Source organism: Nocardia sp. NPDC056541 (genome assembly GCF_042794235.1).
Taxonomy (GTDB): Bacteria; Actinomycetota; Actinomycetes; order Mycobacteriales; family Mycobacteriaceae; genus Nocardia.
In genome coordinates, this window is sequence record NZ_JBHTUD010000017.1 from 1 (window position 1) to 55,706 (window position 55,706).

General features: G+C 67.3%; 55 protein-coding genes (1 of these 55 running past the window's edge). 34 read left to right on the plus strand and 21 right to left on the minus strand.

The features are described from left to right. Positions 1 to 167 precede the first annotated feature (167 nt). Positions 168 to 2,900, plus strand: coding sequence for a DNA polymerase I (polA, locus tag ACFQ9R_RS26530; RefSeq protein ID WP_378994052.1), 2,733 nt, complete (start codon positions 168 to 170; stop codon positions 2,898 to 2,900). 72 nt (positions 2,901 to 2,972) lie between these two features. Here the strand turns inward: polA and ACFQ9R_RS26535 are convergent, their stop codons facing one another. Together ACFQ9R_RS26535 and ACFQ9R_RS26540 are read right to left on the minus strand one after the other, a co-directional pair. After that, positions 2,973 to 3,311, minus strand: a complete 339-nt coding sequence (locus ACFQ9R_RS26535; RefSeq protein WP_378994054.1) for an LGFP repeat-containing protein — start codon at positions 3,309 to 3,311, stop codon at positions 2,973 to 2,975. 212 nt (positions 3,312 to 3,523) lie between these two features. Next, positions 3,524 to 4,384, minus strand: coding sequence for a haloalkane dehalogenase (locus ACFQ9R_RS26540; RefSeq protein ID WP_378994056.1), 861 nt, complete (start codon positions 4,382 to 4,384; stop codon positions 3,524 to 3,526). Positions 4,385 to 4,510: 126 nt separating this feature from the next. Here ACFQ9R_RS26540 and ACFQ9R_RS26545 point away from each other — a divergent pair, with 126 nt between their 5' ends. After that, complete coding sequence (locus ACFQ9R_RS26545; RefSeq protein ID WP_378994058.1) at positions 4,511 to 5,287, plus strand: acyl-[acyl-carrier-protein] thioesterase; 777 nt, start codon at positions 4,511 to 4,513, stop codon at positions 5,285 to 5,287. A gap of 6 nt (positions 5,288 to 5,293) precedes the next feature. Here the strand turns inward: ACFQ9R_RS26545 and ACFQ9R_RS26550 are convergent, their stop codons facing one another. Then, positions 5,294 to 5,476: a DUF6191 domain-containing protein gene (locus ACFQ9R_RS26550; RefSeq protein WP_378994060.1), complete on the minus strand. Its 183-nt coding sequence runs from the start codon at positions 5,474 to 5,476 to the stop codon at positions 5,294 to 5,296. A 355-nt stretch (positions 5,477 to 5,831) separates the two neighbouring features. Between ACFQ9R_RS26550 and ACFQ9R_RS26555 the strand changes: the two genes are divergently transcribed. Continuing rightward, positions 5,832 to 6,251, plus strand: a complete 420-nt coding sequence (locus ACFQ9R_RS26555) for a 2-keto-3-deoxygluconate kinase (protein WP_378661134.1) — start codon at positions 5,832 to 5,834, stop codon at positions 6,249 to 6,251. 71 nt (positions 6,252 to 6,322) lie between these two features. Here the strand turns inward: ACFQ9R_RS26555 and trxA are convergent, their stop codons facing one another. Together trxA and ACFQ9R_RS26565 are read right to left on the minus strand one after the other, a co-directional pair. Then, positions 6,323 to 6,700, minus strand: coding sequence for a thioredoxin (gene trxA, locus ACFQ9R_RS26560; RefSeq protein WP_056824580.1), 378 nt, complete (start codon positions 6,698 to 6,700; stop codon positions 6,323 to 6,325). A gap of 49 nt (positions 6,701 to 6,749) precedes the next feature. Further along, complete coding sequence (locus ACFQ9R_RS26565) at positions 6,750 to 7,262, minus strand: 2'-5' RNA ligase family protein (RefSeq protein WP_378994062.1); 513 nt, start codon at positions 7,260 to 7,262, stop codon at positions 6,750 to 6,752. An 81-nt stretch (positions 7,263 to 7,343) separates the two neighbouring features. Between ACFQ9R_RS26565 and ACFQ9R_RS26570 the strand changes: the two genes are divergently transcribed. From ACFQ9R_RS26570 to ACFQ9R_RS26585, 4 genes are all read left to right on the plus strand, one after another. Next, positions 7,344 to 8,423 carry an isocitrate/isopropylmalate dehydrogenase family protein gene (locus ACFQ9R_RS26570; protein ID WP_378994064.1) on the plus strand — a complete coding sequence of 360 codons (1,080 nt, stop codon included), beginning with the start codon at positions 7,344 to 7,346 and terminating at the stop codon, positions 8,421 to 8,423. Between the two features lie 126 nt (positions 8,424 to 8,549). Beyond that, on the plus strand, positions 8,550 to 9,455 hold the full coding sequence (locus ACFQ9R_RS26575; protein ID WP_378637131.1) for an ABC transporter substrate-binding protein: 906 nt from the start codon (positions 8,550 to 8,552) through the stop codon (positions 9,453 to 9,455). Position 9,456: 1 nt separating this feature from the next. Further along, a complete protein-coding gene (locus tag ACFQ9R_RS26580; RefSeq protein ID WP_378994066.1) occupies positions 9,457 to 10,395 on the plus strand; it encodes an ABC transporter permease subunit in 939 nt (312 codons plus the stop codon). 26 nt (positions 10,396 to 10,421) lie between these two features. Beyond that, the gene (locus tag ACFQ9R_RS26585; protein WP_378994290.1) at positions 10,422 to 11,174 is read left to right on the plus strand and encodes an amino acid ABC transporter ATP-binding protein; all 753 of its coding nucleotides are present in this window, start codon (positions 10,422 to 10,424) and stop codon (positions 11,172 to 11,174) included. 45 nt (positions 11,175 to 11,219) lie between these two features. Here ACFQ9R_RS26585 and ACFQ9R_RS26590 read toward each other — a convergent pair whose 3' ends face one another. Next, on the minus strand, positions 11,220 to 11,846 hold the full coding sequence (locus ACFQ9R_RS26590) for a MerR family transcriptional regulator (protein WP_378994068.1): 627 nt from the start codon (positions 11,844 to 11,846) through the stop codon (positions 11,220 to 11,222). Between the two features lie 117 nt (positions 11,847 to 11,963). On the opposite strand from ACFQ9R_RS26590, the gene ACFQ9R_RS26595 reads away from it, so the two are divergent. After that, positions 11,964 to 12,911, plus strand: coding sequence for a hypothetical protein (locus ACFQ9R_RS26595; RefSeq protein WP_378994070.1), 948 nt, complete (start codon positions 11,964 to 11,966; stop codon positions 12,909 to 12,911). Beyond that, positions 12,908 to 13,360 carry an ABA4-like family protein gene (locus tag ACFQ9R_RS26600; protein ID WP_378994072.1) on the plus strand — a complete coding sequence of 151 codons (453 nt, stop codon included), beginning with the start codon at positions 12,908 to 12,910 and terminating at the stop codon, positions 13,358 to 13,360. The genes ACFQ9R_RS26595 and ACFQ9R_RS26600 overlap by 4 nt, the downstream gene beginning before the upstream one ends. Positions 13,361 to 13,552: 192 nt before the next feature. Here the strand turns inward: ACFQ9R_RS26600 and ACFQ9R_RS26605 are convergent, their stop codons facing one another. Then, positions 13,553 to 14,395, minus strand: a complete 843-nt coding sequence (locus tag ACFQ9R_RS26605; RefSeq protein ID WP_378994074.1) for an oxidoreductase — start codon at positions 14,393 to 14,395, stop codon at positions 13,553 to 13,555. Between the two features lie 90 nt (positions 14,396 to 14,485). On the opposite strand from ACFQ9R_RS26605, the gene ACFQ9R_RS26610 reads away from it, so the two are divergent. Then, positions 14,486 to 15,376: a LysR substrate-binding domain-containing protein gene (locus tag ACFQ9R_RS26610; RefSeq protein ID WP_378994076.1), complete on the plus strand. Its 891-nt coding sequence runs from the start codon at positions 14,486 to 14,488 to the stop codon at positions 15,374 to 15,376. Positions 15,377 to 15,383: 7 nt separating this feature from the next. Here ACFQ9R_RS26610 and ACFQ9R_RS26615 read toward each other — a convergent pair whose 3' ends face one another. Next, entirely contained in the window at positions 15,384 to 16,931 is a 1,548-nt protein-coding gene (locus tag ACFQ9R_RS26615) for an acyl-CoA carboxylase subunit beta (RefSeq protein ID WP_378994292.1), read from the minus strand. 132 nt (positions 16,932 to 17,063) lie between these two features. On the opposite strand from ACFQ9R_RS26615, the gene ACFQ9R_RS26620 reads away from it, so the two are divergent. Then, complete coding sequence (locus tag ACFQ9R_RS26620; protein ID WP_378994078.1) at positions 17,064 to 17,735, plus strand: pyridoxamine 5'-phosphate oxidase family protein; 672 nt, start codon at positions 17,064 to 17,066, stop codon at positions 17,733 to 17,735. A gap of 10 nt (positions 17,736 to 17,745) precedes the next feature. Here ACFQ9R_RS26620 and ACFQ9R_RS26625 read toward each other — a convergent pair whose 3' ends face one another. After that, positions 17,746 to 18,672 (minus strand): LysR family transcriptional regulator, encoded by a 927-nt coding sequence (locus tag ACFQ9R_RS26625; protein WP_378994080.1) that lies wholly within the window; start codon positions 18,670 to 18,672, stop codon positions 17,746 to 17,748. Positions 18,673 to 18,743: 71 nt separating this feature from the next. On the opposite strand from ACFQ9R_RS26625, the gene ACFQ9R_RS26630 reads away from it, so the two are divergent. The 6 genes from ACFQ9R_RS26630 (at position 18,744) to ACFQ9R_RS26655 (ending at position 25,379) form a co-directional block, all read left to right on the plus strand. Then, on the plus strand, positions 18,744 to 20,087 hold the full coding sequence (locus ACFQ9R_RS26630) for an FAD-binding oxidoreductase (RefSeq protein WP_378994082.1): 1,344 nt from the start codon (positions 18,744 to 18,746) through the stop codon (positions 20,085 to 20,087). Between the two features lie 66 nt (positions 20,088 to 20,153). Continuing rightward, a complete protein-coding gene (locus ACFQ9R_RS26635; protein WP_378994084.1) occupies positions 20,154 to 21,041 on the plus strand; it encodes an SPFH domain-containing protein in 888 nt (295 codons plus the stop codon). 8 nt (positions 21,042 to 21,049) lie between these two features. Further along, positions 21,050 to 21,214 carry a toxin-antitoxin system HicB family antitoxin gene (locus tag ACFQ9R_RS26640; protein ID WP_378994086.1) on the plus strand — a complete coding sequence of 55 codons (165 nt, stop codon included), beginning with the start codon at positions 21,050 to 21,052 and terminating at the stop codon, positions 21,212 to 21,214. 99 nt (positions 21,215 to 21,313) lie between these two features. Continuing rightward, positions 21,314 to 21,730 (plus strand): hypothetical protein, encoded by a 417-nt coding sequence (locus ACFQ9R_RS26645; RefSeq protein ID WP_378994088.1) that lies wholly within the window; start codon positions 21,314 to 21,316, stop codon positions 21,728 to 21,730. Next, positions 21,727 to 23,016: a caspase domain-containing protein gene (locus ACFQ9R_RS26650; protein ID WP_378994090.1), complete on the plus strand. Its 1,290-nt coding sequence runs from the start codon at positions 21,727 to 21,729 to the stop codon at positions 23,014 to 23,016. Before ACFQ9R_RS26645 ends, ACFQ9R_RS26650 begins: the two co-directional genes overlap by 4 nt. A 137-nt stretch (positions 23,017 to 23,153) precedes the next feature. After that, entirely contained in the window at positions 23,154 to 25,379 is a 2,226-nt protein-coding gene (locus tag ACFQ9R_RS26655; RefSeq protein WP_378994092.1) for a DEAD/DEAH box helicase, read from the plus strand. A 16-nt stretch (positions 25,380 to 25,395) separates the two neighbouring features. Here the strand turns inward: ACFQ9R_RS26655 and ACFQ9R_RS26660 are convergent, their stop codons facing one another. After that, positions 25,396 to 26,427 (minus strand): LuxR C-terminal-related transcriptional regulator, encoded by a 1,032-nt coding sequence (locus tag ACFQ9R_RS26660; protein WP_378994094.1) that lies wholly within the window; start codon positions 26,425 to 26,427, stop codon positions 25,396 to 25,398. A gap of 102 nt (positions 26,428 to 26,529) precedes the next feature. Here ACFQ9R_RS26660 and ACFQ9R_RS26665 point away from each other — a divergent pair, with 102 nt between their 5' ends. Both ACFQ9R_RS26665 and ACFQ9R_RS26670 read left to right on the plus strand, forming a co-directional pair. Then, a complete protein-coding gene (locus tag ACFQ9R_RS26665) occupies positions 26,530 to 26,823 on the plus strand; it encodes a hypothetical protein (RefSeq protein ID WP_378994096.1) in 294 nt (97 codons plus the stop codon). Positions 26,824 to 26,910: 87 nt separating this feature from the next. Next, positions 26,911 to 27,465 carry a hypothetical protein gene (locus tag ACFQ9R_RS26670; RefSeq protein WP_378994098.1) on the plus strand — a complete coding sequence of 185 codons (555 nt, stop codon included), beginning with the start codon at positions 26,911 to 26,913 and terminating at the stop codon, positions 27,463 to 27,465. On the opposite strand, the gene ACFQ9R_RS26675 is transcribed toward ACFQ9R_RS26670, so the two are convergent. Next, a complete protein-coding gene (locus ACFQ9R_RS26675) occupies positions 27,462 to 28,310 on the minus strand; it encodes a class I SAM-dependent methyltransferase (RefSeq protein ID WP_378994100.1) in 849 nt (282 codons plus the stop codon). The two genes, ACFQ9R_RS26670 and ACFQ9R_RS26675, sit on opposite strands and share 4 nt — an antisense overlap. A gap of 228 nt (positions 28,311 to 28,538) precedes the next feature. On the opposite strand from ACFQ9R_RS26675, the gene rpsA reads away from it, so the two are divergent. Beyond that, positions 28,539 to 30,017 carry a 30S ribosomal protein S1 gene (gene rpsA, locus ACFQ9R_RS26680; protein ID WP_067457490.1) on the plus strand — a complete coding sequence of 493 codons (1,479 nt, stop codon included), beginning with the start codon at positions 28,539 to 28,541 and terminating at the stop codon, positions 30,015 to 30,017. Positions 30,018 to 30,153: 136 nt separating this feature from the next. Beyond that, positions 30,154 to 31,695, plus strand: coding sequence for a phospholipase C (locus tag ACFQ9R_RS26685; RefSeq protein ID WP_378994102.1), 1,542 nt, complete (start codon positions 30,154 to 30,156; stop codon positions 31,693 to 31,695). A 36-nt stretch (positions 31,696 to 31,731) separates the two neighbouring features. Here ACFQ9R_RS26685 and ACFQ9R_RS26690 read toward each other — a convergent pair whose 3' ends face one another. Beyond that, positions 31,732 to 31,944 (minus strand): hypothetical protein, encoded by a 213-nt coding sequence (locus ACFQ9R_RS26690; protein WP_378994104.1) that lies wholly within the window; start codon positions 31,942 to 31,944, stop codon positions 31,732 to 31,734. 148 nt (positions 31,945 to 32,092) lie between these two features. Here ACFQ9R_RS26690 and coaE point away from each other — a divergent pair, with 148 nt between their 5' ends. Continuing rightward, the gene (gene coaE, locus ACFQ9R_RS26695; RefSeq protein ID WP_378994106.1) at positions 32,093 to 33,295 is read left to right on the plus strand and encodes a dephospho-CoA kinase; all 1,203 of its coding nucleotides are present in this window, start codon (positions 32,093 to 32,095) and stop codon (positions 33,293 to 33,295) included. Positions 33,296 to 33,415: 120 nt separating this feature from the next. Beyond that, a complete protein-coding gene (locus ACFQ9R_RS26700) occupies positions 33,416 to 33,847 on the plus strand; it encodes a hypothetical protein (protein ID WP_378661173.1) in 432 nt (143 codons plus the stop codon). 29 nt (positions 33,848 to 33,876) lie between these two features. Here ACFQ9R_RS26700 and ACFQ9R_RS26705 read toward each other — a convergent pair whose 3' ends face one another. Both ACFQ9R_RS26705 and ACFQ9R_RS26710 read right to left on the minus strand, forming a co-directional pair. Beyond that, on the minus strand, positions 33,877 to 34,428 hold the full coding sequence (locus tag ACFQ9R_RS26705; RefSeq protein ID WP_378994109.1) for a DUF402 domain-containing protein: 552 nt from the start codon (positions 34,426 to 34,428) through the stop codon (positions 33,877 to 33,879). A 46-nt stretch (positions 34,429 to 34,474) separates the two neighbouring features. Continuing rightward, a complete protein-coding gene (locus ACFQ9R_RS26710) occupies positions 34,475 to 35,095 on the minus strand; it encodes a DUF402 domain-containing protein (RefSeq protein ID WP_378994111.1) in 621 nt (206 codons plus the stop codon). Positions 35,096 to 35,467: 372 nt separating this feature from the next. Between ACFQ9R_RS26710 and uvrB the strand changes: the two genes are divergently transcribed. Next, a complete protein-coding gene (gene uvrB / locus ACFQ9R_RS26715) occupies positions 35,468 to 37,645 on the plus strand; it encodes an excinuclease ABC subunit UvrB (protein WP_378994113.1) in 2,178 nt (725 codons plus the stop codon). A 107-nt stretch (positions 37,646 to 37,752) separates the two neighbouring features. Here the strand turns inward: uvrB and ACFQ9R_RS26720 are convergent, their stop codons facing one another. Then, positions 37,753 to 38,220 carry a VOC family protein gene (locus tag ACFQ9R_RS26720; protein ID WP_378637085.1) on the minus strand — a complete coding sequence of 156 codons (468 nt, stop codon included), beginning with the start codon at positions 38,218 to 38,220 and terminating at the stop codon, positions 37,753 to 37,755. 59 nt (positions 38,221 to 38,279) lie between these two features. Between ACFQ9R_RS26720 and ACFQ9R_RS26725 the strand changes: the two genes are divergently transcribed. The 3 genes from ACFQ9R_RS26725 to ACFQ9R_RS26735 all read left to right on the plus strand — a co-directional run bounded on the left by ACFQ9R_RS26725 (position 38,280) and on the right by ACFQ9R_RS26735 (position 40,406). Further along, positions 38,280 to 39,122: a helix-turn-helix domain-containing protein gene (locus ACFQ9R_RS26725; protein ID WP_378994115.1), complete on the plus strand. Its 843-nt coding sequence runs from the start codon at positions 38,280 to 38,282 to the stop codon at positions 39,120 to 39,122. A gap of 131 nt (positions 39,123 to 39,253) precedes the next feature. Next, entirely contained in the window at positions 39,254 to 39,685 is a 432-nt protein-coding gene (locus tag ACFQ9R_RS26730) for a hypothetical protein (protein ID WP_378994117.1), read from the plus strand. Positions 39,686 to 39,953: 268 nt separating this feature from the next. Continuing rightward, positions 39,954 to 40,406 carry a universal stress protein gene (locus ACFQ9R_RS26735; RefSeq protein ID WP_378661184.1) on the plus strand — a complete coding sequence of 151 codons (453 nt, stop codon included), beginning with the start codon at positions 39,954 to 39,956 and terminating at the stop codon, positions 40,404 to 40,406. 51 nt (positions 40,407 to 40,457) lie between these two features. Here the strand turns inward: ACFQ9R_RS26735 and ACFQ9R_RS26740 are convergent, their stop codons facing one another. From ACFQ9R_RS26740 to ACFQ9R_RS26750, 3 genes are read right to left on the minus strand one after another with little or no spacing between them, the layout of a single operon-like run. Next, a complete protein-coding gene (locus tag ACFQ9R_RS26740) occupies positions 40,458 to 42,749 on the minus strand; it encodes a HelD family protein (RefSeq protein ID WP_378994119.1) in 2,292 nt (763 codons plus the stop codon). A gap of 44 nt (positions 42,750 to 42,793) precedes the next feature. After that, positions 42,794 to 43,129, minus strand: coding sequence for an antibiotic biosynthesis monooxygenase family protein (locus ACFQ9R_RS26745; protein ID WP_378994121.1), 336 nt, complete (start codon positions 43,127 to 43,129; stop codon positions 42,794 to 42,796). Between the two features lie 13 nt (positions 43,130 to 43,142). Next, entirely contained in the window at positions 43,143 to 44,522 is a 1,380-nt protein-coding gene (locus ACFQ9R_RS26750) for a diguanylate cyclase domain-containing protein (RefSeq protein WP_378994123.1), read from the minus strand. A gap of 94 nt (positions 44,523 to 44,616) precedes the next feature. On the opposite strand from ACFQ9R_RS26750, the gene ACFQ9R_RS26755 reads away from it, so the two are divergent. Continuing rightward, complete coding sequence (locus tag ACFQ9R_RS26755; RefSeq protein WP_378994294.1) at positions 44,617 to 45,762, plus strand: beta-ketoacyl synthase N-terminal-like domain-containing protein; 1,146 nt, start codon at positions 44,617 to 44,619, stop codon at positions 45,760 to 45,762. A gap of 1 nt (position 45,763) precedes the next feature. On the opposite strand, the gene ACFQ9R_RS26760 is transcribed toward ACFQ9R_RS26755, so the two are convergent. After that, on the minus strand, positions 45,764 to 47,587 hold the full coding sequence (locus ACFQ9R_RS26760) for a GAF domain-containing protein (RefSeq protein WP_378994126.1): 1,824 nt from the start codon (positions 47,585 to 47,587) through the stop codon (positions 45,764 to 45,766). A 139-nt stretch (positions 47,588 to 47,726) separates the two neighbouring features. On the opposite strand from ACFQ9R_RS26760, the gene ACFQ9R_RS26765 reads away from it, so the two are divergent. Beyond that, positions 47,727 to 48,509: a sigma 54 modulation/S30EA ribosomal C-terminal domain-containing protein gene (locus tag ACFQ9R_RS26765; RefSeq protein WP_378994128.1), complete on the plus strand. Its 783-nt coding sequence runs from the start codon at positions 47,727 to 47,729 to the stop codon at positions 48,507 to 48,509. A gap of 4 nt (positions 48,510 to 48,513) precedes the next feature. On the opposite strand, the gene ACFQ9R_RS26770 is transcribed toward ACFQ9R_RS26765, so the two are convergent. Further along, on the minus strand, positions 48,514 to 49,146 hold the full coding sequence (locus ACFQ9R_RS26770; RefSeq protein WP_056824462.1) for a response regulator transcription factor: 633 nt from the start codon (positions 49,144 to 49,146) through the stop codon (positions 48,514 to 48,516). A 228-nt stretch (positions 49,147 to 49,374) separates the two neighbouring features. Between ACFQ9R_RS26770 and uvrA the strand changes: the two genes are divergently transcribed. Beyond that, entirely contained in the window at positions 49,375 to 52,347 is a 2,973-nt protein-coding gene (uvrA, locus tag ACFQ9R_RS26775) for an excinuclease ABC subunit UvrA (RefSeq protein WP_378994130.1), read from the plus strand. 466 nt (positions 52,348 to 52,813) lie between these two features. On the opposite strand, the gene ACFQ9R_RS26780 is transcribed toward uvrA, so the two are convergent. Beyond that, positions 52,814 to 53,155 (minus strand): DUF1844 domain-containing protein, encoded by a 342-nt coding sequence (locus tag ACFQ9R_RS26780; RefSeq protein WP_378637057.1) that lies wholly within the window; start codon positions 53,153 to 53,155, stop codon positions 52,814 to 52,816. Positions 53,156 to 53,489: 334 nt separating this feature from the next. Between ACFQ9R_RS26780 and infC the strand changes: the two genes are divergently transcribed. The 4 genes from infC to ACFQ9R_RS26800 form a co-directional block, all read left to right on the plus strand. Beyond that, on the plus strand, positions 53,490 to 54,221 hold the full coding sequence (infC, locus tag ACFQ9R_RS26785; RefSeq protein WP_378637346.1) for a translation initiation factor IF-3: 732 nt from the start codon (positions 53,490 to 53,492) through the stop codon (positions 54,219 to 54,221). Between the two features lie 30 nt (positions 54,222 to 54,251). Next, complete coding sequence (gene rpmI / locus ACFQ9R_RS26790; RefSeq protein ID WP_056824456.1) at positions 54,252 to 54,449, plus strand: 50S ribosomal protein L35; 198 nt, start codon at positions 54,252 to 54,254, stop codon at positions 54,447 to 54,449. Between the two features lie 116 nt (positions 54,450 to 54,565). After that, on the plus strand, positions 54,566 to 54,952 hold the full coding sequence (gene rplT, locus ACFQ9R_RS26795) for a 50S ribosomal protein L20 (protein WP_019046423.1): 387 nt from the start codon (positions 54,566 to 54,568) through the stop codon (positions 54,950 to 54,952). A gap of 35 nt (positions 54,953 to 54,987) precedes the next feature. Further along, positions 54,988 to 55,706, plus strand: partial view of a TrmH family RNA methyltransferase gene (locus ACFQ9R_RS26800; RefSeq protein ID WP_378994132.1) — the 5' portion only. Its footprint extends 79 nt past the window's final position; 719 of the gene's 798 nt are visible here — the first part of the coding sequence; it begins with the start codon at positions 54,988 to 54,990; the stop codon falls past the right edge of the window.

The following is a 55,706-nucleotide window of genomic DNA, read 5'->3' on the forward strand; positions in this document are numbered from 1 at the left end:
AGCCCCACGGCTTGCTCCTTCGTCGCCTACGCCCCGGCGGCTAACCGGCGACCCGGCCGCGACCGGCCACTGCGTGGCCGCCCCTCCCTAGGGGTCGGGGTTCTGGGCTGGGAGTGCGGTGATGGCGGTGTTCGTGTCTGTCGGAGGGTGTCCCTAGACTCACTCGGGTGAGTTCACCGACGACTGCGCAGGCATCGACAACGACCACTGCCCCGGAGGGTGAGCGGCCTACGCTGCTGCTCCTCGACGGGCATTCGATCGCCTATCGCGCGTTCTTCGCGCTACCGGCGGAGAACTTCAAGACTGTCACGGGTCAGACCACCAACGCGGTGTACGGATTCACCTCGATGCTGATCAATCTGCTGCGCGACGAGAAACCGAGCCATGTGGCCGCGGCGTTCGACGTGTCGCGCAAGACGTTCCGCACCGAGGCGTACCCGGAGTACAAGGCCAATCGCAGTGCCACCCCCGACGAGTTCCGTGGGCAGGTCGAACTCACCAAGGACGTGCTCGGCGCGATGGGCATCCCGGTGATGGCCATCGACGGCTACGAGGCCGACGATGTGATCGCCACTCTCACCACCCAGGCGATGGCACAGGGCTACCGGGTCCTCATCGTCACCGGCGACCGCGACGCGATCCAGCTGGTCAACGACGACGTCACCGTGCTCTACCCGAAGAAGGGCGTCTCGGATCTCACCCGCTTCACCCCGGCCGAGGTGGAGACCAAATACGGCCTCACGCCCGCGCAGTATCCCGACTACGCGGCTCTGCGCGGCGACCCGAGCGACAATCTGCCCGGCATTCCCGGCGTGGGGGAGAAGACCGCCGCCAAGTGGATCCGCGAATACGGCGACCTCGCCACCCTGGTCGACCGCGTCGATCAGGTGAAGGGCAAGGTCGGTGACTCCCTGCGGGCGAACCTGTCGAGTGTGGTGCTCAACCGCCAGCTCACCGAGATGGTGCGCGAGGTGCCGCTGCCCTACACCCCCGACCAGCTGATCAAGGCGCCGTGGGACCGCGACAAGATCCACCAGCTCTTCGACGACCTCGAGTTCCGGGTGCTGCGCGACCGGCTGTTCGACACCCTCGGTTCCCCCGAGCCGGAAGCCGAGTCGGGTTTCGAGATCAGCGGTGGTGCCCTCGATCAGGGCGCGGTCGCCGACTGGCTGGCCGAGCACGCGAAAGCCGGTGTGCGCCATGGCCTCTCGATCGTCGGGACCGGGACGCCGGTGCACGGTGACGCGCGGGCACTGGCGATCGCCGCCGCCGACGGCGAGGGCGGCTACATCGACCTGACCGTCCTCACCCCCGAAGACGAGACGGCGCTGGCCACCTGGCTGGCCGATCCCGAGGTGCCCAAGGCGCTGCACGAGGCCAAGTCCGCCGGGCACGCACTGCGCGGGCGTGGCTTCACCCTGGGCGGTCTCGCCACCGACACCGCCCTGTCGGCCTACCTGGTCCGCCCCGGTCAGCGCAGCTTCAACCTCGACGATCTGTCACTGCGCTATCTCAAGCGCGAACTGCGCGTCGAGACCGGCGACACGGGCCAGCTGTCCCTGCTCGACGACGAGGACACTGTCGCCGCCGATATCGCCCGCGAGGAGATGTTGCGTGCCCGCGCGGTCGCCGACCTGGCCGTCGCCCTGGATACCGAACTCGAAGCCATCGAATCGACCCCACTGCTCACGGAGATGGAGCTGCCGCTGCTCGGCGTGCTCGGTCAACTGGAGGAAGCGGGCATCGCGGTCGACGTCGCCCAGCTCGAGAACCTCCAGCAGCAGTTCGCCGACCGCGTCACCGAGGCCGCGAACTCCGCGTACGAGGTGATCGGCAAGCAGATCAATCTCGGCTCGCCCAAGCAGTTGCAGGTGGTGCTGTTCGACGAGCTCGACATGCCGAAGACCAAGCGCACCAAGACCGGCTACACCACCGACGCCGACGCACTGGAATCGCTGTTCGAGAAGACCGGTCACGCGTTCCTGGAACACTTGCTGGCCCACCGCGACGCGACCCGGCTCAAGGTGACCGTCGACGGCCTGCTCAAGTCGGTCTCCGACGACGGCCGCGTGCACACCACGTTCAACCAGACCATCGCCGCCACCGGCCGGCTCTCCTCGACCGAGCCGAATCTGCAGAACATCCCGATCCGCACCGACACCGGCCGCCAGATCCGCGACACCTTCGTGGTCGGCCCCGGCTTCGCCGAGCTGATGACCGCCGACTACAGCCAGATCGAGATGCGCATCATGGCGCACCTGTCCGGGGACGCGGGCCTGATCGAGGCCTTCAATTCCGGCGAGGACCTGCATACTTTCGTCGCGTCGAAGGCCTTCGACATCCCGATCGCGGAGGTGAGCTCCGAGCTGCGCCGCCGGATCAAGGCCATGTCCTACGGTCTCGCCTACGGTCTGAGCTCCTACGGCTTGAGCGCCCAGCTCAAGATCAGCACCACCGAGGCCAAAGAACAGATGGACGTGTACTTCGACCGTTTCGGCGGCATCCGCGACTACCTGTCCGACGTCGTCGACCAGGCCCGCAAGGTCGGCTACACCCAAACGCTGTTCGGTCGCAGGCGTTACCTGCCCGACCTGGATTCCAGCAACCGTCAGCGCCGTGAATCCGCCGAGCGGATGGCACTGAACGCGCCGATCCAGGGCACCGCCGCCGACATCATCAAGGTCGCGATGATCAACGTGCAGAACGCGATCCGCGACGCGGGCCTGCGCTCGCGGATGCTGCTGCAGATCCACGACGAACTGGTCTTCGAGGTCGCCGACGGCGAACGCGAGGCCCTCGAAGCCCTTGCGCGCGAACAGATGTCGGCCGCGATCGACCTCTCGGTCCCGCTCACCGTCTCCGTCGGCACCGGCCGGAGCTGGGATTCGGCCGCGCACTGAGCTGGTCCGCACAGCACGAGGGGCGCCCCCCCGGCGGGGGAGGCGCCCCTCGTGGCGTAGCGGGAACGCGAGTTACGCGTTGACCGTCACAGCGTCATCGGCGATCGAGTAGCTGATCGAGCCGTTCTCGAAGTGGCTGATCTTGCCGCCTTCGATGTCCTGCTCGTCGGAGGTCGGGTAGCCGAACCGGCCGCCCGCGCCGCCTTCGGCTTCCCATGCCTGACGGATGGCGCCGTACACGGTCTTGGCCCCGGTCGGGAGCTTGAAGTAGATGACTCCGCCGGTGAATTCCTGGAACTTGCCACCGTTGGCGGCGTCCTGCTCTGCCGAGGTCGGCTCACCCAGCGGGCTGGACGCGCCACCGGCTTCGTTGTAGTGATCGCCGATAGCCCCAGTGACTTCGAATGCCATGTCGAACAATTCCTTTCACGCAGTAACAATTGGCCTAGCGGCCGCGACGCTACCGTGCGATCGGCCGTTCTCGGCGGCGACTCGCGGGAGATTCACAATCTGGTCACATTTTATTAGCCAGCGATTCGCTCACGGTCGATCGCGGAAACCGGCGCACCGCCCGCTGCCGACGGAGTGCCCCGCTGCCTCGCGAGGAAGCGGTCGGGGCGGCGTCAGCGAAAACGCTGGACGATAGCTTCGGCGATCTTGCCGGGCTCGTGTTCGGGGATGAAGTGTCTGGCGTCGGGCAGCTCGAGGACCCGGTGGTCGGTGAACGTGTCGCGCATTCGTGGCAGGAACGCGGCGGGACGGAACGCCATATCCTTCATGCCCCAGATCAGCAGCGTCGGTGTGGCGCCGAGCCGGGCGGGCACGTCGATCGCCAGCTGTTCGAGGAAGGGGCGAGCGGCCAGGATCTGCCCGGGCATCGCGGCGATCCCGCGCCGGGCTTCGGGTGAAGGTTGCACCGCACGGTAGTGATCGGCCTCGGCCTCGCTGATCGTGTTCCGCAGCTCACCGAGCAGGAAACGCTCGACGAGAAGGTTGTCGCGCAGAATCCGCCGCTGCATCGGCGAGCTGCTCATGACCCGGCTGAACGCCTTCTGCGGCCAGGTATCCGTCGGCCACAACAGGGTGTTGCCGAGCACCAGCCCGCGCACCCGATCGGCTCGATCGGCGCCGACCGCGGCGCCGATCGGTCCGCCCCAGTCCTGGCCCATGACGACGAACTGGTCGAGCCCGAGATGGTCGACGAGCTCGCCGACCACCGCGGCATGTTCGGCGATCGTGTAGCCGTACCCGGGTGGTCGTTCGGACAGTCCGAAGCCCGGGTAGTCGACTGCTACGCACCGGAACCGGTCGCCCAGCTGACCGATGATCTTGCGGTAGAGAAAACTCCAGGTGGGGCTGCCGTGACAGAAAAGGATGGGGATCCCGGAGCCCTCGTCGATGTAGTGCACCCGGCCCGCCGACGATTCGAACCAGCGGGATTCGAAGGGGTACAGCGCCTTGTCCGGCGTGAAATCGATCAGCATCGCATCCATCCTGTCGTCCGGCGTCGAACCGACCCTACGGCCGAAAATCGTAGTGATTCAATGCCTTCGGCGGATCCGTACTGAGGCGCGTGTCACTGGCGACACCGGTGTGGCAGCATCGGCCCTATGACCGAGCCCGTCATCGCGACCCCGCTGCCCGACTGCCCCGATATCGAGCAGGCCTTCGCGATGTCGTGGCCGGTACGACTCGGCGACACCGATGGCGACGACCGGCTGCGGCTCGACGCGGTGGCGCGCTACCTGCAGGACATCGGGTTCGATCATCTCGACGCGGTGGAGGACGGCGACACCCATCAGGCGTGGATCGTGCGGCGCACGGTGATCGACGTGTACGAGCCGATCATGTTCGGCGACCGCGTCCAGCTCCGCCGCTGGGCCGACGCGCTCTCGAATCGTTGGTGCGACATGCGCATCCGGTTGCGCGGGGAGAAGGGCGGACACATCGAGGCCGCGGCGTTCCTGATCCACATCGACCCCGTCGCCGGCCGTCCCGCGCGGATGAGCGACGCGTTCATGGCGCCGATGCTGGCCGGCACCACCGAACATCGCCTGCGCTGGAAAGCCGCGCTCACCGAACTCGACGTCGCGGAGGTGGAGGAGGTGCCGTTCCCGCTGCGCGTCACCGATGTCGACCGGCTCGGCCATGTCAACAACGCGGTGTACTGGGAGGCCATGGAGGAAGCGCTCGCCGCGCACCCGGACCGTCATCGGTTGCCGTACCGCGCGATCGTCGAACACGTCGGCCCGGTGATGATGGGCGACAAAGTGGTGTTGCGGACGAGTTCGCAACCCGAGCGTCTGCGGGTCCAGGTCGACGTCGACGGTTCGGCCCGCGCCCTCGCCTCGGTGGAACCCCTGACCGGTGCAGCGTCGCGGCGCTGACCGGATTCAGCGCTCGCGGGCGACGAGCCGCGCCGACCCGCCCGCCAGATCCACCCGATCCCGCGGCGGGGCACCCTCCGAAGGGTCCTCCCGGTGCATCAGCGTGCTCCGCCGCTGTTCGAACTCGAACGCCAACAGGATCAGCAAGCACGCGAGCCCGGGAATCGTCATCGCCATGAGCAGCCCCATACCCGATACGGTACCCATCGCCGTCGCCGGGGCCGACGTTACCGATCCTGAGCTGCGGTGATGGTACTCACCGGTAGACACTCCGGGCAGTGAACCAGGTTGCGGTTTCGCGACGATCGCCCTATTCTCGACTGCGTGCCGAATCCCGCCCGCTGTGCCGCGCTGCTAGTCGCTGACCGCGACCTCGCGGTCGCTGCTGCGCAGACCGCGCAGGCAGCCTCACGGCGAATTCTTCTCGTAGTAACCCGCCGTAGCGGGGTCTGATTCGGACCAGCCCCTACGCTGCGGGCTGCTTTTCATCGTTCTGCTGGTCCCACCTGCCAACGAAGACATCTTCGGGAAGACCTCACCTGCAATGACGCTGACACTGGACCATGCCCTGTTCGCCGCTGCCCCCAAGGGCCTGCGCGCCGAGCTCACCGACCTCGACCCCGCCGCCTTCCTCGACCGGTACACCCGCGCCGACGGATCCATCGCCTTGCGCGAATGGTCTTGTTCCGGAACGGATTTCACCGCCACCCTGGAATTCGCCGACCACCTGCGCACCGTCATCGCCACCGGCAGCCCCGTTGCCGCGATGACCTCCGCGCTCTACGACGAGGGCTACCCCCTCGAGATCCTGCACTTCCATCAGCGCCCGACCGCCGACGGCACCGCCACCTTCATGCAGTGCGAGTTCAACGGCAGGCGCGGCTGGGCGGTGGCCACCGCCGCCGACAGCGCGGAATCGACCGTGCGCGCCATGATCGCCGGCGTCAACCTGCTCGCGGGCTGACACCACCCGAACACGCACAAGGGCCCGTTCACTCGAAAGGTGAACGGGCCCTGTGTGTTCTCGGCGCCGGACTATTCGGCGGGAGAGGATTCCTGCTGCTCGGCGATCTGCTTGCGCACCTCGTCCATGTCCAGATCCTTGATCTGGGTCACCAGGTCCTCGAGCGCGGCGGGCGGCAGCGCACCCGGCTGCGCGAAGACGAGTACGCCCTCGCGGAAGGCCATGATGGTCGGAATCGACTGGATGTTGGCGGCCGCGGCGAGTCCCTGCTCGGCCTCGGTGTCGACCTTGCCGTAGACGACGTCGGTGTGCTTTTCCGACGAGGTCTCGTAGGTCGGTGCGAAACTGCGGCACGGACCGCACCAGGAAGCCCAGAAATCGACGAGGACCACGTCGTTTCCGGTGATGACTTCGTCGAAGTTCTGCTGGGTCAGCGTCTGGGTGGCCATGACGTCCTCTCCTTGTCGGTGTCCTCGGCTGTAACGCCGGGGCGTCCTACTATCTTCCCCCGATCACGATTCGCTCCTGCCGCGCCTCCCCGTCCCAGCGGCGAATCCCCACGATGAGCGACCGGAAATCGGTGTCGGCCGCGACCGTCCGCACCGCGTCGCCGAGCCGTTCGGGGGGCACGCGCCGCGCCAGGGTCACGTGCGGTGTCCACGCGCCGGGAGCCATGGTCGCCGGTACGCCGGGGCAGGGTGAGACCACCTCGCTGACCCGGCGATGCAGGGCGAGCAGGTCCGCGGTGACGACGACCGCCCTGACCAGGATCGGCCGGCGCGCCCCGAAGACGAGCAGCCCGCCCAAACGGATCGGCAGCGGCTCGAACGCGAGCCGCTCGAGCGCGTGGTCGATGCGCGGCCAGATCTCGCGCGCCACCGCGACGGTGATGTGCGGCCGAGCGGTCCCGGGGTGGCGATTGCCCAGGCCTGCTTCGGCAAGAACCGCCCATTGCCTGCGGATCTCTGTCTCGCCGCCCTCGTCGAGGAGCAACTCCACCGACTGCACCATGATCTGCAGAAACTAGTCGCTGCGGCGTGTCCGCACCGCCCACTCGCTCGATCCGGTCCGGACACGCGCGAGGATGGGGGAGTGAACGGTGTGAAGGCGAACCTGCGACTCGGTGTGATCGACGGCGACGGAATCGGCCCCGAGGTGGTGGCCGCGACCCGGGCGGTGGTCGACGAAGCGATCGGCGCGGCCGGGCTCGCGCCGGTGGAGTGGGTGCCGCTGCTGATCGGGCACGAGGCGATCGCCGCCTACGGCCACCCGCTGCCGGAACAGACCCTGACCGCTCTCGAGGATCTCGACGCCTGGATTCTCGGTCCGCACGACAATGCCTCCTACCCGTCGGACATGCGCGTGGCACCGGGCGGCATCATCCGCAAACGGCTCGAGCTCTACGCGAACATCCGCCCTGCCGCCGCCTTCGCCGGCGTGCGCGCGATGGCGCCCGACATCGATCTGGTGATCGTCCGGGAGAACAGCGAGGGCTTCTACGCGGACCGCAATATGTTCGCCGGGTCGGGGGAGTTCCGTCCCACCGAGGACGTGGCGATGGCGGTCGCGGTGATCACCCGCACGGCGTGCGAGCGGATCGCCCATCAGGCCCTGCGGCTCGCGCAGGGCAGGCGCAAGCGGGTCACCGTGGTGCACAAGGCCAATGTGCTGCCGATGACGACCGGCCTGTTCCGTGACGTCTGTTACGCAGTGGCCGAGCAGTATCCGGACGTGACGGTCGACGACGAACACGTCGACGCGATGGCGGCGCACCTGGTTCGCTCATCCGCCGAGTTCGACGTGATCGTCACCGAGAACCTGTTCGGTGACATCCTCTCGGATCTGGCCGGTGAACTCAGTGGCTCACTCGGCATGGCCGCCTCGCTCAACTGCTCCGACACGCGCGCGATGGCACAGGCTGTGCACGGCGCGGCGCCCGGTCTGGCGGGGCACAATCGGGCCAATCCCGCCGCGTTGCAATTGTCGGCGGCAATGCTGTTGCGCTGGTTGGCAGTTCGTGACGACAATAGTCCGCTCCATGATGCCGCCGACCGAATTACCCGTGCGGTGGCGGCGACGCTGGCCGCCGGAATCGCGACGGCGGATCTCGGCGGTCTGGCTTCCACCAGCGAATTCACCGAGCAGGTACGGGCCCGCGTGCACCGGAGGTGAAGGGACCCCTTTCACATCGGCTGATTAATCTTCGGTTACTGTCGCACCACGCTGTGTCCGGTTCGCATACATTGCCAAACAGGCGCTGACACGTGGCCGGCGTCGACGTGAAATGTGGAGGCTCCTTTGTCTGTTCGAACTGTCCTCGGCCGTGGCGCCGTGCGGCTGCTGTGTACCGTCGCCGGCGGTGCGTTGTTGTTGACCGGCTGCGCCGAGAACACCGAGGGCGACGGCGCCTCGGTGAACAAGGTGTCGGCGGAGAAGGTCGACGCGCTCGCCGCGGCGGTCCCCGACAAGGTGAAGCAGGCAGGCAAGTTGGTCGTCGGCGTGAACGTGCCGTACCAGCCGAACGAGTACAAGGACGCGAGCGGCAAGATCGTCGGCTTCGATGTGGACCTCCTCGACGCCGTCGCGAGCACCCTCGGACTGAAGGTCGACTATGTCGAATCCTCGTTCGAGAAGATCATTCCCGCCATTCAGGCAGGGACCTACGACGTGGGTATGTCCTCGATCACCGATTCGCGCGAACGCGAACAGCAGGTCGATTTCACGACCTATTTCTCCGCGGGTATCCAGTGGGCCCAGCAAACCGGTAAAGCGATCGATCCGAACAATGCGTGCGGCAAGAAGGTCGCCGTACAGTCCACTACGGTCGAGCACACCGACGAGATTCCCGCCAAGAGCGCCAAGTGCGTCGCCGAAGGTAAGCCCGCCATCGAAATGAAGGCATTCGACGAGCAGAGCGCCGCGACCAACGCGTTGGTGCTCGGCCAGGTCGACGCGATGTCGGCCGATTCCCCGGTGACCGCGTACGCGATCAAGCAGAGCGAAGGCAAGATCGAGGCCGCGGGCCCGCTGTTCGATTCCGCGCCCTACGGCTGGGCCGTGCAGAAGACCTCCCCGCTGGCGGCGGCGCTGCAGAAGGCGCTGCAGCACCTGATCGACAACGGCAAGTACGGCGAGATCACCACCAACTGGGGTGTGCAGGACGGTCAGATCAAGACCTCGGTGATCAACGGTGCAGTGAGCTGACGTGACCGACGCGAAAGACACGGTGGAGGTGCCCGGACCGGGCACCGAACCCGAACCGATCAAGGCGGTCCCGCTGCGCAGGCCGGGCCGCTGGATCGCGGCGGCAATCATCCTGATCCTGGTGGGATTGTTCGTCTACGGCGCCGCCACGAATCCCGCCTACCGGTGGGATACCTACGGCAAGTACCTGTTCGACAGCCGGATCACCGCCGGCGCGATCGTCACCCTGGAGCTCACCGTGCTCGCGATGGCGATCGCGGTGGCCCTCGGCACGGTCCTCGCGGTGATGCGTCTGTCGCCGAACCCGGTGCTGCGCACCGCCGCGTGGATCTACCTGTGGATCTTCCGTGGCACCCCGGTGTTCGTGCAGTTGGTGTTCTGGGGCCTGGTTCCCTCGCTGTACAAGCAGATCGATCTCGGTGTGCCGTTCGGTCCGCAGTTCTTCCACTTCGATGTGCAGCACCTGCAGGCGGCGTTCCTGTTCGCGGTGATCGGCCTCGGCCTCAACGAGGCCGCGTACATGGCCGAGATCGTGCGCGCGGGTATCAACTCCGTCGGCGAGGGGCAGCGCGAGGCCTCGGTGGCGCTGGGCATGTCGTGGACGCAGACAATGCGCCGCACGGTGCTGCCGCAGGCCATGCGGGTGATCATCCCACCCACCGGCAACGAGCTGATCGGCATGCTCAAGACGACCTCGCTGGTCACCGCGATTCCGTTGAGTACCGACTTGTTCGGCCGCGCCCGTGACATCTACGGTGTGAACTTCCAGCCGATCCCGCTGCTGCTCGTCTGTGCCACCTGGTACCTGGCGATCACCAGCGTGCTCATGGTCGGCCAGTACTACTTGGAACGCTATTACTCGCGGGGCGCCACCCGGCAGCTGACGGCCAAGCAGCTTCAGGAACTGGCCACAGCGCAGGCGGCGGTGAAGGCGAAATGACAGAACCAGTTGTGGCAGTCCCGCCGATGGTCCTGGCTGACCGGGTGTGTAAGAGCTTCGGCGCGCTGCAGGTGCTCAAGGGCATCTCGCTCGAGGTCCAGCGTGGGAAGGTGCTGACCCTGGTCGGGCCGTCGGGCTCGGGCAAGTCGACCTTCCTGCGCTGTATCAATCACCTCGAGCAGGTGAACGCGGGCAGGCTCTACGTCGACGGCGATCTCGTCGGCTACCGGGAGAAGAACGGCAAGCTCTACGAGATGCACGAGCGCGATGCCGCGATCCAGCGTCGCGATATCGGCATGGTGTTCCAGCATTTCAACCTGTTCCCGCACCGCACGGCGCTGGAGAACGTGATCGAGGCGCCCATCCAGGTGCGCGGGATCCGTAAGTCCGAGGCCGTCGCCAGGGCCGAGGAGCTGCTCGAGCGGGTCGGGCTCTCGGCCAAGCGCAACGCCTACCCGGCGCAGCTGTCCGGTGGTCAGCAGCAGCGCGTCGCCATCGCGCGAGCGCTGGCGATGGATCCCAAGCTGATGCTGTTCGACGAGCCGACCTCGGCGCTGGACCCCGAGCTGGTCGGTGAGGTGCTCGCGGTGATGCGGGAGCTGGCCGATTCGGGCATGACCATGCTGGTGGTGACCCACGAGATGGGCTTCGCCCGCGAGGTCGCCGACGAGCTGGTGTTCATGGATGCCGGTGTGGTCGTGGAATCGGGCCCGCCGCGTGAGCTGCTGGCCAACCCGCAACACGAACGGACACAGGCTTTCCTGTCACGTCTGCTCTGAGATACGACACAGCGGCCCCGCGGATTCTCGCGGGGCCGCTGTGCGTTACGGGGTTTCTGGGTTCTTCAGGCGTTCCAGGGAGACCTGGGCCTGGGCGATGCGGCGGATGGCGGCCAGTGCGGTGTCGCCCAGGACGGTCAGTACGACGACCGCGTCGATGATGTCGTCGCGCCCGCCCGCGGACAGGGCGGCCGCTACGTCGGTTTCCGCGACTGCCCGCGAGCTGTCGAAATAGGTGGGCAGGGTGGTGGTGGCCCAGTCCCGGTAGCCGAGTTGCGCGAGTCGGACGATCACTCCGGTGAGCGTGTCGACGGCCTGCGGGCTGGGTTTCATGTCCCAGCCGCGTCGGTCCATCTCCGCGCGCACGGCCTCGTAGGCGCGATCCCATTCGGCGTCATGGGCGGCGGGGACGGGGGTGGACAGGCTGTCCTGCGCCACGCCGAGCACATGAAACAGCGGCATGTCGGGGGAGTCGATGGCGGCGAGCACATCGGAGACGGTGGCGACCGGTATCCCGCCCACCTCGATCAACGCGCGGATCAGGCGGAGTCGGCGCAGGTGGTCTTCGCCGTAGCTGGCCTGGTTGGGGCTGGTGCGTTCACCCGGCGGCAGCAGTCCCTCGCGCAGGTAGTACTTGATGGTCGCCACCGCGATGCCACTGCGATCACTCAACTCCGAGATTCGCACTCTTACCTCCGTGTTGTTCCTACCCCTTGCCTACGTCACCCATGGCGGATAGTCTAGCTATCCATAACGGATAGTATAGCTATCTATCTCTGGGAGATTCGAATGTCAGTCCTGACCGTCCCCTCACTGCCCCGCCCCAACGCACCCCTGCACCGTCCGCTGATGTATTTCGCCGCCGTCAATGCCGCGCTCGTCGTGGTCGGCCTGATCGGGATGCTGGTCGACGACCGGGTGATCGCCGGGTCGGCGGCCTGGTTCAAGCCGACCAAGTTCGCGATCTCGTTCGTGTTCTACGGCGTGGCGCTGGCATGGTTGATGTCGTTGCGGCCCAACCTTTCTCGGCTCGCGTCGCGAATGGCCACCGTGATCGTGGTCGCCGGGGTGATCGAACAGGCGATCATCTTCGGGCAGGTGATCCGCGGGACCCGCAGCCACTACAACATGACCACCGCCCTGGACGGCACCCTCTGGGTGATCATGGGGTCCACCATCGTCATCCTGTTCCTGGCAACCCTGGTGATCGGGATCGGCTTGATGCGCGCACGCCTCGGTGACGCCTCGATCACCTGGTCGATTCGTTGCGGCATCGCGATCACCTTGGTCGGGCTGGCGCTGGGAAATCTGATGCCCCAGCGGGAATCCGGCGTCGAGGGCATCGCGGGCGCACACACGGTCGGAGCTCCCGACGGCACGCCCGGCATGCCGCTCACGGGGTGGAGCACCACCGATGGTGACCTGCGCATTCCACACTTCTTCGGCATGCACGCGCTCCAGGCACTGCCGTTGCTCGCGGCACTGCTGGTGGTGCTGGCGCCACGGATCCTGTTGCTGCGGTCGGTGCGCGTTCGGCTCGGCCTGATCATCACCGCGTCTGCCGGGTACGCGGCGGTGCTCGCGCTGGTCACCTGGCAGGCGTTGCGGGGGCAGCCGCTGATCCACCCCGATCGGGCCACGCTGACTGCCGCGGCCGCGATCGTCACCGGAGTAGTTGTCGGAGTAATGATCTCGGTCGCGAGCGCGGCCGGTACCCGAAAGGTGGTTACTGCATGAGCACGTTGTTCGACCTGTCGTTCTGGGTCACGGTGCCGTTCTGGGCGCTGATGATCTTCGCCCCGACGTGGCGCTGGACCCGCGCGATCATCTCCGCACCGTGGATTGTGCTGGTGCCCTTGGTGGTGTGGGCGATCGTCGCGATGCCGGTGCTGGGTGCGATGTGGTCGCTGGTGACATCGCCGTCCCTGGCCGCCATCACCGAGGCCGCCGCCGACCCCGCCGTGCTCACCGCGCTGTGGGCGCAGATCATCGCGTGGGACCTGTTCCTCGGCCGCTGGATCTACCTCGACAGTCGCGAGCGCAACGTCCACCCGTTGCTGATGGGCCCACTGCTGGTCGGCACGATTCTGTTGTCGCCCATCGCCTTTCCGATCTACCTGCTGGTCCGTGCGGTCGCCCGACGCGATAGTTCGCCGGTGCCGCGGGCGAGCTCGGTCAGCGCGTAGTGCCGTCTGCCGGACTCCGAGGAGTCCGGCAGACGTGGTTCACGTGCGGCGGGTGAGCACTACCCGGCCGGCGAGGCGCTCCGGTTCGTCGGCCCGGGTGAAGTAGACCTCCATAACCGTCCGGTTCGGAGACTCCAGCTCGAGCAGCGCCGCCGCGGCATCGGTGCGTCACGGTGTGGTGCGCGTGTGCCCTCAGCTTTCGTCGAAAGTGGTCGCGCGGGAGACCTTTTCCCACGCGAGGACGTCATCGCGGACGGCATCGAGGTGGCCCAGGACCGCGTCGACAGAATCGCCGCCCAGCGGCAGCCGCAGCGGCGACTTCTCGGCGGACAGGGCGACGCGGATGGCGGCGGCGGCCTTGGCCGGGTCGCCGGGCTGGGTGCCGTCGCCGCCCTCGACCATGCGGCGGGTGGCGCCCGCGGTGTCGGCGTAAACGTCGGACTCGGGACTGAACGCCGCTGCTCCGGGGCCGAACAGTCCCGTACGGAAGGCGCCGGGTTCGACGATCAGTACTTTGATGCCGAACGGCGCCACCTCTTCGGCGAGTGCCTCCGACAACCCTTCCAGCGCGAACTTCGTGGCGCTGTACGCGGAGAACCCCGCGAAGGACAGCTGCCCGCCGACACTGCTCATCTGCACGATCGCACCGCCGCGCTGGGCGCGCATGTGGGGCAGCACCGCACGGGTGAGGGCGGCGGGGCCGAACAGGTGCAGGTCGAACAGTCCGCGCAATTCGGCCTCGGTGGTTTCCTCGACCGCGCCGACATGGGTGCGACCGGCATTGTTGACCAGCACATCGATGCGGCCGTGGCGGGCGACGACATCGGCGACGACCTCGTCGATGCGAGCGGTATCGGTGACGTCGAGCGCGATCGTCTCGAGCTGATCGGGATGCGCGGCGACCAGATCGTCGAGGGCGGCGGTGCGGCGAGCGACGGCGATCACGATATCGCCCGCGTCGACGGCGTCCTGTGCGATGGCGCGGCCGAACCCGCTGCTCGCGCCGGTGACCAGCCAGATCTTCGGAATGCTCATCAGGTTCTCCTGTGTCCGTTGATGTTTCGTGAGCAATACTTCCGCCCGGACGAGATGGAAGTCCAAGATCCTTTGTGATAACCAGGAGTTATGGATGTCCACGGACGCGACCTGCGGTACTTCGTCGCGGTGGCCGACCGCCTGAGCTTCACCGCCGCCGCGGAGGTGCTGTACATCTCGCAGCCCGCGCTCAGCAAACAGATCCGCAGACTCGAAAGTCACCTCGGTGCGGCACTGTTCGTGCGTGATTCCCGCTCGGTCACCCTCACCCCGGTCGGCGCGGCGCTGCTGCCGCACGCGCTGCGCCTCCTCGCGACCTGGGAAACCGCCGAGGCCGCGGTGGAGTCGGCGAAAGCCACCGAGGAGGCCGCGCTGGCCATCGGCATCAGCACCAGTCCCGGTCGAGGCATCCTGCCGGCCGTGCGCTCCCGATTCAGCACCGCGTTTCCACACGCGAAACCGGTGCTGCGCCTGGTCGGTTGGGACGACCCGACCGCCGGCCTGGCCGACGGCGCCAGCGACGTGGCCTTCGTCTGGCTGCCGCTGCTCGACAGCGACCGCTACCGCTGGCTGGTGGTCGCGACCGAACCGCGGCTGGTGGCCCTTCCGCAGTCGCACCACCTCGCCGCGCGCGACCGGATCGAGTTCGCCGACCTGCTCGACGAGCCTTTCCTCGCGTTGCCCCGCTCGGCGGGCCCCCTGCGCGACTATTGGCTCGCCGTCGACGAACGCGCCGGGCGACCGGCGATCATCGGCGCCGAGGTGTCGAGCACCGAAGAGACCTACGAGGCACTCGTGAACCTCGACGGCATCGTCCTGCTCGCCACCGGCAACGCCGCGCTGGTCGCCCACGACGGCGTGGTGACCAGGCCGGTCACCGGCGTGAGTCCCTGCGAACTCGCCCTGGCCTGGCGACGTGACGACAACCGTCCACTCGTCGCCGGCTATGTAGAAGCGTGCGTGCTGGCCACCGCGCGGTGACGCGGCTCTACAACGGCATCAGGCGGTGTTTGCGCGGTGCCTGCTCGATGTGTTTGTCGCCGAGCAGGCGCAGCGCTTTGCGGATTTCCAGCCGGGTAGTGGACGGTTCGATGACCGCGTCGATATAGCCGCGTTCGGCGGCGATCCACGGGGTGGCGACGGCGGCGTTGTAGAAGTCGACCATCTGCTGACGTACGGCCGGTCGGTCTGCCTCGGGGACGGCGGCCAGCTGTTTGCGCTGGGTCAGGCCCACGGCGGCTTCGGCGCCCATCACGGCGATCCGGGCCGTCGGCCACGCCAGGTTGATGTCGCCGCCGAGCTGCTTGCACCCCATCACCGCGTAGCCGCCGCCGTAGGCCTTGCGGACCACGACGGTGACGATCGGAACGGTGGCCTCGACGACCGCGTAGAAGAATCGTCCCCCGCGTTTGATGACGCCGATCTTCTCCTCCTCCACGCCCGGCAGCACGCCCGGGGTGTCGACGACGAACACCAGCGGAATGTCGAACGCGTCGCACAGGCGGATGAAGTGCGCGGCTTTGTCCGACCCGCGCGCGTCGATCGCGCCGCTGGCCACCAGCGGCTGATTGGCGACTACACCGACGCTGCGCCCGTCGACCCGGGCGAATCCGGTGATCAGATTGCGGGCGGCGCCGTCGCCGATCTCGTGGAACTCCCCGTCGTCGAAGATCCGGAGCAGGATCTCGTACATGTCGTAGCCCCGGCGATCGGAATCCGGTATCAGCGAATCGAGTTCGCGGTCGGAGTCCGTGATCTCCGGCTCCAGACCGGGATTGATCAGGGGAGCACGCTCGTAGCAGTTCGACGGCATGAAGCTCAGATACGTTCGTGCCCACTCGAAAGCGGCCTTCTCGTCCGCCGCCACGTGATGGATGTTGCCGTTGTGCGCCTGGTTGAACGCGCCACCGAGCTCGTCGAGGGTCACTTCCTCGCCGGTGGTCTCGCGGATGATCTCGGGACCGGTCACGAACATGTACGCCGACTCGGTCGCGATCAGCACATCGGTGTTGATCGGCGAATACACCGCGCCCGCAGCGCATTTGCCCAGCATCACCGACACCTGCGGCACCACCCCGGACAGCCGGGTCTGGCGCCTGCTCATCTCCGCGTACCAGGCCAGCGAGGTGACCGCGTCCTGCACCCGGGCGCCGCCGGAGTCGTTGATCGCCACGAACGGGCAGGCGATATCGGCCGCGAGATCCATCGCCATCGCGACCTTGCGCCCGAACATCTCACCCACCGATCCACCGAACACGGTCTGGTCGTGGGCGATCACCACCACCGGGCGCCCATCGATCCTGCCGTGCCCGGTGACCACACCGTCACCGTAGAGTCCGTCGGCCGCGCCTGGTTGTTTCACCAGCGCCCCGATTTCGGTGAAACTGCCCTGGTCGAGAAGTATTTCGATGCGTTCGCGTGGACCGGGGATTCCTTTCGCCGCACGCTTGGCTATCCCCGCATCCCCCGCGGGTTCCCGCGCCGCCCTCAGATTGTCCCGCAGCTCTTGCAGTTTCGCAGCAGTAGTCGACTCCACCACGCACGCCCTTCCTCGTCCTGGTCGAGCTCTCCTTCATCGGTTAGCCAAAGCGTAGCGCTGACGTCCGCACCGACATCAGCGGCACGGCGAACCGATCCTTGACGAATCACGCGTCGTACCGTGGGTGGGGTGAACAAGCCGACCCGATACGGAGCGATCGCCTTCTCCTCGGCCACCGAGCGCCGCCAGCGCAGCGGTGGTGGTTTCACCGTCCACGGCAGGCGGATGGCCGACGGCGCCGACATCGGCGAGCCCGAAGAACTGGAGCCCCAAGTGGCGGGCCTGATCCGGCAGGCCGACTCGTTCTACCTCGCTACCGTCACCGGATCCGGCTGGCCCTACATCCAACATCGCGGCGGCCCACTAGGTTTCGTGCACGTACTCGACTCGTCGACGATCGCGTGGGCCGAGTACGCGGGTAACAACCAGTTCGTCACTGTGGGCAATCTCGACATCGACGATCGGGTGTCCCTGTTCTTCATCGATTACCCGACGCGCACCAGGGTCAAGATCTTCGGCCGGGTCGAGGTCGTCGAACGCGCCGACGATCCCGGCCTGCTCGACCGCCTCCTGACCACGTCGGCGGGCCCGATCGACGCACGCTCGGACCGGGCGTTCGTGGTGCGGGTCGAGGCGTTCGACCGGAACTGCACCAAGAACATCACCCCGCGCTACCGCACCGAGTGGATCCAGGACTACCTGCGCGCGGGCCGGGCTCCTCTCGAAGCCGAAATCGAGCGTCTACAACACCGCAACGCCGAGCTCGAGGCCGAAATCGCCCGCCTGAAGTCTTCCCCCTGACCGCCCGCGCCTACCGATCGACGGCGGAGGTGTGGCCGCCGAAGGCGATCCGCAGTTGCCCGAGCAGCACCTTCGCCGCCGGGCCGGGCGGGGGATCGGTGCGCCAGGCCAGGGCCAGCCGGCCGTGGATGGTGGGGTCGACGATGTCGAGGGATCGGACGCCGAAGGCGTCAGCTTCGGCGGTGGTGAGGGCTGGGACGATGGCGGTTCCCAGCCCGCGTGCGGCAAGGTCGAGGAGCAGCGGGGGAGCGGCGGCTTCGAAGGCGATGTTCGGGGTGAAACCGGCGGCGGCGCAGGAGCGTTCGAATACCCCGCGAAGGCCGGTGCCCCGGGTGAGACAGATGAGGCGGCGATCGGCGAGGGCTCCCAAGGTGATGGACCCCGCCGATTCGGCGGGGTCGATGGGCGCATCGTGGGCGACGGCGGCGACGAGCGCGGTCTCCAGGATCACCTCGAGTCCGATGCCGGAATCTATTGGTGCGCCGGTCAATCCGGTCAGCGCGATGTCGAGTTCACCGTGTTCGACGGCGGCGAGCATCCTCTCCGCGGTGTCCTCGGTGAGGCTGATCCCGACCTGCGGATGATCGTGGTGGAAATCGGCGAGGACGCCCGCGACATCGAAGACCTCCGATGCTGCCCCGGAGATCATGCCGAGCCGGACCTGACCCCGCAGCAATCCGGTGAATTCCCCGACCGTGTCGCCGATCCGGTCGGCGGCGGCCAGGGCGGCGCGTGCGTGTGTGAGCACCGCGGCGCCGACGTCGGTCAGTGTCACGGTGCGCGCACCGCGGTCGAGCAGACGTTGCCCGAGTTCACGTTCGAGTTGGCGGATCTGGGTGCTGAGGCCGGGCTGGGACAAGTGCAGCCGTTCGGCGGCCTTGGTGAACCCGCCCTCGTCGACGATCGACACGAAGTAGCGCAGCTGACGCAGTTCCATAACTATTGATTATAGGTAATAGAATATCCATCTCTTGTACTTATTCATCTTCGGCGAGCAGAGTCGAAGACATGACCGATATCGCAACGAAGTTCGCTGGTCCTGTCTTCACTCCGGACGACCCCGGGTACGCCGAGGAGATCGCCGGCTTCCAAACCGCCTACACCCACCGTCCGGCGTTCGTGGTCGGCGCCCAGCACGGCCAGGACGTGCGCGCCGCCGTGGAATTCGCCGCACGGCGCGGGCTGTCGGTGGCCGTGCAGGCGACCGGACACGGTCTGTCGGTAGCCACCGACGGTGGCGTGCTCATCACGACCGGACGCATGGACGCCATCACCGTCGACCCGCAGGCTCGTACCGCTCACATCGGGGCCGGGGTGCGGGCGGGCGCGTTGGTCGAGGCGGCCGCGCGGTACGGGCTGGCGCCGTTGAACGGGTCGTCGCCGTCGGTGGGCGTCGTCGGGTATGTGCTCGGCGGCGGGCTCGGATTGCTGGCCCGTGAATTCGGTTATGCCGCAGATCATGTGCGCCGCGTCGAACTGGTGACCGCCGACGGCAGGATGCGCTCGCTCGGCCCGGACGACGAGCTGTTCGGGGCGGTACTGGGCTCCGGCGGGAACTTCGGCGTGGTGACCGGTCTCGAACTCGATCTCGTGCCCGTCGCCGAAATCTATGGTGGTCAGCTGGTTTTCGACGCGCCCCTGGTCGACGCGGCGCTGGAGGCATGGCGCACCTGGACCGAGACCGTACCGAGCGCGCTCACCTCCACGATCGCGCTGGTGACCTATCCCGACATCCCGCCCGTGCCGGAATCCTTGCGAGGCCGCCACGTCGCTTCGATCCGAATCGCCTTCGACGGGCCGGACGAGGAGGGGCAGCGGTGGGTCGCGCCTTTGCGGCGGATCGGACCTCGACTGCACGAGGACCTGCGCACGATGCCCTACGCCGAATCGCACACCATCCACAGTGACCCGCCTTTTCCGCACGCCTACGCCGCGACCAACGCGCTGCTCTCGGAGCTGACCCCGCAGGGTCTGTCCGCGCTGCGCGCGTTGACGGCCCCGGGGGGATCGGTCGACGCGGTCATCGACATCCGCCATCTCGGTGCGGCCCTGCGCCACGGTGGCCCGGCCTCGATCGATCATCGCGATGCGGAGTACATCGTGCGGGTGATCACCGGTCCCGGCGAGGGTGACTCCGCACCCGAAGGGCTCGCGAAGGTGCGAGAAGCATTGGCGCCGTGGACGATCGGGCACAGTCTCGCGTTTCTCTACGGTGCGGGCGGCGCGGCGGACGAGGCCCAGACCGCGGCAGGCTACTCCCCGGATACCTACCGCTGGCTGGCGGCGGCGAAAGCGAAGTACGACCCGCGAAACATGTTCCGCGCCAACCGCAATATCGCCCCCGGTTCCTAGCGCCGCTTGCTCGGCCTCTCGATATCTACTATCTTAGTGATATCACTCAGATATCGGGAGGATGTCATGGAGCTGCGGTCCGCATTCCGCGTCAATGGATTCGTCGTCGTGCTGGGGTGGCTGGTGTTCACCCTGTTGTTCGGGGCCGCCGCCGTTCTCGCGTTCATCGCCGCCACCCAGCACAACGGTGGCGCACTGGCCTGGATCGGCGCGGTGGCCGCCATCGTCGTGATCCTGGTCGTCTGGTTGCTCGCCACCGGGCTGATCATCGTCAACCCCAACGAGGCCAAGGTCGTCACCTTCTTCGGCCGCTACATCGGCTCGGTGAGCGAGCCCGGGTTCTTTTCCGTGGTCCCGCTCACCGACCGCAAGTCCATCTCGCTGCGCGTGCGTAACTTCGAGACCCAGAAGCTCAAGGTCAACGACGCCGACGGCAACCCCGTCGAGATCGCGGCGGTGGTCGTCTACAAGGTGGTCGACAGCTTCAAGGCCGCCTTCGCCGTCGACGACTACGAGGAGTACGTCGAGACCCAGTCCGAGGCGGCGGTGCGCCACCTCGCCACCACCCACCCCTACGACGCCCACGACGACTCCCGCACCAGCCTTCGCGACGGGGCCGAAGTCGCCGAGGAACTGACCGTCGAATTGCGCGAACGCACCCTCACCGCCGGCATCGAGGTGATCGAGGCCCGTATCACCCACCTCGCCTACGCCCCCGAGATCGCCCAGGCCATGCTGGTCCGCCAACAGGCCGCCCAGGTCGTCGCCGCCCGTACCCAGATCGTCGAAGGCGCCGTCGGCATGGTCGCTCTCGCCCTCGACCGCCTCGCCGAACAGGGCACCGTCGAACTCGACGAGGAACGCAAGGCCAACATGGTCTCCAACCTGCTCGTCGTCCTGTGCGGCGACCGCGCCACCCAGCCGGTGGTCAACACCGGATCCCTCTACTCCTGAGCCGCCCGATGACCCAGCCGAAGAAGGACCCCAAAAAGATCCTGCTACGGCTCGACCCGGCCGTCCACGAGGCAATAGCCAAGTGGGCGGCCGACGACCTGCGCAGCATCAACTCCCAAATCGAATACGCCCTCCGCCTTGCCCTCGACCGAGCAGGCCGAAAGCCGCGTTGAGCAACCTCGCGTTAAGCCTTGTGACACAATCGAATCCAGCATTCAGAGGGAAATTCGAGGATCGTTTACAGCGGTGCTCGACTGAACTACGGGGGTTGGATGTCGAAAGAGCTCGTCTATGTCGAGGTATTGACCGGCTCGGGGAGTTTGCTGACAGAGCGGCTCACCCGCGATCTCGCCCGACATCTGGCAGGACACGAGGTCGAGGTTCGTTTCGCCGAAGCGATTGAGCCGCTTGCGCAACACAAAGGTGCGGTTGGGGACGCGCTGGTGCTGGTTGTGGGCGTCGCCTCCTCAGCGGGAACAGCCACGGCGGTCACGACGATCGTCAAGGAATGGTGCCGACGAGACCGTCACCGGCGGGTCGAAATGCGGTTGCCGGACCGGGTGCTCGTGATCGACGGCAACCCGGACGATCAGCTCGCGATCATCGAGAAGTTCGTCGAAACGGCGGTGCCGGTCCACCAGGCCGCAGCTGATTCCGGCTCGGGCGAGGACCAGGCGGTGTCATCGTGAGTCGGCTGGCCCGTCGTCGCGCGTTGTTGATCGGTAACGAGAGCTACACCCACCCGGGCTTCGCGCCGTTGCCGTCGGTGCGCACCGACCTGACCATGGTGGAAGAGGTGCTGCGCGACCGCCGCGTTGGAGCCTTCTCCGATGTCGAGTCGTTGATCGACTTGACCACCGACCAGATGCGAACGGCAGTAGACGAATTCGTCGCCGACAGCAGAGAAGACGAGTTGATGGTCTTCTACTTCTCGGGACACGGGGCGCGAAGCGTTCGGTCCGACGGCGAATTCCATTTCATCGGCACCGACTCCGACCCGGATCGGTTGGGCGAGACCAGCATGCGCGCCGGATTCGTCAACCAGTTGCTCGAACAGTGCGTGGCACCGCAGAAGGTGGTGATCATCGACAGCTGCCGTAGTGGCGGGTTCTCGGTTGGCCTACGCACCTCCGATGCCGTCCCTAAGGGCGCGGTGGACGGTCACCCTGCCGCCCTGGCGAGCCGAGGTGTCTACGTGGTGTCGTCCTCGCGGGCCGGTGAGGCATCGTTCGTCGGTCGCGACGCGACACAGCCGTCGGTGTTCACCGGGGTGTTCGTCGAGGCGATGCGAACCGGTGCGGCGGCGGGTGGCAAGTCGGAGCTTTCGGTGGCGGCGCTGTTCGAATTTGTCAACGACCGACTTCGTCGTCAGGATGCCGGGCAGACGCCGGTGATCTCGGCATCGGGAGTGGACGGCCGCATCATTCTGGCGGCATCACCGTTGTCGCCCATCCAGCTCGACGTCGCGGCCAGCCCCAGATCGGGCGCTGAGATCGGCGCATCGCCGTCGAAGTCACTTACTCCGGACTGGAAGCGACTGCTGACCTATTACGAGACGTGTCTGCGTGCGGAGCAACTCGCCTGGTTGTCACTGGACGACCACGACACGTACGCCTGCATCCCGGGGCGCGAACGGCTGCTGGTGGGCGATCTCGACGACGATCACGCCATCGAGGTGCCGACGGAACTCGAAAAGTTCGTCGCTCAGGTCGCCGACGCGAACGAACAGCTCTGGACCGGGTATCCGGCGGTAGTCGTGCGGCCGGGTGGTCGTTCGGCGCGTGCGACCGCGACTCGCAAATTCGCTCCGCTGTTGATCCGGCGCCTCGAGCTCGGCGGGGCCGCCGACCGGCTCGTCCCGGTCGGGCCGCCCATCGTGAATCCGATTCTGCTGCAAGAATATCTGGAATCCGAGGCCGCGTCGGCGTTCAGGGCTACGAACCCACCTGGCACGCGGGCGAATACACAGCGTTAGCCGCCGAGGTACGCCAGATTCTGCGCAACGAGCTCGGCGTCGTCACCGTCGATGAACCCGAGCCGGAATTTCTCGATGACTCGCTGACCGCCGCTACCGGCGCGGTCGGTGCGCGCAACGTCGCAGTGTTGTTCCGCATGTCGGCAGCCGATGGCGGTCCGAACAAGAAACTCCTCGCCGATCTCGCCGCGCTCGCGGAGCGGGTCTCGCAGATCCCGCGTACCGCGCTGGCCTGTCTCGGCCCCGCGGATGCCGTACCCGCCCCCGTACCGGTGTCGACTCGGCGATTGGTGACGCCGCTGCCGTGCAACGAGGCCCAGGCCGAGATCATCCGCTCGGCGATGGCTCGTCCGCTGACGGTTGCGACCGGCCCGCCGGGCACCGGCAAGAGTCAGCTGGTGGTCGACCTGGTGGCCACCGCGGTGTGCGCCAGCGAAACGGTACTTGTGGCATCCACCAACAACAAAGCGGTCGACGAAGTGTGGAGTCGTTGCGAGAAGCTGATTCCTGGCACGGTGATCCGAACGGGCAGTCAGGCCTATCAGGCGAACCAACAGGCGGGTCTCGACCACCTCGCCGGTCTCCGACCCGCCGTCCAGTCGATGTCGACACTGACGGTCATGGTCGATGCCGCCACCGCCGAGCTCGACCGTCAGCGCCGCGAGCTCGCCGACCTTGCGGGAGACGAGGTGACATTGCTCGACGTCGCGGACGTCCGGGAAGCGGTTGCCGCGAAACTCGGCCTGCGTGTCGAACAGATTGCCCTGCTGTTCGAGCGCATCGATCCTGCCGCGCTCATCCGCAAAGCTGTCGCGGTACGGCGGTTCTCCCTGATCGCAGGTTGGAGGTGTCGACGACTGGTCCGTCGGCTCGGGCTGGCCGAAAGTCCGGAAACAGTTGAGCGTCAGTGCGAGCTGCTGAGCGAACTGGCCGCAGCCGAGCTCACCTGGCGCCGACTCCATGCTTCGGAGTCCGCCCGGCCCAGCGATGCCGAGCTCTTCGCACGGTTCACTGACTCGACGGACACACTGCAGTCAGCCTCGACGGAACTGCTCGATGCCGTGGTGCGGTCCAACGCCGTGCGCGGGCGGCGACAGATCGACGCGCTGTTGCGGCACCAGTCCGGTCCCGATTGGCCGGCAAAACGTGCGGCGCTGGCCGGAGCTGCAGCATGGGCGGTGACGGCACAATCGGCGCGTGCCTTTCCGCTCGACGCCGCGTTGTTCGATCTGGTCGTGATCGACGAGGCGTCGCAGTGCTCCATCGCTGCGGTCCTGCCGTTGCTGTTCCGGGCGAAGCGGGCGTTGATCATCGGTGACCCGATGCAGCTGACACATATCACCACGCTGGACGGCAGAGGCGAGATCGCCGCGGCGGCGACCGCACAGATTTCAGCCGCGTGGCTCGAACGGCGGCGGATGTCGTATCTGCGACATTCCGCGTTCGAGGCGGCGGAACAGTCGTTCGGCGAGAGCCTGCTGTTGGACGAACACTTTCGGTGCCATCCCGACATCGCTGGGGTCGCCAACGACCTGTTCTACCGCGGTCAACTGACGGTGCTGACCGATGTGCGCAAGCAGAATGGCACCGACCAGGCGCCGGTCGTATGGCGCGATGTCGCCGGAATCGCGCAGCGCGGAGCTCAGAGTTCTTGGTACAACCGCGAAGAGATCGATGTTGTGCTCAGCCTGATCGCGCAACTCCAGCAGCCGGGACGATTGCCGTGTGGAACGACGATCGGTGTGGTCACGCCGTTCAAGGCGCAGTCCGACGAGATCAAACGCCGGCTCGACGGTTCCGATGGGGTCGTTGTCGGCACAGTGCACACCTTCCAAGGCGGTGAGTGCGACATCATCATCTTCTCCCTTGTGGCCTCGCCGGAAATGCCCCGCCGATCGATCGAATGGCTCGACCGGCAACCGAACCTGTGGAATGTGGCGATAACCCGCGCCCGTGCGCACCTGTTCGTCGTGGGTGACAGCCGCGTCTGGCAGTCGCGCCGCATCGGTAGCGCGCTCGCCGCTGCTGCCGAACCGGCGGCGGCGGTCGGCGAGGCTGACCCTGTGCTGAATCGACTGCACCGCTACATGATTCGCCGGGGGGCGACCGACCTCGCCTTCGGATCTCCGATGGCCGGCCACTACACCGACGCGATCGATCGGCGTCCGGACGGCTCGGTGTGGGGCGTGGTGGTCGATCGTGGTGCGGGCGCCAACGCGGCGGATCGGCATTTGCGACTGATGCTGCAACACACAGACCTGCGCAAGGTTTCGTCGCAGCGGTGGGATGCCGTCCGCGTGCCGATGTGGCGACTGCGGGAGTCGGCCGAGCACGATCCGCATGCCCACCAACGTCGGACTTGAGCTCTACCTGACTGGCTCAGCCGACTCCGAGAACGCGGGTGAGGAGGCGTTGGCGGGTTCGGGTGTCGGATTTGGCGAGGACGGCTTTGACGTGGTCGTTGACGGTGTGTTCGGAGAGGAACAGTTCCGCGGCCAGTTCGTGGGAGTCCAGGCCCGTGGCCAGCAGCGTCAGGACCTGGGATTCGCGGGTGGAGAGGGCGTGGGCTCGGGCGAACAGGTCGAGGCGTTCGGTGGCGGTGCTCGGTTCCAGGGCCACGGCGATGTCGGGGCCGATGCGGTCGGCTTTGACGGTGAGCCAGCGGTTGCCGCCCAGGTGGATGCGGGAGACGGCGGGGCCGAGCGGGACGGCGGCCTCGGTGGCGAGCAGGGCGGCGGCCGCGTTGTAGACCGAGGCGGGGACGGGGGGAATCGGTTCGTCCGGGGGGAGCAGGCGCAGAAGGGAATCCGCGGCGGCTGCCGTTTGGGAACGCACCCGCAGGGTGTCGTCGAGCAGGACGACCGCGGGGCCCAGTGAAGCGAGCTGGGCGTCGGATTCGACAAAGGTGGCGCCGACGGTACGGCGCAGGCCTGCGGTGACCGGTGCTGTCAGCGTGCTCAGCTCACCGAGTTCTGCTGTGGTGAACGGGGGTTCGCTGTAGCGGAGCAGTTCGAGGAAGCCCCAGCAGCCGTAGCGGTCGGCGAAGGTGACGGTGGCGGAGTCGGTGACGCCGAGATCGTGCTGGGCGGTGCGCCAGAGCAGGGAGCGTTCCGGGTCGCCGTCGGTGGCGCCCAGCAAAGAGTGGGCGCCGGTGCCGCGCACGGTGTCCCAGCGATTGAGCGCAGTGAGATACCGGGCGCGGATCAAGTCGGGCAACAGCGCGAGATCGAGGCCGGGGACGTCGGCGAGCGGCGCCGTCGCGACCGCGGTGACGGGATCGGTGAGCGCGAAGACATGGCCGGTGAACGGGATCCTCGCGCGGATCTCGACCAGGACGAGTTCACGCAATCGTTTGGCGGAGTGCCCGGCGCGGCACAGACGGCCGATCCGGTCTGCCAAGGTGCTCGGCACGCACCCAGTCTACGGCGGAAAACCCCCAGGATCAGGGATGTTCCGGTGCCCGGAACGGGCCGACCATTGAGCTACCCATCCAGCACGACCACGGAGGTCACCATGACCGTCACCCTGCACATCGACAACACCGTTCGCGACTACGACGACTGGAAGGCCGCGTTCGATCAGTTCGAGCGTTTCCGCGCCGACAACGGCGTTCGCGCCTACCGCGTCGGCCGCGTCGAGGGCACACCACCCCGCGTCCTCATCGACCTCGATTTCGACGATCGGGCGGCCGCCGAGGCGTTCCGCGCCGCGTTGGCGACCGTGCTCGCCACCCCGCGCAGCCGCGCGATGGTGATCAGTCACGAAGCCTGGCTCGTCGACGTGGTCGACGAGCAAATTTCGGCCTGATCGACGCGCCGGGCGCCCCACGGGGACAACCGAACTCGAATCCGCCGGTAAATTGATCCGGTGCCCATCTCGTTCGACATTCCTGGAATGCAACAGTTGGACGACACGACCTGGGGGAATCCGGCCACTCGTGACGTCGTCGCGTTGACCTATGTCAACGGCACGCCCGACCTGCCCGCCCGCCTGCACGACCTGAAACGGCTGCGCAGGCGGCTGGCCGAGCACCACGCCCGAACCGGCTGCCTGATCGAGGCCTTCGTGGTGTGGGTGGACCAGTTGCCCGCCCTGCTACGGGTGGAGAAGACCCAACTGCCGGGCCCGCACGGTGAGCTGGTTTTCGCGGCGTCGATCGTGGTGCCCAAGGACCGGTGCTCGGCGGTGTTCCAGGTGATCTGCCCCGAGACCGGGGTGCCCGGTGCGCGCGAGACCTTGATCGGCCGGCAGGTTCGGCGCGACGAGATGTGCCCGCCCCACCCGTACGCGCCCGGTCTGCGCGGCCGGTTGCCCTATCTGCTGTCCGATGACGTCCGCTTCGATGTCGAATTCCCCGATCACGCGCTGACCAGGGCACGCCGCTGGGTCGCCGACACCGTGCCGAACGTGCGCGTGGACCCCTCGTTCGCCGCGCTGCCCGAGTTCTAGGGCTTCTCGGCGATGAAGATGGCGGTCCCGGGGAAGATCTGCCCGCGCAGCGGCGACCACTGACCCCATTCGCGGTCGAGCCATTCCGGCCAATCCGGTTCCACGATGTCCACCAGGTGCAGACCGGCGCCGACGATCTCGCGGACCCGGTCACCGATCGTGCGGTGGTGCTCGACATAGGTCGGCACACCGTCGCCGTCCACCTCTACATAAGGAGTGCGGTCGAAATACGGGATCGTGGCGGTCAGACCCGCTTCGCCCGGATCGTCGGGGAAGATCCAGCGCATCGGATGGTTCACCGAGAACACCCAGCGCCCGCCCGGGCGCAACACCCGAGCCACCTCGCGCATCACCAGCGCCGAATCGGCGACGAACGGCACCCCGCCGAACGCCGAGCAGGCCAGATCGAACGACGCGTCGGTAAAGGGCAGCGCCTCGGCACCCGCCTGAACCAGGGGCACGCGCGGTCCGCCCTGATCCATCGCGGCCACGCCACGCTCCAGCATCCCCTTCGACACATCGAGCCCGACCGGGAACGCGCCGTGCCCGGCCAGCCACCGCGAGCACGGCGCCGACCCGCAGCCGATCTCCAAGATCGTCTTGCCGGTCACGTCGCCGAGGAAACCCATGTCGCCCTCGTGCAGGCCCTCCGGGCACCACACGAACTCGCCGCCCGGGGAGTCGACGCCGAGGAAGTCGGCGTGGGTCTGGTGGTACTGCTCGGCGTCGGCGTCCCACCAGCGGCGATTCGCGCGCTCGCTGTCGCGCGAATCGATCTTGGTTCGGGTGGTTGCTGAGGTACCCAGCAGCGCGTTGGCCTGCGCGTGGCGTTCGTCGTCGGACACGGCCAACAGGGTATCGGCGTGGTGCGGGGGGTGGTTTGCCCGGCTCGGCGCGGGTCGCGTAGGCTGATGCACGCTGTAGAGGGACGCTGAATTTGATCAGCGGCAAGTGCGACGGTCCGTGCGATACTTTACCGGTATCCCTTCGTCGCGTCGTCGCGGTGATCTCGCAGCGTACCGAAAGATCCAATGTCCGCAACCGACCACAATCCGTCCGGAGCAAACCCACATATGCCCACCACCGTCACCTCGCCGCAGGTAGCCATTAACGACATTGGCTCCGCCGAGGATTTCCTGGCCGCCATCGACGCAACGATCAAGTACTTCAACGATGGTGACATCGTCGAAGGCACCATCGTCAAGGTCGATCGTGACGAGGTCCTGCTGGACATCGGTTACAAGACCGAAGGCGTCATCCCCTCCCGCGAGCTCTCCATCAAGCACGACGTCGACCCGAACGAGGTCGTTTCCGTGGGCGACGCGGTCGAGGCCCTGGTCCTCACGAAGGAGGACAAGGAAGGCCGCCTGATCCTGTCGAAGAAGCGGGCGCAGTACGAGCGCGCGTGGGGCACGATCGAGGAGCTCAAGGAGAAGGACGAGGCCGTCAAGGGCACCGTCATCGAGGTCGTCAAGGGCGGCCTGATCCTCGACATCGGTCTCCGTGGCTTCCTGCCCGCCTCGCTCGTCGAGATGCGTCGTGTCCGCGACCTCCAGCCGTACGTCGGCAAGGAGATCGAGGCCAAGATCATCGAGCTCGACAAGAACCGCAACAACGTGGTTCTGTCGCGTCGCGCCTGGCTCGAGCAGACCCAGTCCGAGGTCCGCAGCGAATTCCTGCACCAGCTCCAGAAGGGCCAGGTCCGCAAGGGCGTCGTGTCCTCCATCGTCAACTTCGGTGCCTTCGTGGACCTGGGTGGCGTCGACGGCCTGGTGCACGTCTCCGAGCTGTCCTGGAAGCACATCGACCACCCGTCCGAGGTTGTCGAGGTCGGCAACGAGGTCACCGTCGAGGTTCTCGACGTCGACCTGGACCGCGAGCGCGTCTCCCTGTCGCTCAAGGCGACTCAGGAAGACCCGTGGCGTCAGTTCGCCCGGACCCACGCCATCGGCCAGATCGTGCCCGGCAAGGTCACCAAGCTGGTTCCCTTCGGCGCCTTCGTGCGCGTCGAAGAGGGCATCGAGGGCCTGGTCCACATCTCCGAGCTGGCCGAGCGCCACGTCGAGGTCCCGGACCAGGTTGTGGCCGTCGGCGACGACGCCATGGTCAAGGTCATCGACATCGACCTCGAGCGTCGTCGTATCTCGCTGTCGCTGAAGCAGGCGAACGAGGACTACAACGCCGAGTTCGACCCGTCGAAGTACGGCATGGCCGACAGCTACGACGATGCGGGCAACTACATCTTCCCCGAAGGCTTCGACCCCGACACCAACGAGTGGCTCGACGGGTTCGACAAGCAGCGTGAAGAGTGGGAAGGCCGCTACGCCGAGGCCGAGCGTCGCCACAAGATGCACACTGCCCAGATGGAGAAGATGGCAGCCGACGCTGCCGCCGAGGCCGCCGCTGGTGGTCCCGTCGCGGGCAACTACTCCTCCGAGACCGGTGGCAGCGCGGCTGCGTCCACCTCCGGTCCGGCCGAGTCCACGGGCGGCTCGCTGGCCAGCGATGCCCAGCTCGCGGCTCTGCGGGAGAAGCTCAGCGGCAACGCCTGATTCACCGGTAACGGCTGAATCACCCTTTGCACTACCGAAGGCCCTGGTCCATACGGACCGGGGCCTTCGGCCTTTTCCGGTGGGTGTAGCGTGTGCGCGATTGCTCCATCCCCTACGGGAAAGGTGCTCCACTCCGATGAGTTCTGGTCCCTTCGCCGGCCTCAACCGGCGACAGTTCCTCGCGAAAGCGATGGCCGCCGGTGCGGTGGGAACGCTTGCCACCTGGGCGAATCCGATTATCGACCGAGCTTTCGCCGCCGATCCGGTGGGGATGGGCGGGCTCGGCGATATCGAGCACTTCGTCTTGCTCATGCAGGAAAACCGGTCCTTCGACCACTATTTCGGCACCCTGTCGGGGGTGCGTGGGTTCGGCGAATCCTCCGCGTCGTGGCGTCAGTACGGGTGGTCGCCCGGAATCGGGCCCACCGCAGACGGTTTCGTCGAACCGTTCCGGCTCGACACCACCCGCGGCGCCACACTGGACGGGGAGTGCATCAACGACCCCGACCACACCTGGCCGGGCATGCACAAGGCATTCAACAACGGCCGCAACGACGGCTGGATGCCGATGTCGGTGGCCTCGGTCGGGCCGGCGAACGCGCCCGCGGCGATGGGTTACTACCTGCCGGAAGACATTCCGATCCACACCGAGCTCGCGCAGGCGTTCACGCTGTGCGACAACTACCACTGCTCGGTGCTCGGCCCCACCGACCCCAACCGGCTGTACTGGATGAGCGCGAGCATCGACCCCGACGGTCTGGCGGGCGGTCCGCTGGTGGAGACGCCGACCCTGCTTCCGAAGAACGTCTACAGCTGGCGTACCTACCCGGAGAACCTGTCCGAGGGCGGGGTGCCGTGGAAGATCTACAGCAATCGCGATGTCGGCCCGGCCTCGTCGATGATCCTGGACGGCATGATGGGCTGCTTCACCCAGGCCGCCGACCCGAATTCCGAACTGGCACGACGCGGTATCGCACCGACCTACCCGAACGACTTCCAGGCCGACGTCGCCAACAACACGTTGCCCGCGGTGTCCTGGGTGGTGCCGTCGCTGCTGCACTGCGAACACCCCGCGCTGCCCGCGGCTTTCGGTGCGCTCGGCATAGTGCAGCTCCTCGATATCCTCACCTCGAATCCGGCGGTGTGGGAGAAGACGGCGCTGATCATCAGCTACGACGAGAACGGCGGCTTCTTCGACCACGTCACGCCGCCGACCCCGCCGCCCGGCACCGCGGGCGAATTCCTGACGGTGCCACTGGATCGGGTGCCCGCCGCGGGCGGGATCACCGGCCCGATCGGACTGGGTTACCGGGTGCCGTGCATGGTGATCTCGCCGTACAGCCGCGGTGGGTTGGTCGCCTCGCAGACCTTCGACCACACGTCCCAATTGCGGTTGCTGGAAACCAGATTCGGCGTCGATGTGCCGAATCTGACCGCGTGGCGACGCAGCGTCACCGGCGATATGACGTCCACGTTCGACTTTGCCGCGGCGCCTGATGCCGCGAAACCGGTGCTGCCCGACCCCCGCCCCAAGGCCGACGCGGCGATCGCGCAGTGCGGTCCGAATATCGCGGCGGGCACTCTCGGACAGGGTGTGCCGTACCCGGTGCCGCCGAATGCGATGCCGGCGCAGCAGCCGGGGGCGCGGCGCGCGCCGAGCGGTCTCGTCGGCGTCTGAGCCGGGGGTGGGCTCGGCATCGCGCCGGGCCCACTGTCAGCTCGCGGCGGCGGGCGACCAGTATCCGGTGGCCATGCTCGGGCGTTTGCGCATCGCGGCGAAGCTGTGTCTGGCGGGGGAGAGCAAGGTACTGAACCAGGAGCGCCGGTACTCGGCGAGAGTCGCTGCGACAGGCGGGAATTCGATGCAGTGCACACCGCCCGGCATACCGAGGCGGTGGCGAGCCGCCCGGTGGTTCCTGGTACTCATGATCATCCTCCGGTAGTCGTGCGGCCTTCTCGCCTGCGCGGAAGATTAATCCACGCGACGCGCCCGGCCCGGGATCTTCCGCCGCTCCGGGCATGGGCGTGTCGGAGCAGGTGCCACGGCGCGGCGGCGGGGATGCGAGACTGGGCCCATGTTGCGGATCGGCCTCACCGGAGGCATGGGAGCGGGTAAATCCACAGTGGCGCGGACGCTGGTCGAACTCGGGGCGGTGCTCATCGACTCCGATGCGATCGCCCGCGAGGTCGTCGCCCCCGGGACGCCGGGTCTAGCCGCGCTGGTCGAGGAGTTCGGTGAGGGCATTCTGAGCCCCGACGGCAGCCTGGACCGGCCCGCGCTGGCCGCGGTCGCCTTCGCCGACGATGTGTCGCGGGGCAAGCTCAACGCCATCACCCATCCGCTGGTCGGCGCCCGCACCGCGGATCTGATCGGCGAGGCGGCCACCGATGCCGTTGTGGTGCAGGATATTCCGCTCCTGGTCGAGAATGGGCTCGCGCCGCTGATGCAGCTCGTCGTGGTGGTGGGGGCCGAGGAGGAGACCAGGCTGCGCAGGCTGGTCGAACACCGCGGCGTGGCCGAAGCCGACGCGCGAGTCAGGATCGCGGCCCAGGCCACCGACGACCAGCGCCGCGCGGTCGCCGATGTGTGGCTCGACAACAACGGTGCGCCGGAGGTGGTCGAGGCGCAGGTCCGTGACCTGTGGACGCGGCGGCTGGTGCCGTTCGAGCGCAATCAGCGCGAGGGCGTCCGGGCGCGAGCCGGCTATGTTCTCGTCACCGACCCGGAATGGGATATGCAGGCGCGCAGGATCATCGCCCGGCTGCACCTGGCCTGCGGTGCGTCGGCGGTGCGCATCGATCACGTCGGATCCACCGCGGTGCACGGACTCCCCGCCAAGGACATCATCGACATCCAGGTGACGGTGGCCGACATGGCCACGGCCGAATCGCTGACGGATGCCTTGACGGCCGCCGGGTTCCCGCTCGCTCCCCAGGTGACGCACGACAATCCGAAACCGAGTCACGGCGATCCCGAGGGGACCGACTTCGCCCGGTGGGGAAAGCGTCTGCACGGCAACGCCGATCCGGGAAGGCCGGCCAATATCCATCTGCGCGTGCGGGATTCGCTCGGCCAGCGGTTCGCGCTCGATCTGCGTGACTGGTTGCGCGCGAACGAGAGCGCGCGGTCGGAGTACCTGGCGGTCAAGCGCGGAGCCGAGCTCGCGGCGGCGGATCTGACCGGCGACGCGGCGGGTGACGCCTACTACGTGGTGAAGGAACCGTGGTTCGACGCGGTCTATCCGGTGGTCACCGAGTGGGCCACCGCTCGCGCGTGAACCGCGTACCAATCTGTTAAACGTCAATGTTTCGGAAACTGTCCGCACGCTGTCGCGCGCTGTGTAAATTGTGCGAAGTCACTACAGGGTGACTCGATTCACAGGGAAGTTGTAGCGCGTATGACAACACATCACCGTCAGTTCGGCCGTGCGGGCTTCGGCATCACCGCACTCGGCGCCGTCGCCGCCAGCCTCGTGCTGGCCGCTCCGCAGGCCTCGGCCTGGGTCGGCAATCTCGGCGTGGCCGGAACCGACCACAAGGTCGGTTGCAGCTACAAGTTGACCGCCAGCGTTGAGGTCGACCGGCTGACCTCGGTGAAGTTCACCGACAACGGCGTGGATATTCCGGGCAGCCCGGTGTCGCCGTCGCTGCTCTCGGGCACCGTGAGCATCACCTGGAAGCCGACCACGGCGGGCCAGCACAAGCTCGAAGCGCGTCAGCTGCTGATCAGCGACTCGATCACCGTCACTGTGGGTGCGGCGGGCAGCACCGGAAGCGCGTCGTGCGGCGGTGGCCTCGCGGATCTGTTCCCGAGCCTGTCGGCCGGCTGATACCGACTCCCCGCACCGCCCGGACCCGCCTACCGAGGTCCGGGCGGTTCGTCGTTTCGGCGCCAGGTCAGCGTCATCCCGAAGGTGCTCAGCCACTCCTCGAGTGAATAGCCGTGCGCGGCGATCCCGTCGATCGCCGCGGTGGCGTGTTCGATCGCCGCCTGACACTGCGCGGCGTCCAGCAGGCCGTCGGTGTGCGCGGCCAGCAGCTCGTCGACGTCGACGAGCCGGACATCACGCCGAGTGCGGACCAGTACGTCGAGGTAGTGGTCGACCGAGCGCCACAGCGTCGGCGACTCCCTGGTGAACGCGCCCACATCGACATAGATGTCCTGCCACTGCTCGACGCCGGGGTTGTAGTGCAGCTTCGACGCCCGCAGCGACAGCTCCGGCAGCACCCACGATTCCAGGTAGTGGAAGTGCGCGTGATCGGAGTGGCGACCCATGTACAGGCCCCACGGTTCCACCCGATAGATCTCCACCGGCCGGACGAAACCTTTGGGATCGGTGTTCGTTCCGGCCGCGACGTCGAAGTACTCGACCTTGGGTGGATGCACGTGCACGGTGGATGCCTGCGTCATGAGCGCAGAATCTACCGGCGCGTGCCGACCCGCGCCCGGTCGCCGGTCACATCCAGGTCAGGGTGATCTCCTGCGACCGCAACCATTGCTCGACATCGTGGTCGTTGGCCGCCAGCCCGTCGAGCGCGTGCGCGGCACGCTCGAACGCCCGGTCGGCGTGCTCGGTGCCGACATGGCCCGCGGCGTGCGCGGCGAGCAGCTCGCTGGACCCGGACAGCGTCGAGGACCGGCCGCGCCGCACCGCGATGTCGAGGAAGTAGTCGGTGGCCCGCCACCGTTTCGGCCCGACCTGGACGCACTCGATGATGTCGAGCACGTAGTCGTGGCTGCGGTGATGGCCGGGCCGGTCGTGGCTGATGGTGGCGCGAATGGCCTGGCCGGGCAGCATCCACGACTCCTCGTAGCGACCGTGCGGCCGGTCGAGGATGCGGGCCAGGTAGATGCCCCACGGCTGCACTTCGTACCGGTCGACCGGGCGGATGTAGCCCTTGGCGTCGGTGCTGGTCAGCTCGGCCAGGTCGAAGTATTCGACCCGGGGTCTGGCAGAGGGGGCGACGGTCGTGGAGACGGTGGTCGGTGTTAGCGGGCCGCGTATCTCTCTGGCGAAATAGCCGGCGAATCCGGTTACCGCGGGAGCCGCGACGAGCAGGGGAAGTAGAACGCTCATGGCCTTGTCCTTCACCACGTCCGATGATCAACTCAGGGTACGCCCGCATCGGGAGTTGTGGCGTGGTCGATTCGGCGCCTCGATCGTCGAATATCCTTGGCGCAAGGGACTTTTCGGACATCGCGCGAAGTGCCGGTCATTCGCCGCGTTCGTGGGCGGTCGCCCCGACCAGGCGAAATGGGGGTCGCCGACGGTTTGCTTGCCGGTGGCTGTCGTCACAGTCGCGCAGTGCCGCGACGGCATCGATGAGCAGAAGTTCACCAGAACGACCACGACCCGACCGGCGGCGCTCGGCGCGGCGCGGGGTGTGGCGGACGGGCGGCGGCTCGCTTGGAGCGCAAACGTGTCAGTGGTCGCGCCTAAGCTGGATCCATGGCATTCGCAACCGAGATCCCGACGGAAGGGTACGAAGAGCGGGGTCACCCGATCGCCCATTCCGAACACCGCCCCGTCGGCACGATCGAGCGCTCGGGTGCTCGATTCGAGGTGGTCAGCGAGTACTCGCCCGCCGGCGACCAGCCCGCGGCCATCGCCGAGCTCGAGCGCCGGGTGAACGCGGGGGAGAAGGACGTCGTCCTGCTCGGCGCCACCGGTACCGGTAAATCGGCGACCACCGCCTGGCTGATCGAGAAGTTGCAGCGCCCCACGCTGGTGATGGCACCGAACAAGACCCTGGCCGCGCAGCTGGCCAACGAGCTGCGCGAGATGCTGCCCAACAACGCGGTCGAGTACTTCGTCTCGTACTACGACTACTACCAACCCGAGGCGTACATCGCCCAGACCGATACCTACATCGAGAAGGACAGCTCGATCAACGACGACGTCGAGCGGCTGCGGCACTCGGCGACCTCGAGTCTGCTCTCGCGTCGCGATGTCGTGGTGGTCGCCTCGGTGTCGTGCATCTACGGTCTCGGCACCCCGCAGTCGTATCTGGACCGGTCGGTGCAGCTCGAGGTCGGCGGCGAGATCGACCGCGACGCGTTGCTGCGGCTGCTCGTCGACGTGCAGTACACCCGCAATGACATGTCGTTCACCCGGGGTTCCTTCCGGGTGCGCGGCGACACCGTGGAGATCATCCCGTCCTATGAGGAGCTGGCGATCCGCATCGAGTTCTTCGGTGACGAGATCGAGGCGCTCTACTACCTGCACCCGCTCACCGGTGACGTGGTGCGCCAGGTCGATTCGGCGCGCATCTTCCCGGCCACCCACTACGTGGCCGGTCCGGAGCGGATGGAGCGCGCGGTCGGCGACATCGAGGCCGAATTGGCCGCGCGGCTCGAGGAATTGGAACGTCAGGGCAAATTGCTCGAGGCTCAGCGGTTGCGCATGCGCACCGAATACGACCTGGAGATGATCCGTCAGGTCGGCTTCTGCTCGGGCATCGAGAACTACTCGCGCCACATCGACGGGCGCCCGGCGGGTTCGGCGCCTGCGACGCTGCTCGACTACTTCCCCGACGACTTCCTGCTCGTGATCGACGAATCGCACGTCACGGTGCCGCAGATCGGCGGCATGTTCGAAGGTGACATGTCGCGTAAGCGCAACCTCGTAGATTTCGGTTTCCGGTTGCCGTCGGCGGTCGACAACCGGCCGCTGACCTGGGAGGAGTTCGCCGGTCGAATCGGCCAGGCGGTGTATCTGTCGGCGACACCGGGCAACTACGAGCTGGGTCAGGTCGGTGGTGAGGTGGTCGAGCAGGTCATCCGCCCGACCGGCCTGGTCGATCCGAAGGTCGTGGTCAAGCCCACCAAGGGGCAGATCGACGACCTGGTGCACGAGATCCGTGAGCGGTCGGAGCGCGACGAGCGGGTTCTGGTCACCACACTCACCAAGAAGATGTCCGAAGACCTCACCGACTACCTGCTCGGTCTCGGTGTGAAGGTCCGCTACCTGCACTCCGAGATCGACACGCTGCGGCGCGTCGAACTGCTCCGACAGCTACGCCTGGGCGAATACGACGTGCTCGTCGGCATCAACCTGCTGCGTGAGGGCCTCGACCTGCCCGAGGTCTCGCTGGTCGCGATCCTCGACGCCGACAAGGAAGGCTTCCTGCGGTCGAGCACCAGCCTCATCCAGACCATCGGCCGCGCGGCGCGCAACGTGTCCGGCGAAGTGCACATGTACGCGGACAAGATCACCGACTCGATGCAGCACGCCATCGAGGAGACCGACCGTCGCCGTGCCAAGCAGATCGCCTACAACACCGAGAACGGCCTCGACCCGCAGCCGCTGCGCAAGAAGATCGCCGACATCCTGGATCAGGTGTACACCGAGGCCGAGGACGAGGTGGCCGTCGGCGGATCGGGCCGCAATGCCAGCCGTGGCAGGCGCGCCCAGGGCGAACCGGGCCGGGCCAGCTCGGGTATCTACGCCGAACGCGATGTGAAGTCGATGCCACGTGCCGAATTGGCCGCCCTGGTCACCGAACTCACCGCGCAGATGATGAACGCGGCCCGCGAATTGCAGTTCGAGCTGGCGGGCCGGTTGCGTGACGAGATCGCCGACCTGAAGAAGGAGCTGCGCGGGATGGACGCCGCGGGGATTTCTTGACCATGCCGGCGCCACGGTCCCCGGGCGACCCCGCCCCCGAGTCGCGCGACCGATCGCGCGGGTGCTGCTCGGAGGCGAGGCCGCTGCGGACCCGGCCCGGCGAGGCGCTACGCCTGCTCGGCCATCCACGCGGCGACGCGGCGGTCGGCCTCCTCCTTCGAGACGTCCTCGACGCGGGTGATCACCGCCCAGCGGTGGCCGAAGGGGTCGATCACCACGCCGAAGCGATCTCCGGTGACGAAGGTCTGCGGCTCCTCGGCGCTGCGGGCACCGTGGGAGAGCGCGCGGGCGATCACCGCGTCCACGTCGGGGCAGTAGTGCACCACCGAGGTGTGCACCCAGTCCTCGGGGGCGCGGACATTGTTGTCGGGGATGGGCATTCCGAGCTGCAGGGTGGAATCCCCGATGAGCAGTTCGGCGTGCGCGGGCTGGCCGTCGGGCAGATCGGCGCGGCTGAGCACCTTCGCCTCGAAGACCGCGGTGTAGAAGTCGATGGCCGCGTTTCCGTCCGGCACGGCCAGGAAACAGGTGATGGAGTGGTAGCCCTCCGGAATGGGCGCAACGGGATTGGTCATGACTACGATCCTGCTCCGCGGCCGACGGCCCGTCTTGTAAGAACGCGACAGATCGGCCGATGATGACGGCGGCGCCGGATCCCGGTGATGTGAAAGGAATCCTGCACCCGGAGGAGCAGGCGAGACACCGGTCGCTGAACCGGCTGGGGGTCGGGCCCGCGCTGGCCGAGTTCGCGGACCGGTACTGGGTGGTGCGGTGGGATCTGCGCGGCCGGCCCAGCTATTCGGCGCAGGTGCTGTCGTTCCCGTGTGTGAACGTCACCTTCGAACGCAGCACCATCCGCACCGGCGGCTTCGTCACCGGGGTGTGCACGACGAAGTACGTGCGCGAGCTCGCCGGGGAAGGCGAGACCTTCGGCATCCGGTTCGCCCCCGGCGGATTCGGTGCCTTCACCGGCATGGATGTCGGCGCGCTGCGCGATGATTCGGCCCCGCTGTGTGCGGTGTTGCCGGAGGCCGCGGGCCTGGCCGACCGAGTGCTGGCCGAACAGTCCGACGAGCGCCGCCGCGACATCGTCGAGGAGTTCTTCGCGGGCCGTGGTCGCACCGACGATCCGCACTACGCGCTGGTGACCCGCATCGTCACCGCCATGGCGAACGATCCGGAGCTGACCAGGGTCGACCAGGTCACCGATCGTTTCGCCGTTCCGATCCGCACCCTGCAACGCCTGTTCCGCCGCTATGTCGGGGCAGGCCCGAAGTGGGTGCTGTGCCGGTTCAGATTGCAGGACGCCGCCGATCTGCTCGCGCACGGCCGCCCTGATCTCGCGGTACTCGCGGCCCAGCTCGGCTATTTCGACCAGGCGCATTTCAGCCGCGAATTCACCGCCGAGATCGGGATGTCGCCGACGGAATACGCGCGCAGCGCACAGGCGGTGAGCGCTGTCCCCACGGCGCGCTGACCGGGTGCGTCCAGACCCGAGAAGTAGGGGGTCTGAAATATTAGCGTTCCACCTTGGAACAGCGGTGTTCGTCGATAGTGTCACCGCATTCGCAGCGGCCGTTGCTGCGTGGAGAAGTCAGGACATCAACAGTGACAACATCATTCGATCGGACCGCCCGTCTCGGCGCCGCCCTCGCGACCGCGCTGGCCGCCACGGCTCTGCTCGCGCCGGGCGCGCACGCGGACATCTCGGATGGCCAGCGGGTCAGCGTATCGAGTGCCGATCCGAAGGTCGGCTGTTCCTACACGGTGGTCGCGGTCAACGTCGTCGGCTACAGCTCGGGCCACGCCGGCGCACCGGTGACCTTCTACGACAACGGTGACGTGATCGACACGGTCGCGATCCCGGCGATCGGCGAGACCAAGACCTCCTGGCGTCCCGCCGCCGCCGGCTCGCACCAGTTGACGGCGAAAGTCGACAGCTATCTCAACAGCTGGTGGATCACCCCCGCCACGGTGACCGTGGCGGCGAATACCGGCACCGGAAGCGCGGCCTGCGGGTTCCCCAGTTTCTCCGGTTGATGTGATCAAAGTCCCAGCCGCACTACGTCGTTGATCGTGTTGTGATAGGCCACAATTTCTTCGAACTGCGGTCTTGTTGCCGCAGGTGAATCTTCTCGATTGTTGCGAAGGCCACCGTGACATCGGGCAGGGGCGCCAACACTCCCGGTGTGATCTGTTGCGATTTCTGATAAATCGGCCTGATTTGGCGTTAGGGTCGAGCCAATTGCCGCGCTGACGCTCGATTCCCGAGTGGTTCGGTGCTGGCACCGACCAAGTTGGAGGAGAGATGACCGCCTACCGGACCATTGTCGTCGGTACTGATGGCTCGGATTCGTCGTACGTGGCGGTGGAGAAGGCCGCGGCGCTCGCCGGGGACGCTGAGGCAACTCTCGTGCTGGCCTGCGCCTACTTCCCGACCGACGACCGCGACGTCGCCGCTGCCGCCGATGTGCTCAAGGACGAGGCCTACCAGGTCCGTGGCTCGGCCCCGACCAACGAGATCCTGCACGTCGCCCGGGAGAAGGCGCTGGCCGCCGGTGCGAAGAACATCGTCGACCGCGCGATCGTCGGCGAGCCGGTCGATTCGCTGCTCGACCTCGTCAACGAAGTGGACGCCGACCTGCTCGTCGTCGGCAACCGAGGCCTCAACACCCTCACCGGTCGCCTGCTCGGCTCCGTCCCCTCGGACGTGGCCCGCAAGTCCCGTTCGGACGTGCTGATCGTGCACACCGTCCGCTAGTTCGACGAGGAAGGCCCCTGACCGACTGCGGTCAGGGGCCTTCGTTGTGTCTCAGGCCGGTTCGAGCGCGGACAGCACCTCGGGGAGGTCCTCGGTGTGCACCACGGCCAGTCGCTGGGTCGCGCGGGTCAGCGCGACGTACAGGTCGTTGAGTCCGCGGGGGGACTCGTCCAGGATCGCCTGTGGCTCCACCAGGTACACCCGGTCGAACTCGAGGCCCTTCGCGTCGTGCACGGTGAGGACCTGAACGGATTCACCTGCCAGCGAGGATAATTCGGGTACCAGGGCCGCGGGAGCGAGGACCGCGGAGGTACCCGGACCGTGCTCGACCTCGAGCAACCGCGCCACCTCGCCCGCGACGTCGGCAGGCAACACCCGGTAGGCGCGTGGGGGATTGCCGGTCTCGCGCACCGAACGCGGCACCTTGGTACCCGGGTCGATCTCGGCGAGCACATCGGCCGCGACCGCCATGATCTCGGCGGGAGTGCGGTAGTTCACCGTGAGCTCGGTGAGCTTCCAGCGCTGTGCCACATACGGTTCCAGCACCCGCTGCCAGGACGACGCGCCGGCCGGATCGCCGGTCTGGGCGACGTCGCCGACGACGGTGATCCAGCGATTCGGGATGCGCCGCATCACCATGCGCCACGCCATTTCCGAAAGCTCCTGTGCCTCGTCGACGATCACGTGCCCGTAGGTCCAGGTCCGGTCGCCCGCGGCGCGTTCGGCGGTGGTCTGGCGGTTGCCGAATTCCTGGCGCTGGGCCAGCTGGGAGGCGTCGATCAGGTCGTAGGCCATCAGGATCTCGGGATCGAGTTCGTCCTCGATGTCCTGCGGGGCGGAACCGGTGAGGATGTCGAGGGCGTCCTGGGCCTCCTCGATCTGGGCTCGCCACCGGCGACGCGAGCGTTCGCGTTCCTCGGTGTCGTCGACCCCGAGCAGCTCGGCCAGCTCGTCGAGCAGCGGGGCGTCGGCCGCGCCGAAGGTGCCGTCGTCGGAGCGCACCAGCTCGGCGCGGTCCTCGGGGCTCAACGTCTTGGCGGCGCGGTCGAGACGCGCCGGGTCGGCGAGCAGGTCGGCGAGCACTTCCTGGGGCGAGAGCACCGGCCACAGCGCGCTGATCGCGGCCTGCACGTGCGGGTCGGCGCGCATCTCGTCGCCGATCTCGCTGAGGTCGGCGGAGCTGAGCAGGCTCGTGCCGCCGGACAGGTCGGCGCCCATCGTGGCGGCGAGCTGGTCGGTGAGCGCGTCGATCACCGACGACGCGAAGATCGGCCTGGCCAGGTTGTGCGGGCGGCGCGAGGAGCGGGCCCGCCCACGCGCCCTGGTCGCGATCTTGCGGTCCAGCGTCACCGGGTAGCCGTCGAACGCCAGGCGCACCGGCTCCGACGGCACTTCCTGACGGTCGCGCACCGCCTGCTTGAGCACCTCGAGCATGTCGAGGGAACCCTTGATCTCCCCGGCGCGCAGCGAATCCTCGCGCACCGCCTTCACCCCCGGGTACAGGTCGCCGATGGTCGACAGCAGCACGCCGGTCTCGCCGAGCGAGGGCAGCACCTGGCCGATGTAGTCGAGGAAGGTGGCGTTCGGGCCGATGATCAGCACGCCGCTCTTGGCCAGCTGCTGCCGATAGGTGTAGAGCAGGAAGGCCGCGCGATGCAGCGCGACGGCGGTCTTGCCGGTGCCCGGCCCGCCCTGCACGACGAGCACGCTCTTGTGCTCGGAGCGGATGATCGCGTCCTGCTCGCTCTGGATCGTCTCGACGATGTCGTTCATGTGCCCGGTGCGGGCGGCGTTGAGTGCCGACAGCAGCGCGCTCTCACCACCGACGCCGTCGTCGGTGCCGACCACACCGTCGCGCTCGGCGGCATCGAGATCGAGGTACTCGTCGTTGATCGCGGTCACCGCGCGGTTGCGCGAGCGGATGTGCCTGCGCCGGGTGACGTTCTCGGGATTGGCGGTGGTGGCCAGGTAGAACGGGCGGGCCAGCGGAGCGCGCCAGTCGAGCAGCAGCGGCTCGTAGTCGTTGTCCTCGTCGAGGATGCCGAGCCTGCCGATGTAGCGCGCCGCGTCCTCGGTGCCTTCCAGATCGATCCGGCCGAAGCACAGACCGTGCTCGGCGGCGTCGTATTTGGACAGGTCCTCGTTGTAGAGCTGGGTGAAGGACTCGCGCTCACTGCGCGCCTGCGGTGTGCCACCGGATTCGAGGAGCACAGTCTTGAGCCGGTTCTGCGCGTAGTCGCGCATGCCGTCGAGCCGGTCGTAGAGCACCGAGAGGTACTGCTGCTCCTGTTCGATCTCGCGGTTGTGCGCGGCCGGGGAGGCGTCGGCGAGGCGGTCGGGCAAAACAGGACTCCTTTGTCACCGCGTTGAGAACAGAGTTGTCGAGTCTACGTGTCCGCGGGCAGGGCCGCCGCGACCGGGAACACTTCGTCGCCGAGGATCGGCGTGAAGTGTTCGACCACCGGAAAAGGCTCGTAGAAGTGGTGCAACAGCGCACGCCAGCGCTGATATTCCGGTGACTCACGGAATCCCACTGTGTGGTCGGCCAGCTGCTCCCAGCGCACCAGCAACAGGAAGCAGTCGGGCCGCTCGACACAGCGCGACAACGACAACCCACCGAAACCGGGCATTCCCGCGATGATCGGATACGCCTGCGCGAAGGCCGCTTCGAAAGCGGCGGCGGCGCCGGGGCGAACGGGTAACAGCGCGTGTTCGACGATCACGCCGACCAGTCTGTCAGGAGGCGTGGGTGTTGTTCGAGCGTCGATTCTGACCGAGACCGAGCTCACGATGGGCCGACGGCTTGTCGCGGTACATCGCCAGGTCGGCGTCGTGCAGCACGGCTTCGGGCGTGCGCCGTTCGTGCGGGCCGAGTTCGGTGATGCCGACCGAGGCGCTCACCTCGAGACGGTGACCGCTGGCGATGATCGGTTCCGCCATCTTCACGCGCAGGCGCTCCACCAGTGCGGGCAGGTCGGCGCGCTGCGGATGACCGGCCAGCAGCACCAGGAATTCGTCGCCCCCGAGCCGCCCGACCAGGTCTTCGGTGCGCAACGCCTGTTGCAACCGCTGGGCGACGATCTGCAACACCGTGTCGCCGATGGCGTGCCCGAGGGTGTCGTTGATCGCTTTGAAGCCGTCGAGGTCGATGAACAGCACCGTGGTGATCAGCGTGCCGCCGTCGTCGGCCAGTGCCGTGGACAGCTGCGACAGGATCAGGGAACGATTCGCGAGCCCGGTCAGCGCGTCATGGGTGGCCTGGTACTCGAGCTGGCGCTTGCTGGCCCGGAACGCGGTGATGTCGGCGAACGAGGACACCCCCGCCGACTCCGGGCTGTCCGGATTGAGTAATCGGCAGTTGCACGACAGCCATACCAGCTGCCCGTCGGTGCGCTCGACCCCGAAAATGAACTGGGTCACCGCCTCTCCCGTCGCGAGGGTGCGCGCCATCGGATGCTGGTCGGGCGCGAGTGGTCGGCCGTCGCGGTCGAGCATTTTCATGGGCAGTTCGTCGATGTGCAGTCCGAGTACCGGCTCGGCCTCCGCAGCGATGCCGAGTATGCGTTTGCCTGCGGGGTTGATCGATTCGAGGCGACCGCGCCGATCGACGACGAGCACGCCTTCTTCCAGCTGCGACACCACGGTGGTGAAATACGCCTCCGCCTGCCGCGCCGACGCCTCCGCCGCGCGTTGGGCGGTGAGATCGTGCACGACCACCTGGAACGCGAGCTTCTCCTGCCACACCGTGAGCACCGACACGGTCTGCACCGGCACCGTGCGCCCGTCCACCCGGACGAGATCCATGTCGGTGGGCGGCGAGGCCGATCCCTCGGCGGTGAGCTGATCGATCCGGTCGAGCATGGCCGCGACGGAATCGGGATGGACGAAGTCGGTGATCGACAAGCCGAGCAGGTCGTCCACCGAACGGGCGCCGAGCAGGCGAACCATCGCCGGATTGACGTAGACGATCGTCCCCGACTCGTGCACACAGATGGCATCGGGAGTGTGTTCGACCAGCGACCGGTAGCGCTGCGCGAGCTGCTCGGCGCTCGCCGCGTCGGTCCTTCCTTCTCCCACTGCGAAACCCCCGATCTCGGCCTGGTCTGCGAACGGCATACCGGACTAGTCTGGTGATCCTTCATGAAGATCCGCGAGGAGCGATGTGACACTGGATGTGCTCACGGGCGGCATGACCCACCGCCTCGATTCTATGTCGATCGCCGGCATGGGTGTTGTCTCCGGTTACGGGTGGGGTCGGGAATCGCTGTGGCAGGGATTGTTGGGGTGCAAACCGGCAGCCCGTTTGTACCCCGGTTACGGGCCCGGACGTGATCAGCACGCCTGGGTCGGGCTGATTCCCGACGGTGGTGACGCAGCCTACGGAACCGGTCTGTTCGGGCGTGCCGTGTTCGCCGCGGCCGCCGAGGCGATCGCCGACGCGCAGGAACGCGGGTGGCGCCGGGAGGGGCGCACCGTCGGCCTCGTGCACGCGTTCACCCTGGGCGATGTCGCCGATTGGCGCGATTTCTACCGTCGTGACGAGGGCCACCGGCGCTCACGCGACTATCTGCGGATGCTGCCGTCGACACCCATTTCGGTGGTGATGCAGGAGTTCGGTTTCCACGGGCCCGCGATGAACGTGTCGGCGGCGTGCAGTTCGGGCACTGTCGCGCTGCTGACGGCGAAGATGTGGCGTGACGCGGGTCTGGTCGACGATGTGTTGTGCATCACCACCGACCTGTCGGCCACCCCGGACATGCTCGAACATTTCGTCGGTCTGGGTGCCGCGATCGCCGATGCCGACCCGTTCACCGCCTGCAGGCCCTTTCAGGAGGGCACCCTCGGTTTCACGATGGCCGAGGCGTCGGTGGCGCTGCTGCTCACCGACGCGGTCGAGCGGCCCTATGCGCGGCTGCTCGGCGGCGCGATGACCAACGACGCCTTCCATGTCGTCTCGGTCGATCCCAGCCACACCCAGATCATCGCCTGCGTCCGCCGCGCTCTGGCCGACGCGGGGATCGACGCCGGCGACGTGGCGTACTACAACGCGCACGGCACCGGGACCAGGCAGTGCGATGCCGCCGAACGCGACGTGCTGCGCACCGTCTTCGACGACCGGCCCGCCATCGCCGCGCTCAAACCGCTCACCGGGCACTGTCAAGGCGCCTGCGCGGCGGTCGAAGTCGCCGCGATCTCCCTGTCCTACGAGCGCGGCATCGTCGCGTCGGCGCCGGCTGTGGCGCCCGCGCACCCGCGACTGCTCAACGGCCCGACCCCGCTGCTCGACGGCGCGACGCTGAAACTGTCGATGGGAATGGGCGGCAACAACGCCGCCGTGGTCCTGGCCGCGGCCTGACTCAATCCTCGCCCGTCTCGGGTCCGGCGGCGAGGGCGAACCCGCCGGTCGTCGGCGCGTCCTGGGGCAGGGGCACCGCCCAGCGCAGCTGTGTGCCCGGCATCTCGGGGTGGTTGCCGTCGGCGTCGGGGCGTTTCGCCGGACCGACCTCGAAATACCCGCCCGCCTCCTGCGCGCGCTGCTCGAGATTGCGCAGCCCGCTGCGGATGACGTGGTTCGGGATACCCCAGCCGTTGTCGGACACCGTGATCACCAGATCGTCGGCCACCTCGATCACGATGGCGACGGTGTCGGCGCCGGAATGGCGCACCGCGTTGCTCACCGCCTCGCGCACCACCGCCTCGGCATGGTCGGCCAGCTGCGGATCGAGGACCGACAGCGGGCCCGACACCTGGATCGTCGCGCGCAGGGCGATATCGGAGGTCTGGCGCCGGATCGCCACCTCGAGGCGCTGCTGCAGCCCTTCGCTGTGACCGGAGCCGCTGGCGTGCAGATCGAAGATGGAGGTGCGGATCTCCTGCACCACCTCTTGCAGATCCATGATCACCGTCGAAAGCCGTTGCCGCACTTCGGGAACCACTGCCTTGGGCAGGGTCGCCTGCACGGTGAGGCCGATCGCGAACAGGCGCTGGATCACATGGTCGTGCAGGTCGCGCGCGATCCGGTCGCGGTCGGCGACGAGGTCGAGTTCGCGCATCCGCTGCTGCGCGTCGGCCAGCCGCACCGCCAGCGCGGCCTGATCGCAGAAGGCCGCCGTCAGCTCGAGCATCTCGTCGGAATACGGCGCGAAACCCGGCGGCCGGAACGTCACCAGGACGCCGAGGGTGGCATCGGGGGTGCACAGCGGCAGCACGAGAGCCGGTCCGGCGCCGGGCAATTCGGCCACGGGGAACTCGACGCCCAGTGTCACCTGCGACACGTCGTCGAAGCGCAGCGGTGTGCGTCTGCTGAAGGCGTCGCCCACCACCGTCCCCGCGATCGGGATGGTCTGCCAGTCCTGGCCCGCATCGGGGCCGGTCCACTGGGTGACCACCAATTCGCTGATCTCGCCGGGCAATTCGTCGGGCACCGGCACCGAGGCGAGAAACGCCTGATGCGATCCGGTGAGCCCGCGCGCGTGATCGACCACATGACCGAGCACCCGATCGGATTCGGTACCGGCCAGGAATTCCGTCGCGATATCGCGCGTCGCCTCGATCCACGCCTGCCTGGTGCGTGCCTGCTCGTAGAGTCGCGCGTTGTCGACCGCGATGCCCGCGGCGGCCGCCAGCGCCAGTACCAGGACTTCGTCTTCCTCGGTGAACGGCTGACCGTCGGACTTCTCGGTCAGATAGAGACTGCCGAACACCTCGTCCCGAATGCGTACGGGCACACCGAGGAACGTGTGCATCGGCGGATGTCCCGCCGGAAACCCGATCGAGGATTCGTGCTGGGTGAGATCGGCCAGCCGCAGCGGCGCCTTGTGCGCGAACACCGCGCCGAGTACGCCGTGGCCCGCGGGTAATCGCGCGATCCGGTCGCGGATCTGATCCGGCATGCCCTCGTCGATGAACTGCGCGACCTGCTGATCGTGGCCGCGGACCGCCAGCGCGCCGTAGCGGGCGTCGACCAGGCTCATCGCGGTCCGCACGATGGTGCGCAGGGTTTCGTCCAGGTCCAGACCCGCGGTGACGGTGAGCATGGCCTCGACGAGGCCGTCCATCCGATCGCGCGAACCGATCATCACTTCGACCCGGTCGGCGACCTCGCCGAGCAGGCTGCGCAACATCTGCCGCGACACCGTCTGGTCAGCCGAATAGCGGCCGCCCCGACCGTCGTTCGCCATCGCAGTACCCCGTCTTCGCAGCTCCTCGAGTGAGTCGAAGCAAAGTCTAGTCCGCAATGAGGGGACTTTCGGCCCTTCACTCGCACCGGCGGTAGTGGTGGCATTGGGCACCGGGAATTGGGATCGAGAAGTGGGGCACATGATGAATTCGTTGTCGAGCACCCAGCACTGGACGACCGCCGCGGACCCGGAGCTCGCCGTGACCACGCGTGGCGAAGTGCCGGCCCAGGACGTCACCCGTGCTGTTCGGGCCATCACCCGCGTGATGCGCAGGCATCATCTCGACAGTCCGGCCAGGGTGCGCGTCACCGCGCCGCAGGGGTACGACGAGCCGACCCTGGTGCAGGCCAATATCCGTACCAACGACACCTTCACCCGTGTCCAGGTCACCGGCCCCGGCGGTTTCGCGGTCACCTTCGCCGCCGAACGGCTCGACCGTCAGCTCGCCCGCCGCGCGGGCAAGGAAGCGCGCGGCGCGTGGCCCGACCCGGCCCGTCGGCCGCTGGCCCAGATCACCGAGACGCGGCCGATCATCCGTCGCAAGGACTGTGCCCTGATGACCGGAACGCCGCTGGAAGCCAGCACCGTGCTGGACGCGATGGACTACGACGCCTACCTGTTCACCGACGCCGATACCGGTGAGGACGCCATCGTCACGTGGGCCGACCCGCACGGCGTCGCGCTGGCCAGGCAGCGGCTCACCGCCGCGGCGGACTCCTCGGTCGAGCTGCCGTTGACCGCGAGCGCGATGCCGGTCCGGGTGGTGCAGGACGCGGCTCCCGTCTTCGCCGAGGACGAGGCCTCCGACGCGCTGTGCGCCGCCGGGCTGCCCTACCTGTTCTTCACCGACAGCCACACCGGCCGCGGCAACCTGCTCTACCGCCGCTACGACGGGAACCTCACCATCGTCGTTCCGTCCTGAACCGTCACGGCTCGCGGAGTTTCGTCGCCAGGACGGCCGCCTGGGTGCGGCGTTCGACACCCAGTTTCGCCAGCAGTCGCGAGACGTAGTTCTTGACCGTCTTCTCCGCGAGGAACATGCGCGCGGCGATCTGCCGATTGGTCAGACCCTCGCCGAGCAGTTCGAGTAGCCGGCGTTCCTGGTCGGTGAGCCCGGCCAGCGGCCCGGAGGGTTCGGCGCTGCGGCGCAGCCGGGCGCGCAGGGCGTCGGCGGCGCGGGTATCGAGCAGCGAGTGGCCCGCGCCCACCTGCTTGATCGCGTCGGCCAGTTTCATCCCGTCGATGTTCTTCACCACATACCCGCTGGCGCCGGCCAGGATGGCGTCGAGCATGGCGTGCTCGTCGGAGAACGAGGTCAGGATCAGGCAGTGCAGGTCGTCGAATTCGGCCAGCAGGTTGCGGCACAGCTCGATGCCGTTGCCGTCGGGTAACCGCACGTCGAGGACCGCGACATCAGGGCGGGCCTCGCGGATGCGCACCATCGCCTCGGCGACACCGCCCGCCTGACCGATCACAGTGAGTTCTGGATCACCTTCCAGCAGGTCGATCAACCCTCGCCGCACGATCTCGTGGTCGTCGACCAGGAACACCTCGAGCACGCCGGCTCCTTCATCATGTCGAGCGATCCCCCCTTGTGGTCCAACATAATCCGCGTATCTCGGTCGTGGGGCCTGTCGGCGAACGAGAAATGTCACGCCCCCTGCGCAGAGCCCTGGGTCGACGGGGCCGCTCGCCTGCGGACCGAAACTTGTCGGACCCCCGGCCTAGCATTGGCGACGGGGGAATATGTCCGGTCGGCGGATGACGATGGAGAAGGGATTCACCAGGTGGCGGAACGCCTCACTGTGCGCGGAGCTCGGGAACACAACCTGAAAGGTGTAGACCTGGATTTGCCGCGCGACAGCCTGATCGTGTTCACCGGTCTGTCCGGTTCCGGGAAGTCGAGCTTGGCGTTCGACACGATCTTCGCCGAGGGACAGCGTCGCTACGTCGAATCGCTGTCGGCCTACGCGCGTCAGTTCCTCGGGCAGATGGACAAGCCGGATGTCGACTTCATCGAGGGGCTCTCGCCCGCGGTGTCGATCGACCAGAAGTCGACCAACCGCAACCCGCGGTCCACGGTCGGCACCATCACCGAGGTCTACGACTACCTGCGCCTGCTCTATGCCCGCGCGGGCACGCCGCACTGCCCGGTCTGCCACGAGCTGATCGAAAAGCAGAGCCCGCAGCAGATCGTCGACCAGGTGCTCGCGATGGACGACGGCCTCAAGTTCCAGGTGCTGGCGCCTGTGGTGCGCACCCGCAAGGGCGAGTTCGTCGACCTGTTCGACCAGCTCAAGACCCAGGGTTACTCGCGCGTGCGGGTCGACGGCGTGGTGTACCCGCTCACCGATCCGCCGAAGCTGAAGAAGCAGGAGAAGCACGACGTCGAGGTGGTCGTCGACCGCCTCTCGGTCAAGGCCGCCTCCAAGCAGCGCCTCACCGACTCGATCGAGACCGCGCTGCGCCTGGCCGACGGCATCGTGGTGCTCGATTTCGTCGACCGCGACGAGCACGCCCACGACCGGGAGCGCCGCTTCTCCGAACGTCTGGCCTGCCCCAACGGCCACCCCCTCGACATCGAGGACCTCGAGCCCCGTTCGTTCTCCTTCAACTCGCCCTACGGCGCCTGCCCCGACTGCACCGGCCTCGGCATCCGCAAGGAAGTCGATCCGGAACTGGTGGTGCCCGACCCCGACCTGAGCCTGGCCGACGGCGCGATCGCCCCGTGGTCGCGCGGGCAGACCGCCGAGTACTTCAACCGGTTGCTCTCCGGGCTGGCCGAGGCGGTCGGCTTCTCGATGGACACCCCGTGGCGCGATCTGCCCGCGAAGGCCCGCAAGGCGGTGCTGGAAGGCAGCTCCGACCAGGTGCACGTGTCCTACACCAACCGCTACGGGCGCAAGCGTTCCTATTACGCCGATTTCGAAGGCGTGATGCCGTTCCTGCAGCGGCGCATGGAGAACACCGAGTCCGAGCAGATGAAAGAGCACTACGACGGGTACATGCGCGATGTGGCGTGCCCGGTCTGCAACGGTTCCCGGCTGCGCCCGGAGATCCTGGCCGTCACCCTGGCCTCGGACGGCACCGACAAGTCGATCGCCGAGGTCAGTGAACTGTCCATCGGCGACTGCGCGCACTTCCTGAACGCGCTCACGCTGGGGGAGCGCGAGACCGCGATCGCCGGTCAGGTGCTCAAGGAGATCCAGGCCAGGCTCGGCTTCCTGCTCGACGTCGGCCTGGAGTACCTGACGCTGTCGCGGGCGGCCGCGACCCTGTCCGGCGGTGAGGCCCAGCGCATCCGGCTGGCCACCCAGATCGGTTCCGGTCTGGTCGGTGTCCTCTATGTTCTCGACGAGCCGTCGATCGGTCTGCACCAGCGCGACAACCGCAGGCTCATCGAGACGCTGCTGCGGTTGAAGAAGCTGGGCAACACGCTGATCGTCGTCGAGCACGACGAGGACACCATCCGCGCCTCGGACTGGGTGGTCGACATCGGCCCCCTCGCGGGCGAGCACGGTGGTCGCGTGGTGCACAGCGGTCCCTATGAGGAGCTGCTGACCGAGCCCGAATCGCTCACCGGCGCTTATCTTTCCGGCCGCGAGCAGATCGAGCTGCCGCTGGTGCGGCGCGCGATCGACAAGAAGCGCAAGCTCACCGTCGTGGGCGCCACCGAACACAATTTGCGCAATGTCGACGTGGCGTTCCCGCTGGGTGTACTCACCGCGGTCACCGGTGTCTCCGGTTCGGGCAAGTCGACCCTGGTCAACGACATCCTGGCCACCGTTCTCGCGAACAAGCTCAACGGTGCCCGCCAGGTGCCGGGCCGGCACACCAGGATCAACGGCCTCGACAACCTCGACAAGCTGGTGCAGGTCGATCAGTCGCCGATCGGGCGCACCCCGCGCTCGAACCCGGCCACCTACACCGGCGTCTTCGACAAGATCCGCACCTTGTTCGCCTCCACCACCGAGGCCAAGGTGCGCGGCTACCAGCCCGGGCGGTTCTCGTTCAATGTCAAGGGCGGGCGCTGCGAAGCCTGCTCGGGCGACGGCACGCTCAAGATCGAGATGAACTTCCTGCCCGATGTGTACGTCCCGTGCGAGGTCTGCCACGGCGCTCGGTACAACCGGGAAACCCTCGAGGTGCACTACAAGGGCAAGACCATCGCCGAAGTCCTCGACATGCCGATCGACGAGGCGGCCGACTTCTTCGAGGCGATCACCTCGATCCACCGCTATCTCAAGACCCTCGTCGAGGTCGGCCTGGGTTACGTGCGGCTGGGCCAGAGCGCGCCGACCCTGTCCGGCGGTGAGGCGCAGCGCGTGAAGCTGGCCGCCGAGCTGCAGAAACGGTCCATGGGCCGGACGGTCTACATCCTCGACGAGCCGACCACCGGCCTGCACTTCGAGGACATCCGCAAACTGCTCAAGGTGATCAACGGACTGGTCGACAAGGGCAACACGGTGATCGTCATCGAGCACAACCTCGACGTCATCAAGACCGCCGACTGGGTCATCGACATGGGCCCCGAGGGCGGTTCCGGCGGCGGTACGGTGGTCGCCACCGGCACGCCGGAGGATATCGCCGGGGTGTCGGACAGCTACACCGGTCAGTTCCTGAAGGAGGTGCTGGCAGCGCCGGCGCCGAAGAAGCCCGCCGCGAAGAAGGCGGCGAAGAAAGCCGCCCCGGCGAAGAAGGCACCGGCGGAGACGACCGCGGCCAAGCGGTTGGCGCGAAAGGCGGCCGCGCTGCGCTGAGCCGGGCTACCGTCCTTTTCGAGACGTTCCGGCAGGGACTTTCCGAAAGCGCCACGAAGTGAAACAGTCGTGGGTAACATTCGCCTCACCGTCCCCGGAATGCCGGGTAGTAGCGGTTTGTCGACGGCTCGATCGTCGTGTAGTTCGAAAGGAACGTCCTCATGGATGAAGCCACCACGGCGCTCATCGCCCAGATCCTCGGTTTCCTCGCCGGCGGGTCATCGTTGGCTTACGAGCCCACCAAGCCGACCGTCTGACCTGGATTCGAAAGGAACGCCTGTAATGGATACCGGAAGCGCGGCGCTGCTCACCGCACTCGCCAACATGATCTCCTCCGGCTCGGCCGTCTCGGTCACCCCCGGCGGTCCCACTCCGACCCCCGTGGTCTGAGTCGCGACGTTCGCTCGCAGCACAGAAAAAGATCCGCCGACGCACTGCGCCGGCGGATCTTTTCGTTGTGCAGAACTCAGTGCACCGGACCGGTGTACTTCTCGCCCGGTCCCGTGCCCGGCGCGTCCGGTACCGAGGATGCCTCGCGGAACGCGCGCTGAAGCGCCTGCAAACCCTCACGGATCGGGCCCGCGTGCGGGCCGAGGTACTCCACCGAGGCCGTGACCAGTCCGGCCAGTGCGGTGATCACCCGGCGCGCCTCGTCGAGGTCGACGCCCGCGCCCGAATCCGGGTTCTCGCCTGCCAGGCCCAGCTTCTCCGCGGCCGAACTCATCAGCATCACGGCGGCCCGGCTGATCACCTCGACAGCGGGGATGTCGGCCAGGTCGCGCACAGGAGGATCGAGCTCGTCAGTCATGCTGATCAGGCTATAGCGAGCCCGATCGCGGTTGCTCGCGCCCGGCCGATTCGGTGATAGCCCAACGCCATGCTAGACTTTCCGCTGACGACCGCCCCTGGATGTGTCATGCATCCGTGGGGCAGATAAGTGGAGCCCGACTCCCACCGTTACCGGCGATCCATCGTTCGGATAAACGGTCCCGGTCACCCGCTCATTGTGGTGGGTTTCCCGTGTGCCTGGCGCGCGGGGGTCGACAACCGAGCTCGTGAGGGCATCGGCTGTGGGCGATCGGTCGACATCGGGCCCCGTCGCGGAGAAATACCGCAGCGGGGCTTTCGTGTTGAATCAGGGGTTGCAGTTATTGCGTGCGGTCGTTAAGACGACACCGCTTGACCTAGGAGGCCCCATCAGCACTGAGACCCGCATCAACGATCGCATCCGTGTTCCCGAGGTTCGTCTCATCGGACCCGGCGGCGAACAGGTTGGGATCGTGCGTGTTGAAGATGCACTACGCGTCGCGCTCGAAGCCGACCTCGACCTCGTCGAGGTAGCACCCGATGCCCGTCCGCCGGTCTGCAAGATCATGGACTACGGCAAGTTCAAGTACGAGACCGCGCAGAAGGCGCGCGAGTCCCGTAAGAACCAGGTCCAGACCGTGATCAAGGAGCAGAAGCTCCGTCCGAAGATCGACGACCACGACTACGAGACCAAGAAGCGCAACGTGGTTCGCTTCCTCGAAGCCGGGTCCAAGGTCAAGGTCACGATCATGTTCCGCGGTCGTGAGCAGTCGCGTCCCGAACTCGGCTTCCGGTTGCTCCAGCGTCTGGGCTCCGATGTGGCCGATCTCGGGTTCGTCGAGACCTCGGCCAAGCAGGACGGCCGCAACATGACCATGGTCCTCGCTCCCCACAAGGGTGCGAAGACGCGGGTGAAGGCCCAGCAGGACTCTTCGGCGCCGGCGGCGACACGTCAGCCGCTGCCGACCGGTCCCGCGAGTGCAGACCCGGCCGCGCCGGTCGAACCGGCCGCACCGGTCGAGCAGGCCGCGCCTGCCGAGCAGGCTGCGCCGGCCGACCCGCAGTAAAACGATTTCAACGACTAGATAGAGGAATCCATGCCGAAGAACAAGACCCACAGCGGCGCCAAGAAGCGATTCAAGGTGACCGGCCGGGGCAAGCTGCTTCGCGAGCAGGCGAACCGTCGCCACCTCCTGGAGCACAAGTCCTCTCGCCGGACTCGTCGTCTGGAAGGCACGGAGTCCGTCGCTTCCGTCGACGTCCCCCGCGTGAAGCGGCTGCTCGGTCTCGCCTGACCTTTCCGGTCAGCTCGACCGTCGCAACCCGACGATTCCGCGGCCGGGATAACCGGACGCCGACAACTACCGAATTCGGGCGCCGCCGCGCCCCCAGATGATCAAGGACTATCACAGTGGCACGCGTCAAAAGGGCCGTCAACGCTCAGAAGAAGCGCCGTTCCATCCTCGAGGCCTCCAAGGGCTACCGGGGCCAGCGTTCGCGCCTGTACCGCAAGGCCAAGGAACAGCAGCTCCACTCGCTGACCTACGCCTACCGTGACCGCAAGGCGCGCAAGGGTGACTTCCGCAAGCTGTGGATTGCTCGTATCAACGCCGCCGCGCGTCTGAACGACATCACCTACAACCGCTTCATCCAGGGCCTCAAGGCCGCTGGTGTCGAGGTGGACCGCAAGATCCTCGCCGAGCTCGCGGTCTCGGACGCCGAGGCCTTCGCCGGCCTGGTGGCTGTCGCCAAGGCCGCGCTGCCGGCCGACGTCAACGCCCCGGCCACCGCTGCCTGAGCTTGACAACACACAGCGATCTGTCGGAACGGCCCGTGGACGCGCTCTCCGAGCGCAATCCGCGGGTCGTTTCCGCTGTCAAGCTCCAGCGCGCGGCCCAGCGCCGCAAGTCCGGCCTGTTCCTCGCCGAGGGGGCCAACGCGGTGTCCGCCGCTCTGGAGACCGGCCGCGTCCGGGAGATCTTCTATTCGCTCGCGGCCGCCGGTCGTGAGAACGCGCTGATCGCCGGTGCCACCGCCGACGGCGTCCGTACCACCTTGGTCAGCGATCGCGCCGCCGAACATCTCGGTGAAACCGTCACGGCGCCCGGCCTGGTCGCGGTGTGCGAACTCATCGACGTGCCGCTCGGTGAGATTCTCGATGGTCGCCCACGGATGCTCGCCGTCCCGGTGGAGATCGCCGAACCCGGCAACGCGGGGACCCTGATCCGGGTCGCAGATGCGGTCGGCGCCGACGGGGTGGTGCTGGCGGGCGAGACCGTCGACCCGCACAACGGCAAATGCGTGCGCGCCAGCGCGGGCAGCCTCTTCCACGTCCCCGTGGCCCGCAGCCGCGACATCACCGCGACTCTCGACGCGATCTCCGCCGCGGGCGTGACGATCCTCGCGACCGCCGCCAACGGCGAAGTCGACCTCGACGCCGCCGACGACATCCTGCGCGGACCGGTCGCCTGGCTCTTCGGCAACGAGGCCCACGGCCTCGACCCCGCCGTCGCCGCCCGCGCCGATCACCGCATCCGCATCCCCATCCACGG

What these genes read in the sequence shown, in the direction of transcription:
- ACFQ9R_RS26535 (WP_378994054.1), bottom strand. Translation starts at nt 3,311, where the DNA reads ATGGCATTCGAAGTCACTGGGGCTATCGGCGATCACTACAACGAAGCC.
- ACFQ9R_RS26540 (WP_378994056.1), bottom strand. Translation starts at nt 4,384, where the DNA reads ATGCTGATCGATTTCACGCCGGACAAGGCGCTGTACCCCTTCGAATCC.
- ACFQ9R_RS26545 (WP_378994058.1), top strand. Translation starts at nt 4,511, where the DNA reads ATGACCGAGCCCGTCATCGCGACCCCGCTGCCCGACTGCCCCGATATC.
- ACFQ9R_RS26550 (WP_378994060.1), bottom strand. Translation starts at nt 5,476, where the DNA reads ATGGGGCTGCTCATGGCGATGACGATTCCCGGGCTCGCGTGCTTGCTG.
- ACFQ9R_RS26555 (WP_378661134.1), top strand. Translation starts at nt 5,832, where the DNA reads ATGACGCTGACACTGGACCATGCCCTGTTCGCCGCTGCCCCCAAGGGC.
- trxA (WP_056824580.1), bottom strand. Translation starts at nt 6,700, where the DNA reads ATGGCCACCCAGACGCTGACCCAGCAGAACTTCGACGAAGTCATCACC.
- ACFQ9R_RS26565 (WP_378994062.1), bottom strand. Translation starts at nt 7,262, where the DNA reads ATGGTGCAGTCGGTGGAGTTGCTCCTCGACGAGGGCGGCGAGACAGAG.
- ACFQ9R_RS26585 (WP_378994290.1), top strand. Translation starts at nt 10,422, where the DNA reads ATGGTCCTGGCTGACCGGGTGTGTAAGAGCTTCGGCGCGCTGCAGGTG.
- ACFQ9R_RS26595 (WP_378994070.1), top strand. Translation starts at nt 11,964, where the DNA reads ATGTCAGTCCTGACCGTCCCCTCACTGCCCCGCCCCAACGCACCCCTG.
- ACFQ9R_RS26600 (WP_378994072.1), top strand. Translation starts at nt 12,908, where the DNA reads ATGAGCACGTTGTTCGACCTGTCGTTCTGGGTCACGGTGCCGTTCTGG.
- ACFQ9R_RS26605 (WP_378994074.1), bottom strand. Translation starts at nt 14,395, where the DNA reads ATGAGCATTCCGAAGATCTGGCTGGTCACCGGCGCGAGCAGCGGGTTC.
- ACFQ9R_RS26610 (WP_378994076.1), top strand. Translation starts at nt 14,486, where the DNA reads ATGGATGTCCACGGACGCGACCTGCGGTACTTCGTCGCGGTGGCCGAC.
- ACFQ9R_RS26625 (WP_378994080.1), bottom strand. Translation starts at nt 18,672, where the DNA reads ATGGAACTGCGTCAGCTGCGCTACTTCGTGTCGATCGTCGACGAGGGC.
- ACFQ9R_RS26630 (WP_378994082.1), top strand. Translation starts at nt 18,744, where the DNA reads ATGACCGATATCGCAACGAAGTTCGCTGGTCCTGTCTTCACTCCGGAC.
- ACFQ9R_RS26635 (WP_378994084.1), top strand. Translation starts at nt 20,154, where the DNA reads ATGGAGCTGCGGTCCGCATTCCGCGTCAATGGATTCGTCGTCGTGCTG.
- ACFQ9R_RS26640 (WP_378994086.1), top strand. Translation starts at nt 21,050, where the DNA reads ATGACCCAGCCGAAGAAGGACCCCAAAAAGATCCTGCTACGGCTCGAC.
- ACFQ9R_RS26645 (WP_378994088.1), top strand. Translation starts at nt 21,314, where the DNA reads ATGTCGAAAGAGCTCGTCTATGTCGAGGTATTGACCGGCTCGGGGAGT.
- ACFQ9R_RS26655 (WP_378994092.1), top strand. Translation starts at nt 23,154, where the DNA reads ATGTCGGCAGCCGATGGCGGTCCGAACAAGAAACTCCTCGCCGATCTC.
- ACFQ9R_RS26665 (WP_378994096.1), top strand. Translation starts at nt 26,530, where the DNA reads ATGACCGTCACCCTGCACATCGACAACACCGTTCGCGACTACGACGAC.
- ACFQ9R_RS26670 (WP_378994098.1), top strand. Translation starts at nt 26,911, where the DNA reads ATGCAACAGTTGGACGACACGACCTGGGGGAATCCGGCCACTCGTGAC.
- rpsA (WP_067457490.1), top strand. Translation starts at nt 28,539, where the DNA reads ATGCCCACCACCGTCACCTCGCCGCAGGTAGCCATTAACGACATTGGC.
- ACFQ9R_RS26685 (WP_378994102.1), top strand. Translation starts at nt 30,154, where the DNA reads ATGAGTTCTGGTCCCTTCGCCGGCCTCAACCGGCGACAGTTCCTCGCG.
- ACFQ9R_RS26690 (WP_378994104.1), bottom strand. Translation starts at nt 31,944, where the DNA reads ATGAGTACCAGGAACCACCGGGCGGCTCGCCACCGCCTCGGTATGCCG.
- coaE (WP_378994106.1), top strand. Translation starts at nt 32,093, where the DNA reads ATGTTGCGGATCGGCCTCACCGGAGGCATGGGAGCGGGTAAATCCACA.
- ACFQ9R_RS26700 (WP_378661173.1), top strand. Translation starts at nt 33,416, where the DNA reads ATGACAACACATCACCGTCAGTTCGGCCGTGCGGGCTTCGGCATCACC.
- ACFQ9R_RS26705 (WP_378994109.1), bottom strand. Translation starts at nt 34,428, where the DNA reads ATGACGCAGGCATCCACCGTGCACGTGCATCCACCCAAGGTCGAGTAC.
- ACFQ9R_RS26710 (WP_378994111.1), bottom strand. Translation starts at nt 35,095, where the DNA reads ATGAGCGTTCTACTTCCCCTGCTCGTCGCGGCTCCCGCGGTAACCGGA.
- uvrB (WP_378994113.1), top strand. Translation starts at nt 35,468, where the DNA reads ATGGCATTCGCAACCGAGATCCCGACGGAAGGGTACGAAGAGCGGGGT.
- ACFQ9R_RS26720 (WP_378637085.1), bottom strand. Translation starts at nt 38,220, where the DNA reads ATGACCAATCCCGTTGCGCCCATTCCGGAGGGCTACCACTCCATCACC.
- ACFQ9R_RS26725 (WP_378994115.1), top strand. Translation starts at nt 38,280, where the DNA reads ATGATGACGGCGGCGCCGGATCCCGGTGATGTGAAAGGAATCCTGCAC.
- ACFQ9R_RS26735 (WP_378661184.1), top strand. Translation starts at nt 39,954, where the DNA reads ATGACCGCCTACCGGACCATTGTCGTCGGTACTGATGGCTCGGATTCG.
- ACFQ9R_RS26750 (WP_378994123.1), bottom strand. Translation starts at nt 44,522, where the DNA reads ATGCCGTTCGCAGACCAGGCCGAGATCGGGGGTTTCGCAGTGGGAGAA.
- ACFQ9R_RS26755 (WP_378994294.1), top strand. Translation starts at nt 44,617, where the DNA reads ATGTCGATCGCCGGCATGGGTGTTGTCTCCGGTTACGGGTGGGGTCGG.
- ACFQ9R_RS26760 (WP_378994126.1), bottom strand. Translation starts at nt 47,587, where the DNA reads ATGGCGAACGACGGTCGGGGCGGCCGCTATTCGGCTGACCAGACGGTG.
- ACFQ9R_RS26765 (WP_378994128.1), top strand. Translation starts at nt 47,727, where the DNA reads ATGATGAATTCGTTGTCGAGCACCCAGCACTGGACGACCGCCGCGGAC.
- ACFQ9R_RS26780 (WP_378637057.1), bottom strand. Translation starts at nt 53,155, where the DNA reads ATGACTGACGAGCTCGATCCTCCTGTGCGCGACCTGGCCGACATCCCC.
- rpmI (WP_056824456.1), top strand. Translation starts at nt 54,252, where the DNA reads ATGCCGAAGAACAAGACCCACAGCGGCGCCAAGAAGCGATTCAAGGTG.